Below are 56,233 nucleotides of genomic sequence, written 5' to 3'. Positions count from 1 at the left end.
CTGACCAAAACCGAACTTGCCGGCATCGGCAACGGCGAGGTCGCCTACATCCGCAAAATGCGCAACGAAGAAGTTGCCAAGTGCTTCCCGGAAGCGCCGGACATCGATCCGAGCGTTGACCTGTGGGCACTATTTGGCGCTGATGGAACGCCGATCCTGTTGACGGATAACCGCTCCAGCACCTTCTTCAAGGCTGCTGAGGATGAGCTGAAAACGGTGAGCCTGCACTAGGCAGGCTCAGATCCGCTTGAATGTAAGATATGCGGAGGATCTGCCTTCGCGCCTTGCCTTGGCCTCGTAGCGTGTGCTCGGCCAGCCTTCGTATGGCGTCAGCCAGTCGGCGGCATTTTGTGCCAGCCACTCGAAGCCACCGTGATCACGGCACTTGAGCAGCGTCCAGTTGACATAGGTATCGATGTCGGACGCGAAGCAGAACAACCCACCCGGCTTCAGTACGCGGTGAAAGCGATCCAGATTGGTCTTCGACACGAAGCGGCGTTTCCAATGCTTCCGTTTCGGCCATGGGTCCGGGTAGAGCAGGTCGATCTGGTCGATCGAGGCATCAGGCAGCCAATCCAGCAATTGCGTCGCATCGTCGTTATAGACGCGCACGTTCTTGGCACCGGCGTTATCGACGCTGGTCAGCAGCTTCTGCATGGAATTGATGAAGGGCTCGACGCCGATAAAGCCGGTGGCCGGCATTTCCACGGCGCGATGGATGAGGTGCTCGCCGCCGCCGAAACCGATTTCCAGGCGCAGCTTGTCCGTCGTAACCGGAAAGAGGGTCTTCAGCGGCTCGGGAGGAGCCGCTGAAAGATCGATGAGGAACGCCGGAAGCAGGGTGTTCAGTCGCTCGGCTTGATGTTCGCGCAGAGCCTTTCCCTTGCGGCGACCGAAGAAGGCTTCGGTCGCCCGTCCGCGACGTTCCATGTCGGTCATGCTGCTTCCTTGACCTTGACGGCTTCCTTGAGCGCCTTGACGAGGTCGGTGCGCTCCCAGGAGAACGAGCCGTCGCGGCCGGCCTTGCGGCCGAAGTGGCCGTAGGCGGAGGTCTTTGCGTAGATCGGCTTGTTGAGGTCGAGGTGACGGCGGATGCCGGTCGGCGACAGGTCCATGTTCTTGCGGATCGCGGCCTCGACCTGGTCTTCCGTCACGCCCTTGCCGGTGCCGTGCAGGTCGACATAGATCGACAGCGGCTGTGCGACGCCGATGGCATAGGAGAGCTGGATCGTGCAACGGTCGGAGAGGCCAGCAGCAACGACGTTCTTCGCGAGGTAGCGGGCAGCGTAGGCGGCCGAACGGTCAACCTTGGTCGTGTCCTTGCCGGAGAACGCACCGCCACCGTGCGGAGCAGCGCCGCCGTAGGTGTCGACGATGATCTTGCGGCCGGTGAGGCCAGCGTCACCATCCGGACCACCGATGACGAACTTGCCGGTCGGGTTGATGTACCACTTGCAATCGCTGGCGATCGGCAGGTCGCCGAGGGCTTCGCGGATGTAAGGTTCGACGACGGCGCGAACTTTCTTTGAATCCCAGCTCTCGTCGAGATGCTGTGTGGACAGAACGATCGACGTGACTTCGGCCGGCTTGCCGTTGACGTAGCGCACGGTCACCTGGCTCTTTGCATCCGGGCCGAGCTTTGCGACTTCGCCATCGCCCTTCTTGCGGGCAGCAGCAAGCAGCTGCAGGATCTTGTGGGAGTAGTAGATCGGCGCCGGCATGAGATCAGGCGTTTCCTTGCAGGCGTAACCGAACATGATGCCCTGGTCGCCGGCACCTTCGTCGCCCTGCTGGTCGGCAGCATTGTCGACACCCTGGGCGATATCTGCGGACTGTGAGTGCAGGAGCACGTCGATCTTCGCCGTCTTCCAGTGGAAGCCGTCCTGTTCGTAGCCGATGTCCTTGATGGCGCGGCGGGCGGCAGCCTTGAACTTCGACGGGTTGATGACGTCGTTGCCGTCCTTGTCCTTCTTCATCAGGCTCGGCGGCAGGCGAACTTCGCCGGCGATCACAACACGGTTGGTGGTCGCCAGTGTTTCGCAGGCAATGCGCACGCCCCAGGGGTTGACGCCGGTCTTGGCCGCTTCGCGGTAGACCAGATCCACGATCTCGTCGGAGATACGGTCACACACCTTGTCCGGGTGACCTTCGGCAACTGACTCGCTGGTGAAGAGATAATTGGCGCGCATTTCGGGATTCCCCTCAAAGAATAAAACCTGCGTAGTAGGTACTCAGTTCGCGCGGGAAAAACAAGCGTAGAAGGACATAAATATATCTTTATATCTGCGGCAAAGTGGCAAATTATGCCCAAAAAACGCCAAAAAGCGGCCTTTGCGACCGCTTTCGTTTTAGCTGCAAGTTTTCAAGGGCTATTATTCGGTGTCGGCTTCGGCAGCCAGCGCCTTCACCAGTTCGACCACCTTTCGGCGAACCTTGGGGTCGGTGATCTTCACAAAGGCACGGTTGAGCTGAAGTCCTTCCGAGGACGAGAGGAAGTCGACCACGTAGTTGGAACTGGAGGTTTCCGCCATGCCCGACAGCCCGGATGGCTGCTCGCCGGGCGCATCTTCAAAGAAGAAGGAAACCGGAACGTTCAGAATGCTGGAGATGTTCTGGAGACGGCTGGCACCGACGCGGTTGGTGCCTTTTTCGTATTTCTGTATCTGCTGGAAGGTGATGCCGAGACTTTCGCCCAACTTTTCCTGGCTCATTCCAAGCATCGTTCTGCGAAGACGGATGCGACTGCCAACGTGGATGTCGATCGGGTTCGGCCGTTTCTTGTTTTCAATCATGGTCCTGCCCTAACAATTATTTTCAACCTTGTTCAAACCGGCATGCCCAAACCCATCCCCAAAACGTCACGTTGCAAAGTCTTTATTAGCCACCTTGAAACATACGCTAAGAACGCCGATCGCAACCACTATGCAATTTTAGGGGTTTTCGGTCAATTCTGCTTGAAAACAAAACCAAAGCGCGAAACAAGCGCAATTGCAAACAGAAGTAATTCGATCAACCAGAAGTAAGTTTGCCGCGGGTGTGCGGGATCGCGCGACACGCCGAAGCTCTCGATGGTTGCGTCGACAAAGCCCGTTTCGTTGAGACCGAGGCCGGCAATGACCTCGCCGTGGGCGTTCACGATCGCCGAAATGCCGCTGTTGCCGTCACGAATCAGCGGCAGCCCGGTCTCCACGGCACGCAGCCTGGCCTGCTGGAAGTGCTGATATGGCCCCGGCGTTGCGCCGAACCAGGCGTCGTTCGTGATGTTGAGGATGGCGTTGGCGGCAGCGAGGTCGCCTGTCATCTCGTCGGGGAAGATGATCTCGTAGCAGACGAGGGGATAGAGCTTCGTTCCACCGGGCAATGTCAGCAACTGGCGAGTGGCGGCCGGCGAAAAGCCGCCGGGCATCTCGACCACATTTTGGATGCCGAAGTCGTCCAGTATGCTCTCGAACGGCACGTACTCGCCGAACGGTACCAGGTGTACCTTGTCGGCGGCTCCTACGATCTGGCCCCGGCCATCGATGACGTAGATTGAGTTGTAGTAGCGCGGCGGGTTGCCAGGTCCCATGTCCTCCACACGAACAGCACCGGCAATCAGGATCTGGTTGTCATCCAGCGTGTCCGCGATCCGCGCAAGCGCATCCTGGTTGTCGGTCAGGATGAAGGGAATGGCTGTCTCGGGCCAGACGATGATATCCGGTTTACGCCCGCCGTCCTTCGGCGGTTCGACGGAAAGCTTGAGGTGCTTCTCGAAGATCGCGGCGCGATCGCCGTCGGTGTCCATTTTCGCTGTCTGCTCGATCATCGGCTGGACGAGGCGGATGACTGGGCTTGGGGTATTGGAGGCAGGAGCCCCCTGCGGGCCATAGAGGGTATAAGCACCATAGCCCACATGCGAGGCAAAGAGGAGGGCAGCCAGGGCGAGGCCGGGTTTTGCGCCCTGCCGGGTGCCAAGAAGTGCAGGCGCGGCAAAGATGAAGACCGAAAGGGCGGTGATGCCCATGATGCCGATGACATGCGCCGATTGCATCATCAGGGGTACGGGTGTCATCCCGTAGCCGACAGCGTTCCAGGGAAAGCCTGTAAAGAGAACGCTCCGCAGCCACTCCAGCAATCCGAAGCTTGCCGCGAGCGCTGCAATCCGTCCCATGCCATCGGACCAGAGCGTCCGCGCCAGAGCGGCGGCAACGCCGTAGAAAATAGCCAGAACCGCAGGCAGTCCGAAGATCGCCAGCGGCAGTGCCCATGCAAAGGCCTCCGCATCGACCATCAGGGCACTCCCGAGCCACCATAGACCGGCGACGAAGTAGCCGAAGCCGAAGAGCCAGCCTGTGGCAAAGGATGGCCACAGCCGCCCGATAAGGCCGCTTTCAGGAGCGGCGGCGGCACCATCGATCAGCCAGACGAGCAGCGTGAACGACACGAACATGGCGGCGAAGAAGCCGAATGGCGGCAAGGCCAGCACGCCGATCGCCCCGGCAAGGATGGCAAGCACTGCCCTCTTGAAACCCCAGGCCAGGATCACCCTGTCCGCAAGCCGCTCCATGCGCACTCCCATCAAGCTGCGAATCAACCCGTCCGCAGTCTTTCAAAAAAGCCGCCGTTTGTCGTGCTTCGCAGCGATCAGTTTGTCGTGGGGGCTTCGGTTTGCCGCTCTTCGCCGTGATCAGAACCGGGCGTGCCATCGCCGTCGATCTTGACGCGGCGACGAATGGCCTGGCGCTTGCGGGTAATCCTCACACGCTTGATGCGGCGAGGATCGGCATCGAGAATGTGGAACTCGAAACCGGGCAGGGCCTGGACCAGCTCACCGCGCACGGGAATGCGCCCGAGTTCGGAGAAAATCAGGCCGCCCAGCGTATCGACTTCGTCGACCTGCTCGCTGATGTCGAAATCCGGTCCGATTGCTTCGGCGATCTCCTCGAGTTCAACGCGGGCATCGGCGACGAATACGTCTTCGGAAATGCGCTTGAACATGACTTCTTCATCGTCGTGCTCGTCGTCGATGTCGCCGACAACCATCTCGACGATGTCTTCGTGAGATGCCAGTCCATCCGTGCCGCCGTACTCGTCGATGACAAGCGCCATCTGTGTGCGGTTCACTTGCATCCGGCGGAGGAGATCCGAGGCAAGCATTGATGGCGGCACGAAGAGGATCTTGCGGATGATACCCGCCTCAGACAGCGTCTTTTGCAGGTCAACGCGGCTGAGGTCGAAATTGGGCTTGGCCGAACGCGTCGGCTTCTGCAGATGCTCTGGCGAAACCTCGACCAATGGCTCGGTCGGCTTGAGCGACTTTGTGCTGCCGCGGCGCTTGTTGCGCGCCTGCTTGGCAACATAGGACAGCAGATCACGGATATGCACCATGCCACGCGGATCATCGAGCGTATCCGCATAGACCGGCATCCGCGAGCGACCGGATTCCTCGAACAGGATCATCAGTTCGCCGATGGTGATGTTCTGATCGACTGCCTCAATATCGGCGCGCGGCACCATGACATCGGCAACGCGTACTTCGCGGAAGCGAAGGATGTTGTGCAACATCGCCCGTTCGTCGGGCGAAAAGACGTCGCCGTCGGCCGCGTCGGTCATCAACGCATCGGCGATGTCCTCACGAAGGCGGGAACCTTGCTGTGGTCTCAGGATACGCGCTGCGCGCGACCAGAAGGATTGGGATCGTCCGGACTGCCTACTACTACTGCCACCCTCGTCGGAGGAGGAGGATTGGTCGGCGTCCTTGGCCTCTGCGGCCGGTCTCGTCGTAAAGTCGCTCATGGTTCCATTTTAAGGTCTTGACCCTCGTAAGGGTCAGATAGGCCGAGTACCGCCAAAATGCGAGTCTCGAGCCCCTCCATTATCTCGGCTTCAGCATCATTATTATGATCGTAACCGAAGAGATGCAAGAAACCATGTACCATCAGATGCGTCAGATGGTCATCAAAGTTCTTCTCGAGCTCAATTGCTTCCCGCTCGACTGTCTCTCTCGCGATGATGATGTCGCCCAACATTGGCCCCGGCACCTTTCCTGGCTTTACCGGGAAGGCGGGAAACGAAAGCACGTTGGTGGGCTTGTCCTTGCCGCGCCATTCCGCATTGATGTCCTGGATCGAGGCATCGTCGGTAAAGACCAGCGAGACTTCGGGTATCATCTTGGGAAAGGGCTGCTTCTCGCTCTCGCGAAGATAGGCTGCCGCCGCTTCGAGTACGCGATCCGCCAATGCATGCAACGCCTCTTCGGAGGGCCAGTTGCCCTCCTCGATGCTGATCTGGATATCGAGTTCCGCCATTAACCCTGCCGGTTATCCTCTTCGGTATCCGTTGCATAGGTGGAATCGTAGGCCCTGACAATGCGCCCGACGAGCGGATGGCGCACAACGTCCGTATCCTTGAAGCGGACAATCGAGATGCCCTCGACGCCGTTCAGCAATTGCAGAGCCTCCACGAGACCGGACTTGACGCCCCGTGGCAAGTCGATCTGGCTCGGGTCCCCGGTCACGATCATCCGCGAATTCTCGCCGAGACGCGTCAGGAACATCTTCATCTGCATCGAGGTGGTGTTCTGCGCTTCGTCGAGGATGACGGCGGCGTTGGCGAGCGTGCGGCCGCGCATGAAGGCCAGCGGCGCGATCTCGATGACGCCGGCGGTGATGGCGCGGTCGACCTTGTCGGCCGGCATCATGTCGTAGAGTGCGTCATAGAGTGGGCGGAGATAAGGATCGACCTTTTCCTTCATGTCGCCCGGCAGGAAGCCGAGACGCTCACCGGCTTCGACGGCCGGCCGCGAAAGAATGATCTTCTCGACGACGCCGCGTTCCAGAAGCTGGGCGGCATGGGCGACGGCGAGATAGGTCTTGCCGGTACCGGCCGGACCACAGCCGAACACGAGCTCAGCGCGCTCCAGTGCCCGCAGATAGGCATCCTGGGTCGGCGTGCGTGCAACGATGGTTTTCTTGCGCGTGGACACCTGGGCCATGGTCAGCTTGGCCTTCTTCTCCATCGTCGGCAGGCTCAGTTGATCGTCGGCGGCGACCGCCATGCGGATCGCGCCTTCAACGTCGGATCGCTCCACGCTGCCGCCTTTCTGGAGTTTCTCATAGAGGTAATCGAGCGTACGCCGCGCTTGGTTGGTGGCGACGATATCTCCTGAAATAACGACGGAATTGCCCCGCGCTCGAGCGTCGATGTGTAGACGTTCTTCAAGGAGCTTGAGGTTCTGGTCAAACTGACCGAACAATTCGCTGGCGAACCGATTGTTCTCGAACGTCAGAATAAAGTGATTGGCGTCGCTCGCAATGCGTGGGTGGCGCGGTGAAGAAGAAACCAATTCTTGTCCGTTCAAGCGGTCAGGCTCCTTGGGTTAGGACCTCAGCCTTTGCAATCTCGGCAAACAGGCTGTTGGTTCCGGTTCCGGTGATTCGCACATTAATAATGTCACCGATTTGCGATGCCTTTGCATCAACATTCACAGACTGAAGCCAGGGAGAACGCCCGATAAGTTGTTGAGACATGCGACCGGGCTTTTCAAGCAACAGTTCGATGGTTTTCCCGACACAGGATTCGGCAAATTCCTGCTGCTGCCTCAAGAGAAGCGCCTGCAGGCGTTCCAGCCGTTCTGCCTTGATCTCTTCCGGCACCTGGTCCTTCAGTTCCGCACCGGGCGTGCCCGGCCGTGTCGAGTACTTGAAGGAGAAAGCCTGCGCATAGCGCACTTCCTCCACCAGACGCAGTGTATCTTCAAAATCCTGGTCTGTCTCCCCTGGAAAGCCGACAATGAAGTCGCCGGACAGGGCGATGTCGGGACGGGCAGCACGGATGCGCTCGATCAGGGTCAGATATTCGGCGGCCGTATGGCGCCGGTTCATTGCCTTCAGGATGCGGTCGGAACCAGCCTGCACCGGAAGATGGAGGTAAGGCATCAGCGCGCGTAGGTCCCGATGCGCCTCGATCAGGCGGTCGTCCATGTCGCGCGGATGGCTGGTGGTGTAGCGCAGACGCGCAAGCCCGGGGATTTCTGCCAGCCGATAGAGCAGGTCGCCGAGGGTCCATTCCTGGCCATTCGGGCCGACACCGTGCCAGGCGTTGACGTTCTGGCCGAGCAGCGTGATTTCGCGCACGCCGCCTTCGACCAACTTCTGCGCTTCCTCGACGATCTGGCTGACAGGCCGCGACACTTCCGAGCCGCGCGTGTAGGGCACGACACAGAAGGTGCAGAACTTGTCGCAGCCTTCCTGCACGGTGAGGAACGAGGTTACGCCGCGCGAGCGGATTTTCTTGGCTTCGGCGATCGGCAGATGCTCGAACTTGTCTTCGAGCGCATATTCCGTGTCGACGATCCGCTGTCCTTCCTTCGCCTTGCGCAGGGCCTCCGGCAGTCGATGATAGGTCTGCGGCCCGATGACGACGTCCACGGCTGGTGCCCGGCGCAGGATTTCCTCGCCTTCCGCCTGTGCCACGCAGCCGGCGACGCCGATCATGAATTCTCGGCCTTCCTTGTTGCGCTCCTTCTTCATATCGCGCAAACGTCCGAGCGCCGAGTAGACCTTCTCGGCGGCCTTTTCACGGATATGACAGGTATTCAGCAGAACCAGGTCGGCCTCTTCCATGACGTCAGTCGGCTCGTATCCGTCACGGGCGAGGGCGTCGCTCATGCGGGTCGAGTCATAAACGTTCATCTGACAGCCATAGGTCTTGATAAATACCTTGCGGCTGTTGCTGCCATCGCGGAGATCGGTCTCCGGGGCCTGAAGAAGGGCGCTGTCCTGGGTCATGGCCGGCTATTTAGTGGTTTTTGCTGCGCGAGAAAAGAAAATCTTGCCTTAGACGGCTTTCTGGCCGCGCAGTGTTGCGCCAAGCATGGCGCGGATACGTCGTGCAATCGTCGCGCTGACGTCCTTGCGGTTGCTGTCGGCGCGGTATTCGACCGCCTCGCCGAAACAGACGTCCACCTCGAAGGCGCCGCATCGCAACATGTCTTTCAGATGCGGGAACATTTCCACATCGCCGGGCCACGAGGCGAGCGGGCGGTGATAGCGCCCCATCGGCAGGCCATGGATGCCGGTGTAGGCGACGGCGACCGGCTGGACCACGACGGCGCCAGTAGGGGAGGCCGGGACCGCCATTGCGGCCGCGCCGAACAGCGAGGACTTGACCTCCAGGAGGCGGTTCCCGTCGGAGGTCGTTCCTTCCGGAAACAAGACGACGATCTCGCCGTCCGCCATGCGGGTTGCAATCTCGTTGGCCTGGTGGCCAGTCTTGCGCTTCTCTTCCCGCACGACGAAAACGCTCTTCTGCAGTTTCGCCAGCGTGCCGAAGATCGGCCAGTCGCGAACCTCGATCTTGGCGATGAACGCGACATCGGCGACAGCCGACAGCACCATGATGTCCATCCACGAGGAATGGTTGGCGCAGAGCATCAGCGGCCGGTGCGTCTCCATCGTACCATGGACGCGGATGCGAATGCCGAGACAGAAGCAGATGATCCGATGCCAGATGCGCGGCAGCCAGCGTCGCAGCTTCCAGTCGAAGCGCAGCGCCAGGAGCTGCCAGGGAATGAGCAGAATGCTGACGATGGCGATGACAATGCCGGCGAGGGCGACGCGCAGCCAGGCGATCAAATCGAAGACTCCACGCCCGCGTTCATGCCTCAGCGCTCGTCCTTCTTGAGCGGGATGCCGTAGAGCTCCAGCCGGTGGTCGACCAGCTTGAAACCGTGTTCACGGGCGATACGCTCCTGCAGCGCTTCGATCTCGGGCGATCGAAACTCGATGACGACGCCGGACTTCAGATCGATGAGATGGTCGTGATGCTCTTCCGGGACTGTCTCGTAGCGGGAGCGCCCGTCTCGGAAGTCGTGGCGGGCAATGATGCCGGCATCTTCGAAAAGCTTCACCGTGCGGTACACAGTGGAGATCGAGATCTTCGCGTCGACCTTCACCGAACGGCGGTAGAGTTCCTCGACGTCAGGATGATCCTCGGATTCCTCGAGAATGCGCGCAATGACCCGGCGCTGCTCGGTCATGCGCATGCCGCGTTCAGCGCAAAGCTCCTCAAGGGTCTTGGCGACGTCAGTCATGGGCTGCCTTCCGATAGTCAACGTTTGAGCAACGGAACTAGCGAAGAACGCGCTTCATGACAAGCGCTGTGGAAACTGCGCCGTTTGCGTCCTTGTAGTATCCCCGTCGTTCTCCGACTTTCTCGAAGCCGAGCTTGTGGTAGAGACCGAGCGCGGCCGCATTGCCACCATCAACTTCGAGGAAGATGCTTTCGCCGCCGCGCAGCTTCGCTTCGCGCATCGCCGCCTGCATCAGCCGCCAGCCGAGGCCGGCACGCGCGACCTTGGTCTGCACGGCGATCGTCAAGATTTCCGCCTCGCCCGCAACCTGGCGCGCGAGAACGAAGCCCGGGAGCGGCTTCTTGAGAAATGCGTTGGTCTGGCGGGCGACAAAGCCAAACACATTGTCCTGGGTCAGCAGGCTGTAGAACTCGCCATCCCCCCATGGGCGGGCGAAACGTTCACCGTGCAGGGTGGCGACGGCGGGGCAATCGTCGGCGTCCATGGCGACGATCTCGAATTCCGGCTTCAGCGTCAGATAGGATTCCAGCATGGTCATACTCGCGCAATCGCAAACCCGGCCTGCGGCTTGGCGTCGGGTCCGCGCAGATAGAGGGGCTTCGGCTTTCCGGAAGAGGGATCGGCGGCTGCGGCAAGGCGCGCCACGATGGAAATCGGGAATTGGTTGGCCTGATCGCCGGTTACATCGGGCTTCAGGAGCGGCGTCGCCGAACCCGTGATTTCGCCTTTGAAAGCCGCAGCGATTGCCTGCGCTTCCTCGACGGTGACAGCGCGCGGCTCATCGAGCGGCTCTCCATCCGCGCTGAAGGCCTGCAGATAAACCTCGTTTCGCTTGGCATCCATGGCGGCGAGCACCGGAGACCCCGGCGTCTTCAGTCGCTGTGCTTCGGCCATCACTGCAAGCGTCGTGATGCCGACGGCCGGAACTCCAAGCGACAGCGCAAAGCCGCGCGCAGCGGCAACACCGACGCGAATGCCGGTAAACGAGCCGGGGCCAACGGTGACGGCAATGCGGTCGACGTCCGAGAGAGTCAAGCCCGCCTGATCCAGCACGCGGTCGACGATCCCCATCAGATGCTCAGCATGCCCCTTGCCGATCATGTCCGATGCCTCCCCCAGCATCGTATCCCTGCCGCTGTCATAGAGAGCGGCAGCGCAATCTACACCTGCGGTGTCGAGCGCCAGTATGATCATGGCATCAATTTCCGAATAAAGCGTTCCTGAGCGTCCATACATTCACCCTGCCGCGCTTGCAAATGCTGCGCCAGGACGAATGACGGAAACTTGAGTGTCGTCGTCAGGCGGCGACGACTTCCTCGACTTCCGGAACGAAATGGCGAAGCAGGTTCTGCACGCCATGCTTCAGCGTCGCCGTCGAGGACGGGCAGCCGGAGCAGGAGCCCTTCATGTTGAGATAGACCTTGCCATCCTTGAAGCCGCGGAAGGTGATGTCGCCACCATCCTGCGCGACGGCCGGACGTACGCGCGTATCCAAAAGCTCCTTGATGGTCAGAACGATCGACTCGTCGGCTTCATCGAAGAATTCACCGCCGGCATCGAGGTCTTCGGAAAGAACCGATGCGTCGCCCATCACGGGCTTGCCCGACATGAAGTGTTCCATGATCGAGCCGAGGATCGCCGGCTTCAGGTGCTGCCACTCGGCATTGTCCTTGGACACGGAGATGAAGTCATAGCCGAAATAGACGCCCGTCACGCCCGGAATTTCGAACAGGCGAGCGGCGAGTGGCGATGCCTGCGCTTCGTCGGCGGTGCGGAATTCGGCCGTGCCGTTTTCCATCACGACCCGCCCCGGCAGGAACTTCTGCGTCGCAGGATTCGGTGTGGCTTCGGTCTGAATAAACATGTCGCTCTCCGTGCGGCGGGCAGCAGCCCCAGGCCGTCTTTAGAATTCTTCAAAAGAGAAAATAAGCCTATTGGCAACTCTAATCAAGAGACTGGTACTCAAGAAATGGCATTATGCCAGGGCGTCCAGTTCTTCGTCGGACAGTGTATCAGGCAAGACGGTGACGGGGATCGGGAATGTTGCCCCACGCCCGGCGACCGACGACACGAGCGGGCCAGGCCCTTCCTTGGCCGAGCTTGCAGCAAGCACGAGGATTGCAATGTCACGATCTTCCTCGATCACGGCGTTGATCTGCTCGGTGGCGCTTCCTTCGCGAATGACGATCTCGGGGTCGATGCCAATGGTTTCGCGAACCACGTGCGCCGCCTTTGCGACCACGGCTTCGGCCTCGTCGCGCGCCTCGGCGCGCATGATCTCCTCGACGCCGAGCCACTGTTGGAAGTCACCCTCCGGTATAACGTAGATCAGTACAAGGCCGCCGTTGGAGTTCTTGGCGCGCCGGCCTGCATAGTGGACGGCGCGGGAGCATTCGGGCGTATCGTCAATGACCGCCATGAATTTGCGGCGATGACCTTCGAGCCGGGAGAGTCGTTTAGATACCATGGCGCGGACTCTGACACCTGAACCCGAAAATTTGCAAGCCCTCGATTTTAGCCTCGAACGGCGTCAGCTACTCAGACAGGAACGAGCCCGTAAAGCCGCATGATGGCCTTCACATGCTCGATGTCGGGCTTGCCCTGAACGTTGATGGCGAGTGCCATTTCCTCGAAGTAGCGTCGGCCGATGAGGCCCGGCGTCATTGTGATCAGCGCCTTGGCGGTCTCGGAGTGCAGGTTTTCATGCGTATGGGTATAGCCGCGAGGAATGAATAGCGTTCCGCCAGGGACGATCTCGTGTTTACGGCCGTCCAGTGTCGTCGTCATCGTGCCGGATAGCCCATAGATCACTTCGTCGACGTCGCGGTGAAAATGCGCGGCTGGAACGCGCGCCTGAGGCGGGACCGTGAATTCGAACATCACGAGGCTCTCGGCACTCTGATCCTCGTCGATCAGAAGCCGGATCTCCATGGCGCCGATCTGGATGAGGTTGCGATCTCGCATCGAAGCCTCCTGACGGTCTGTTCAGGAAGAGTACGCCGCAGGTGGAGGTTCGACAAGTCCGGGGCGGCATGTAGGTCGCCCCGGACGATCTCGGCAGAGCCGGGATCTCAGTATAGGAAGCCGACGATGTCGCGCACTTCCTTCATTGTCACTTCGGCTCGGGCGCGTGCCCGCTCGCCACCGTTGCGCAGGATCGCGTCGATGTGGCTGGTGTCCGACATCAGGCGGCGCATCTCGGCGGTGATCGGCGAGAGCACGTTTACCGCGAGATCGACCAGCGCCGGCTTGAAGACCGAGAACTGCTGGCCGCCGAATTCGGCAAGCACGTCCGCCTTCGACTTGTCGGCAAGCGCCGCATAGATGCCGACGAGGTTGTCGGCTTCCGGGCGCCCCTTGAGGCCGTCGACTTCGCTGGGCAAGCCCTCCGGATCGGTCTTGGCCTTGCGGATCTTCTTCGAGATCGCGTCCTCATCGTCCATCAGGTTGATGCGAGACAGATCCGACGGATCCGACTTCGACATCTTCTTGGTACCGTCGCGAAGCGACATGACGCGCGGTGCCGGGCCATCGATCAGCGGCTCGACCATCGGGAAATAGGCATGCACCGGTTCGTTGCCGACGGTGATGTCAATGCCGTAGTCCGTCTTGCGGATATGCTCCGCATAGTCGAGGTTGAACTTCATGGCGATGTCGCGGGCGAGTTCAAGGTGCTGCTTCTGGTCGTCGCCAACGGGCACATGCGTACCGCGATAGACGAGAATGTCGGCAGCCATCAGGCTCGGATAGGCGTAGAGACCGAGCGAGGCCTGCTCGCGATCCTTGCCGGCCTTGTCCTTGAACTGCGTCATGCGGTTCATCCAACCGATGCGCGCGACGCAATTGAAGATCCAGGCAAGCTCGGCATGCTGCGGCACGGCCGACTGGTTGAAAACGATGTGCCTCTCGGGATCGATGCCCGACGCAATGAAGGCGGCGGCGATCGAACGGATCTGGTTCGGCATGTCCTCATGGACGAGCTGCGCCGTCAGCGCGTGCATGTCCACGACGCAGTAGATGCAGTCGTTGCCTTCCTGCAGTGCCACGAACTTGCGGATCGCGCCGAGATAGTTGCCGAGATGGAGATTGCCGGTCGGCTGCACTCCGGAGAAAACGACTTTCTTGAATTCGCTCATTGTGTCCTCGATTAGGCTGGTGGAGGGCCCCAGGGCCAATGGCCCATGTTGCTAACGGGCGCGCTTATGCACGCGGAAGACAAGGCAATCAAGGGGTTCAGCCTGCGGCGTGTTCGATCAGATCGAAGGTGTTGCCGTAAGGATCCGCAAACACGGCGACAGTCCCGTAGATTTCGTGCCGCGGTGCTTCGAGAAATTGCACGCCCTTGGCCAGCATCGACGCGTGGTCGCGCGCGAAATCATCGGTCTTGAGGAAGAAGCCGACGCGCCCGCCCGTCTGGTTGCCCATCGCCGCCATTTGTCGATCGTTGGCAGCCTGCGCGAGCAGAAACGCCGCGCCGTCAACGCTGCCTTTGGGCCTGACCACGACCCACCGCTTGCCTTCCGGCTGGACGTCATCCTGGAGGCAATCGAAGCCGAGTGCCCCGCAGTAGAAGTCCTTGGCGCGATCGTAGTCGTCGACGACCAGTGTCACGAGGAAAAGCGATTGGGACATAGCGGCGCTCCGATTTGCGGTGTCGTGTTGTTGCCAAGGATACGTGGCCGGTCAAGGGGCAGCCAGATGAGCCTCTCGGAGCCTTTGCACTTCCGTCATGCCGGGCTTGACCGGGCATCCAGCGGCGCCGGGGTGACGGGGAAAGAGGAGATGACGAGGATGAAAGCGCGCGTCTTCACCTTCACGCGACCCTTCCGGCCCGTGGCTTGATCCTGCACTTCACTCGGACGGGGCGCTGGAAATTGCCTCGCTGGAGTAAAAACAATATGGCGCTTCCCAGCGCCCCGTTCGGCGGTTTATGCCCGCAACTCCGGTCCCTCTGCCGCCTTGCCGGAGGAAGTGTCACTTCCCCTGGGGGCCATGTGTGCCACACAGGCACGTCCGGGGCTCAACTCGACGCCGCATTCGCGCGAACGCCGCCGTCCCCAGAGGGAGACCATCTTCTGCGGACCCCTGATGCGGAAGCTCACGTCCTTCCTCCACACCCGGCGCCGGTCCCGCCTCGCCGCAACGCCTTGCGGTGTATCCGCGACGGAACGGTTTCAGTGTATGAGGAGCCCTTCGGGCGGGGAAATTCGCAGCAGAATTTTTTTCCGCGAATATTTCAGGAAAATTTACGGGAAAGGAAATTCATACCTCTTTTGAGGTATCTCTAATTCATCATTTAGCGGTAAATTGTGGCGTAGTTCCGTTACGTGAGGTAAACAATTTCACAAAAAGGCCATTTTTAGGGAGAGCGTTCCATCCGCCAGAAACTTGCACCGGTTGCCGGTGTATTTCGAGGGGAGGGAACCATGCAGTCCGCATTTTCCATCGCACTCGCCGGCCTGTTCTGTCTGTCGTGTTTCGACAGTGCCGACGCCCAGAATGTCAGAAGAGTTGCGATACCGCAGCTCAAGCACAAAGAAACGCTCGCCTATTCTCTGCAGACCGTCAGCGTCAAGGCGAACTGCTTCCCGCCGCAACTGCGCGGCATACTATCCTATATTGCTGCCAAAACCGGCCGCCGTCCGATCGTGACCTCAGGGTTCAGGGCGCGCGGGCGCGCGCATTCCCAACATCGCCATTGCGCGGCGGCCGATATCCGGGTCCCCGGTGTGTCTGACCGCACGATCGTTGCGATAGCGGCCTCGGCGCCGGGGATCGGCGGTATCGGCCGCTACTGTAACGGCATCGTGCACGTCGACATCGGTCCGAAACGAAAATGGACCTACTGCTGAGGCCCGACCCCGCGGGCTAGCCGTCCGTCTTGGCGGCTGGCTTGCGGTTCAGGTTGCGCCTGATCATTCCAAGGTTTGCGCCGCCGATGAGGAAGGCGGTCGCGAAGTAGATCGCCATCGCGATGACGATCAGAAGGCCAAGTGTGCCTATTTTCGTCGTCAAATGCGCTCCCGAGGCCAACCACGGCTCCCAGCGGTGCTGGAGGTACATGATCACGCCGCCCATCACGGCAGCAGCGACCACCAGCAGAGCGGTGCGGCGTGCCAGCGCCCACTCCCAGGTAAGGTGGCCGCGGCGGAGCAGGGTCGCGAAGAGTAGCACGGTGCTGATCCAGCCAGCCGTTGCTTCCGCAACCGCAATACCGGGAGCGCCGAGGAACGGAAAGAGGGTCAGCGCCGTCGCACAGTTGACGCCGACAGCCACGGCGGAGAACCGCATCGGTGTCTTGGTGTCCTCACGGGCATAGAAGCCCGGCTGCAATGCCTTGATCAGCACGAAGGCCGGCAGGCCGATACCGTAAACGGCCAGAATGGAGCCGACGATCGCCGTGTTTTCCTGGTGGAAGGCGCCGCGCTCGTAAAGCACGCGGATGATCTCGTCGGACATGATCCAAAGCGCCACGGCGGCCGGGATCGTCAGGAACAGGACGAACTCAATGGAGCGGTTCTGCAGGTTTCCGGCCTCGCGCAGATGGCCGCCCTTCAGGGCCCGCGAAAGTTCCGGCAAAAGCACGACGCCGACGGCCACGCCGACGACGCCGAGCGGCAGCTGATAGATGCGGTCGGCATATTGAAGCGCTGCGATCGCACCCTCCTTGCTGGAGGCAATCGCCTGGCCGATCATTTGGTTGATCTGGGTAATGCCGCCGGTGATCGCCGCCGGAACGGCGAGGATCAGCAGCCGCTTGACGTTGGGCGTGATGCGGGGAAAGCGTAACCCGATGCTCATGCCGGCATGTAGAACGCCGAGATAGACGACGACGAGCTGCAAAATGCCCGCAACGAGTACGCCCCAGGAGAGATACCAGGCGGTCTGGAGCGGTTCCGCGCCGGTATAGAGCGCAAAAATCAGCGCCCCGATCATCACCACGTTCAGGAAAACGGGCGCGATGGCTGCCGCGAAGAAATGATGCAGAGAATTCAGCATCCCGCTCATCATTGCCGTCAGCGACATGCACATGAGGTAAGGGAACATCACCGCCGCCATGCGTACGGTGATCGAGAACTTTTCCGCATCGTCTGCAAAACCCGGCGCGATGACGAAGCGCACGAGGAGCGGCATTGAGAGTTCCATCACGATGGTGATGAGCAGCAGCACCGAGAACAGCACGCCGAAGACTTCCTCGGAGAAGCGCTTGGCTCCGTCGGTGCCGTTCGCCTCGATCTCCTTGGCAAACAGCGGCACGAAGGCGGCATTGAACGCGCCTTCGGCAAAGAGGCGCCGGAAGAGGTTCGGAAAGCGGAATGCAGCGTAGAACACGTCGGCCATCGGACCGGTGCCGAGAGCGGCCGCCATCAGCGTTTCACGGGCAAAGCCGAAGATGCGGCTGCCAAGAGTGGCGCCGCCGACGGTGGCGAATTTTCTGACGAGGCTCATACGGTCTGGCTCATGCGGGCGAATCCGCCTTCTTGTCTGTCTGTGTCGTGGCCCGAACCGGGGTCGGTTGCGCGATGATGCCGGATGGCATGCGCTCGCGCAGCTCGTCCTGCTCCTCGGCCATCACGGCCTTGAGGCGCGCGGTGATGTTCGAGCGCTTGCTGTCGCCCGAGATCTTCTGGCCGACAAGGTCGGTCACGTAGAAACTGTCGATCACCTTCTCACCGAAGGTGGTGATGCGGGCCGATTGAATGTCGAGCGAAAGATCGGAGAGAACCGCGGTGATTTCCGAGAGCAGGCCCGGCCGGTCAAGGCATTCTACCTCGATGACCGTGAACTTGTTCGACAGGCTGTTCGAGATGTTGACCGACGGCGGGATGACGAAGGCCTTGCTCTTCTTGCGGTTCTTGACTCGTGTTGCAATTACCTCGGGCAACCGCTTGCGGCCGGAAAGCACGTCCTCGATCATCCGTCCGATCGTTCCGGCGCGGCGCAGTTCGTCGGCGTCGTCCTTGAACTCGCGGCTGACATGGATCGTATCAAGAGCGCGCCCATCCGAGGTCGTGAAGATCTGCGCATCGACGATGTTGGCACCCGCTGCGGCGCACGCGCCGGCGATGACCGCCAAGAGGCGCGGGTGGTCGGGCGACAACACGGTGATCTCGGTGATCGCATGGAAACTGTCGGTGCGGACCATCGTCGCCAGCGCCTGGCCGGCCTTGTCCGCCTGCCGGATGAAGCCGGCGTGTCGCACCTGGTCTTCTAGCGGCACCGAGAGCAGGTAGGGCTGGTAGTGCAGCTTGCTGTAGATCTTGCGATCCTTCTGGCTCCAGTCGGATAGCGCGTTGTAGAGCGCTTCGGCCGCGAAATTGGCGCGCTCCTTGCGCGAAACCTCGGAGAAACCGCCGGCAAGCAACAGTTCCGTTTCGTAATAGAGTGTGCGCAGCAGCTGGCCCTTCCAGCCGTTCCAGACGCCGGGACCGACGGCGCGGATGTCGCAGATCGTCAGGATCAGCAGCATCTTCAGCCGGTCGAGCGACTGAACGACGTCGGCGAAGTCGGTGATCGTCTTGCGGTCGGTGAGGTCGCGCGTCTGCGCGACCATCGACATGACCAGATGCTCCTGGATCAGCCAGACGACCATCTCGGTCTGCTTCTGCGAGAGGCCGAAACGGGCGCAGAGCTTGCGCGCGACTCGGGCGCCGGCGATCGAGTGGTCTTCCTGGCGACCCTTGGCGATGTCGTGCAGCAGGACGGCGACGTAAAGCGCCTCACGGTCCTCGATGCCTGGCATCAGCTTGTTGGCAAGCGGATGCAGGTCGTCGGCCTTGCCCTTGTCGATCTCCGACAGCACGTCGACGGTGCGGATCAGATGCTCATCGACCGTGTAGTGATGATACATGTTGAACTGCATCATCGCGACGATCTTGCCGAATTCCGGGATGAAACGGCCGAGCACGCCGGCCTCGTTCATGCGGCGCAGGATCAGTGCGGGGTCGCGCTTCGAGGTCAGGATCGACAGGAAGAGGCGATTGGCCTCGTCGTTTTCGCGCAGATTGTTGTCGATCAGGCTGAGCGAGCGCGTGACGCGCTTCAGTGCATCCGGATGAAATTCCAGCCCGTTGATATCAGCGACGTGGAAGAGCCGGATGATGCTGATCGGATCCCGCTTGAAAACGTCGGGGCTTGCAAGCGCGATGCGGCCACGATCCTCGACGAACTCGGTGCTGCCGGCGATTTTTCGGCTGCGGTTCGCAAAGCGGCTGATGACACCGGTCAATCCGGGCGTCGACTTCGCCTGCTGGTCCTCAAGTGCGGCGCAGAGAATACGCGTCAGGTCGCCGACATCCTTGGCGACGAGGAAATAGTGCTTCATGAAGCGCTCGACGGCCGAAAGACCGGGACGCGCATGATATCCGAGTGCTTCGGCAATTTCGCGCTGGATATCGAAAGACAGCCGCTCCTCTGCCTTCCCGGTCAGGAAATGCATGTGGCAGCGCACCGCCCAGAGGAAATCGTCAGCCTTCTCGAAAAGGCGATACTCATGCTTGGAGAGAACGCCGAGCGGCACGAGTTCGGCTGTATCGCGGACGTGATAATAATATTTCGAGATCCAGAAGAGCGTGTGCAGGTCGCGCAGGCCGCCCTTGCCCTCCTTGACGTTGGGCTCGACCAGATAGCGCGTGTCGCCGGCCTTGCGGTGGCGCTCGTCACGTTCGGCAAGCTTGGCGGCGATGAATTCCGGGCCGGTGCCGGTAACGATCTCCTTGTCGAACCGCGTCTCGAGCTGAGTTTCCAGCGAGCGCAGGCCGCAGATGTAGCGCATTTCGAGGATCGCGGTACGGATCGTCATGTCCGACTTGGAGAGCGCGATGCACTCTTCGACGGTACGCGTAGCGTGGCCGACCTTGAAGCCCATGTCCCAGAGGACGTAGAGCATGAATTCGACGGCCTTGTGCGTTTCCTCGGCCGGCTTCGGCTGGAACAGGAACAGGAGGTCGATGTCGGAGCCGGGCGCCAGCGTGTCGCGGCCATAGCCGCCGACGGCGGTGACGGCAAACTTGTCCTTCTGCTGCGTGAAGACGTGATTGCAGACAAATTCGTAGAGGACCGTGATGATCTGGTCCTGCAGCCAGGAAATCCGGCGGGCGCAATTGATCCCGCTGCCATCGGCCGAAAGCAGCTCGCGCGCCTTCTGCCGTCCCTCGCTGCTCGCCTTCTTGAGAATGACAAGCAGATCGGATCGCATGACGTCGGGCCGTGTCTTGTTGGCCTCGGCAACAGCGTCGCACATCTTCCGGAGATAGTCGGTATCGAGGATGTCGGAGAAATCGATGTCGTTCGTCGTCGCCATGCGCGGGGCGGCTTCCTGTTCGCGCGGCGCAGCCGCTTCCTGCTGCACCTCTCGTTTCGTCTGCATGCGCTATAGCCTCTTTGCCCGTCGATGACACGGGCTTTCATACTGAATGAACCTTTAATTTTGGCGAAAAGGTGTTGCCGTGCCGGAAAGCGGCAGTATCACGCAATCAGGCAGCGATCTCGGCCTGCACGGAGTAGAGCACCTGGCGCGTCTCGCTGGTGATCGCTTCCAGCGTCTCTTGGTCGCACTCGCGGTAGCCAGCCTTGGCGACGCATGTGGCGAGCTCAAGAATCCTGGCGCAGCAGCTGATAATGTGCAGCAGGCCGAAGGGCGAGGCCCAGCCGCGCGGATTGCCATGCTCGTCCGCAAGCCGCAGCGCCTCGATCGCGCTGAAGATTGCCGCAAGCCTCTGGGTCTCGTTGAACAGCCGGTCCATGAACATTGCTCAGCCCTGCTTCAGCTTCTTCTTGAGCTCGTAGAGCGCGTCCATCGCTTCGCGCGGGGTCATGTCGTCGAGGCTCATGCCCTTCAGCGCTTCCTCGACCTTCGAGGGGCCGCGGCTGGCATCCTCGCGGCGCACCGCCACCTGGAACAGCGGCAGGTCGTCGATGAGCTGGCTTGCCGGGTTCTTGCGGTCGGCATCCTCGAGGCGCGTCAGCACATCGCGGGCGCGCGCCACGACGGAAGCCGGCAGGCCGGCAAGCCGGGCGACCTGAATGCCGTAGGAGCGATCAGCGGCACCGGGGCCGACTTCGTGCAGGAAGATCACGTCGCCGTCCCATTCCTTCACGCGCATCGTCGCATTCGATAGCCGCGCAAGCTTTTCCGAAAGCACCGTCAGTTCGTGGAAGTGGGTCGCGAAGAGACCGCGGCAGCGGTTTGCCTCGTGCAGATGCTCGACGGCGGCCCAGGCGATGGAGAGACCGTCGAAGGTTGCGGTACCGCGGCCGATTTCATCGAGAATGACCAGCGAACGGTCGGTTGCCTGGTTGAGGATTGCTGCCGTTTCGACCATCTCGACCATGAACGTCGAGCGGCCGCGCGCCAGGTCGTCGGAGGCGCCGACACGCGAGAACAGCCGGTCGACGATGCCGATATGGGCCGAGGTCGCCGGCACGAAGGAGCCCATCTGGGCGAGGATGGCGATCAGCGCGTTCTGGCGCAGGAAGGTCGATTTACCGCCCATGTTCGGACCGGTCAGCAGCCAGATCGCGCCATCCTTGCCGTCGGAGACGGGCGAGAGATCGCAGTTGTTGGCGACGAACGGGCCCGACGATTGCCGCCTGAGCGCCTGTTCGACCACCGGATGGCGGCCGCCCTCGATCGCAAACATCTTCGAGCCATCGACAAGCGGTCGGCAATAGGCCTGCTCGTCTGCAAGCAGCGCCAGGCCGGCGGCAACATCGATAACGGCCAGCGCGCGGGCGCCCGCCTTGATTGCCTCGGCTTCAGCCACGACGGAATCCGTCATGTGGTCGAAGGCCGCCAGTTCGATCGCAAGCGCCTTGTCGGCGGCGTTGGCGATCCGGCTTTCGAGGTCTGCAAGCTCGGTCGTCGTGAAGCGCATCGCGTTCGCCATCGTCTGGCGGTGGATGAAGCGCCCCTTGGCCTCGGGCGTATCGGTCATCGGTCCGGCATTGCCTGATGTGACTTCGATGAAGTAGCCGAGGATGTTGTTGTGCTTGATCTTCAGCGACTTGATGCCGGTTTCCTCGGCATACTGCAGCTGCAAGCCGGCAATCACCCGGCGCGACTGATCGCGGAGCGCCCGGACCTCGTCGAGCTCGGCATTGGCGCCGTCGCGCAGGAAGCCGCCATCGCGCTTCAATAGCGGCAACTCGTCGCCGAGCGTCTCGGAAAGCAGTGTCGCAAGGCCGGAGGGGAGGGCCTGAAGGCTGGAAAGCGCAAGCTGCAGTTCTTCCGGCAGCAGCGCTTCGGACAGCAGTCGAGCGAGATCGCTGGCGGCGCTCAGTCCTTGGCGAATGGCCGCAAGGTCGCGTGGCCCGCCACGGTCGAGCGCAAGGCGCGAGAGTGCGCGCGGCATATCCGGCACATGCTTGAGGTGATGGCGCAGGTCGCCGCAAAGCGAGGGCTCCTCCATCAGGAAGCCGATCGAATCAAGCCGCTCATTGATCCGGACGGGGTCAGTCAGCGGCGACATCAGCCTTTCGGCAAGCAACCGCGCCCCGCCGCCGGTCACGGTACGGTCGATCGCCTTCAGCAACGAGCCGTTGCGATCGCCTGACAGCGTGCGGGCAAGTTCGAGGTTGGCGCGGGTCGCCGGATCGATGAACAGCGTGGACGCGCCGCTCTCGCGCTCCGGCCGCCCGAGCGGCGGCCGCTCGGCGATCTGTGTCTTCTCGACATAGGCGACGGCCGCGGCAGCGGCCGCAAGCTCGGCGCGCGAGAAGGTGCCGAAGCCATCAAGCGTCGAGACATTGAAGTAGCGCGCGATCCGCCCTTCGGCGGTGGCGCTGTCAAACAGCACGGATGGCTGTGGAACGGCGGTACGGCCCAGCACGTCGAAGACTGGCTTCAGCTCGGCATCGTGGAAGATCGTATCGGGCACGATCAGCTCACGCGGGTCGATACGCAGGATATCGGCAAGCAGTCGCGAGCTTTCGGTCTCTGCCAATCGGAATATCCCGGTCGAGATGTCGATCCAGGCAAGCGCCAGCACCGGCTCGGCGCTGCCGCGAATCCGGGTAAGTGCCATCAGGTAGTTGGACTCCGATGGCGAAAGCAGTTTTTCCTCGGTGATCGTACCCGGCGTCACGAGGCGGATGACGTCACGCTTCACGACGGACTTTGAGCCGCGCTTCTTGGCTTCGGCTGGGTCCTCGACCTGCTCGCAGACGGCAACCCGGAAGCCGAGCGCGATCAGTTTCTGCAGATAGTCGTCGGCGGCATGAACAGGCACGCCGCACATCGGAATATCCTGCCCCATGTGCTGGCCGCGCTTGGTGAGCGTGATGCCGAGCGCGCGGGAGGCATCCAGCGCATCCTCGAAGAACAATTCGTAGAAATCGCCCATGCGATAGAACAGCAGCGAGTCAGGGTTGTTCGCCTTGATCTCGATGAATTGCTCCATCATCGGCGTTGCCGATGCACGGCTTTCTTCCGTGGCCAGCTCGGCAGCCGAAAAGGCTTCTATTCCAGTGTCTATTCGTTCGTTCACGGAGATGCATTTTTTCCAAAAAAGAGGTGCCAACCCTAGCTGCCCGCCGCTATAGATGACAACTGCGATTGAGGAAGAGCAAGGCGTCACCCACAAGACGTTGGAGGAAAAATGCCCGATACTGAGAAGAAGCAGCGGCCGGTTACATCAGTGACCGACAACGAGGCTCTTGAGTTCCACGCCATGGGGCGGCCCGGAAAGCTGGAGATCAACGCCACGAAGCCGATGGCAACGCAGCGCGATCTGTCGCTTGCTTATTCGCCGGGCGTCGCCGTTCCAGTGAAGGCGATCGCCGCCGACCCTGCGACCGCCTACGATTATACGACACGCGGCAACATGGTCGCGGTCATCTCCAACGGTACGGCAATCCTCGGTCTCGGCAATCTCGGCGCGCTGGCTTCGAAGCCGGTGATGGAGGGCAAATCCGTGCTCTTCAAGCGCTTTGCCGATGTCGACTCCATCGATCTTGAGGTCGATACCGAAAACGTCGACGAATTCATCAACTGCGTCCGTTTCCTCGGTCCGTCCTTCGGCGGCATCAATCTCGAAGACATCAAGGCACCTGACTGTTTCATCATCGAGCAGCGCCTGCGCGAGCTGATGGACATTCCAGTCTTCCATGACGACCAGCACGGCACGGCGATCATCGCGGCAGCTGGCCTTATCAACGCGTTGGAATTGACCGGCCGCGACCTGAAGACAACGAAGCTCGTCTGCAATGGCGCCGGTGCGGCTGCCATCGCCTGCGTTGAACTCATCAAGGCGATGGGCTTCGCGCCCGAGAATATCGTTCTCTGCGACACCAAGGGCGTGATCTACCAGGGCCGCACCGAGGGCATGAACCAGTGGAAGTCGGCGCATGCGGTGAAGACCAAGGCGCGCACGCTGGAGGAGGCCATGAAGGGCGCGGACGTAGTATTCGGTCTCTCGCAGAAGGGCGCCTTCTCCGAGAAGATGATCCGCTCGATGGCCGACCGCCCGATCATTTTCGCGATGGCCAACCCCGATCCTGAGATCACTCCGGAAGAGGTTGCCCGCATTCGCGACGACGCCATCATGGCAACCGGTCGGTCCGATTATCCGAACCAGGTCAACAACGTTCTCGGCTTTCCCTACATTTTCCGCGGTGCGCTGGATGTTCGCGCCACCACGATCAACGACGCGATGAAGATCGCGGCCGTTCAGGCGCTGGCCAACCTCGCACGCGAGGACGTGCCTGACGATGTCGTTGCCGCCTATCAGGGCAACCGTCCGCGCTTCGGTGCGCAGTACATCATTCCGGTGCCGTTCGATCCGCGCCTGATTTCGGCAATCCCGGCCGCCGTGGCACAGGCCGCGATCGATAGCGGTGTTGCTCGCAAACCGATATCAGACATGGCAGTCTATGCCCGCGAGCTGTCCGCCCGGCGCGATCCGATCGCCTCGACGCTGGCAAGCCTTTATGAGCGCGTACGTCGCCGTCCAAAGCGGGTGGTCTTTGCCGAAGCTGAAGAAGAGCAGGTCATGCGTGCGGCCATGTCCTACGCCAACCAGGAACTCGGCACGGCGATCCTGCTCGGCCGCGAAGATCTGATCCATCAGACCGCCGAGCGGGCTGGCATCGATCTCAATCGGCCAGGACTGGAGATCGTCAACGCGCGCATTTCCACCCGCGTCGAGACTTACATCGACTATCTCTATGCTCGCCTGCAGCGGAAGGGCTACCTGCATCGCGACGCCCAACGCCTGATCCATCAGGATCGCAACCACTTCGCCGCCTGCATGGTGGCGCTTGGCGATGCCGACGGCATGGTCACCGGCATTACCCGCAACTATTCGACAGCCCTCGAAGATGTTCGCCGCTGCATCGACATGAAGCCAGGCCATCGCGTCATTGGCGTCTCCATCGCGCTTTGCCGCGGCCGCACAGTCTTCGTTGCCGATACCGCCGTTCATGACATGCCGAATGCCGAGGAACTGGCCGATATCGCGGTCGAAGCCGCGGGCTTTGCGCGCCGCATGGGCTATCAGCCGCGCGTTGCCATGCTTGCCTATTCGACCTTCGGCCATCCCTCCGGCGAACGCTCCGAGCGCGTGCGCGAGGCCGTGAAGATCCTCGACAAGCGCCGCACCGATTTCGAGTATGATGGCGAGATGGCGGCCGACGTGGCGCTCAATCGCAAGGTGATGGAGCAGTATCCGTTCTGCCGTCTGTCGGGACCGGCCAACGTGCTGGTCATGCCGGCGTTCCACTCGGCTTCGATTTCCACCAAGATGCTGCAGGAACTCGGCGGTTCGACCGTTATCGGCCCGATCCTCGTCGGCCTCGACAAGGCGGTTCAGATCACGTCGATGGGTGCCAAGGATTCCGACATCGTCAACATGGCCGCGATTGCCGCTTATACGGCGGGATCGTGAATAGAAAACGGAGCGGAAGGCATCCTCCCGCTCCGTCTTCATCCGCTTGAAAATCAGCTTGAGAATCGTCCGGCGTCGGCGCCGTAGTAGTTCAGGTACCGATCGGAGATGCTGGATATCGGCAAAACGATCAGCACGTCCGTCGTGTTGAAGGACTTGTCGACCACGGCAGTCGTGCCGACCATGGCGCCGAGGCGCAGATAGCCCTTGATCAGCGGCGGCAACGCCATCAGTGCCCGCTTCGGATTGACAGCTTCGGAGGGCATCAGATCCATGTCGCGGGCAAGGTGCGGAAGGGCGCTGACGGCCCACTCATCCTTGGCCGCAACATTGTGATGCAGGAAGGACAGGGCTAGTGCGTGGCTTTCCGGGTGGATGCCGGGGAACGAGGCGCAGCCGAACATGGCGCTCATGCCGTGCTTCAGTGCATAGGCCCAGTTGCCCTGCCACAGAAGCTCGACGGTGCGTTTGGTACGATAATCAGGAAGCACGCAGGAACGGCCGAGCTCCATGAACCGCTTATCCGGGTGGCGGGCAAGCAGCTCGTCGATCGCAAATTCCGAAGCCGAGTAAAAGCCACCGTTCGCCATGGCGACGTCCTGCCGCAGCAGGCGATAGGTGCCGACGATCTGGTCCTCGCTATCGCCCTCGATCGAGCGGTCGAGCACCAGCAGGTGGTCGCAAAACGCATCATAGGAATCGAAATCGCGCTTGCGGCGCATGGCTTCTTGCGAAAGCTGGGCACCCATTTCTTCCACGAAGACACGGAAGCGCACGGCCTGTGCGGCGTCGATCTCGCTGGAGGTACGGGCAAGGCGGGTCTCGAGATTTCCGATGCGGCCGAGAATGTCGACTTCCTTTGGCGCAAGCGTCGTCGATGGCCGGAGAGTCTCCGCGACAGCGTTACAGTTCAGGGCGTCTACTGACATGGCGATTCTCCCGTTGCCGGCTTTGACACGCCATAAAACACTTATCTACGACAGGAAAGTGACATCATGTCGCCGTCACACCCAAGCAGCGTGCCGGTCTTTCGGTGGTTACCGTGCTTCCGCGCGGCGAGCCGAAAGCGCAGCTACGGCTTGGACTTCCGTCAGCAACCTTATCGGGTCAACAGGCTTTACCATGACGCGGTTTGCGCCATTCAGCAAGACCTGTCTACGGGATTCGTCGCGCTTGTCGGCGGTCAGCACGATGATCGGGACGGGCGGAATATCGAGCCGGCGCTCGTGCCCGCGTAGCCGGCCAAGCATGTCGATGCCGTCGCCGCCGGGCATCGAAAGGTCGCTGATGACGATATCGGGGCGCACGCTTCCTTCCGACAAAGCGCAGTCGAGAAGCGTCTCGAAGTGCTCCACATGTTGAACGGCATGTCCGGCCTTTTCGAGCATCGCCCGGATGAGCATCGCATTGATCGGGTCGTCCTCGGCCAGAAGAATGCGAAGTCCACCCTGGATTCCGGCGTCCGGTATGGAGATGCTGAAACCGGGCTGGTTGTCGTTCAGCGCATCGCGCTTTTCCATGCCTCGCATCCGGCCCCGCAACACGTCGATCAATGATTGCTCGCGCAGAGGTCGGATCAGCCAGGCGTCGAACAGATCGAGCGGATGAGCGTTGCGCTCTTCCGGATTGACCAGGAAGATCTTGCGCAGCCCCAGTGCGGCGATCTCCGCTCGGTCGGCAAGATGCTCGGCAAACTCCGCCGACATGCGGTGGTCGACGATGATGTCGGTTGGTCGGTAGCCTCGAGCGGTCATGGCCAGCAGCATTTCGTGTGCGCTCGCGCCGTCGGTGACGAGATGGCAATCGCCGCCGAGTGTCGTGATCGTCTCAGATATCGCCATCCGTGCAGCGCCGATCGGCGCCAGCAGCAGAACGACGCTGCCGACAAGTACACCGTTGCGGCTGGCGCGGCTTTCCTCCGGAATGTCGGTCGGGAAGCGGATGCTGAACTCGCTCCCGGTGCCCTTTTCGCTGGATACTGTGAGCGAACCGCCGAACTCGCGGATGATACGAGCAGAGATGGATAGCCCCAGTCCTGTGCCACTACTCTTTTCCATCGCCGTTCCGCCCTGCTCGAATTCCCCGAAGATACGGTTCTGTTCTTCCTCGGTCATGCCGGGCCCCGTATCGGTAACGCTGATCAGCACTTCGTTGGCCTGCAGCGATGCCCGCACGAAAACGCCGCCAGTCTGCGTGAATTTGACGGCATTGCCGATCACGTTGAACAAGACCTGGCGCAGGCGTGCCGGATCGAAGCTCATCAGCTCGGGTAGATCAGAGGAAACCGTCGCTCCGATCTCGATCCCCTTGTCATGGGCGCGGTGGGCGAGCATTTCGACCACGCTCTCGAGCAGCTTGCGCAGGGATTCGGCCCGCGGACGCAAGTGGAAGCGGCCGACCTCGATGGTCGAGAAATCAAGCAGGTCTTCAACCAACTGCGTCAATGCATAGCCGGATTGGCGGATGCCGGTGAGATAGTTCTGCTGCTCCTGCGTTAGCCTGGTCTCGGTCAGTAGGTGGGTCATGCCGAGAATGCCGGAAAGCGGCGTGCGGATTTCATGGCTCACGGTGGCGAGCAGACGCGACTTGGCTGCGCTGTTGTATTCTGCCTTCTGTCGAGCGTCCTCGCGGGCTTGTGCCGTTAGCCGCTCTTCCGTGACATCGCGGGCGATGCTCTGGAGCAGCAACTGCCCGTTGGCCGGGTCGCGGGTTATGATGTCACGCCAGAAATAGATGCGTTGTCCCTCGGGCGTCGAGATTTCCACCTCGAAGCGATGCGGTGCCGGACCGGGACGGAAGGCGATGCCGATTTCCTCGCATGTCAGTCCCTCCGGATTGAGACGGCCCGTCAGCCGGCGAAACGTCTCGTTGGCGCCAACAATGCGCCGGTCCATGTTGCGCGTGACGGCAATGTCGCCGAGTGCGTCATGTATATCGGCAAACAGGGCAGCGCCTTTGCTCCATGCCGATGAAACGCCGCGGGGTGGCTTGCTGAAGCGGCGCGGCCTGGCGGCCGAAAGGGTCGCGAGAAGGACGATGAAGGAGAGTGCGGCGACGCCTAAGCCCGTCGAGACCAGGAGGGGGCCGCCCGCCTGCGTCACGATAACCAGGAGGGAACCTGCGACGACGCCAAGGCCACCCAGCCACCAGGAAAGAAGCCTATGGTGGACGCGATTGTGTTGGGTTTGCGATGACGTGTGCCCGGTTCGACCGGCAGCAGCATCCGAATGCCGCTCGCCATCGTGGTGAGCGGTATGCCGCCCGAATGCGGCGGCAAGTCTTTCGTGCAATTGACCGAGACCTTGCATAGCCGCCGATAGCACGACGGCGGTTCCAAATGCCTTCAGCAAATCGCTAGGATTTTAACGGTCTGCGTTTTTAGGTTGTATCAGCTCGTCGAGAATCACGCATCCCGCGCCGATCGTGATGAAACTGTCGGCCAGGTTGAAGACGGCGAACGACCATGTCTCGGTATGAAACAGGATGTAGTCGATCACATGCCCGTAGAGGAAGCGGTCGATCAGGTTACCCAGCGCGCCGGCGATGATGAGCGCATAGCCAAGATGGGCGAAGGTGCGCTGCTTGCCGGTGCGATGCCAGAGCCAGATCACGAACGCGACGATGATCAACCGCATGCCGACGATGAACCATCCGTCCATGCCCGAGAGCATCGAGAAGGCGACGCCAAGATTGTAGGTCCGGTAGAGCGCCAGCATCGGGATAAGGTGCACCGGCTCCTGAAGCGGCAGCGTATGGTCGACGACGATCTTGACGATCTGGTCGAGCACGACGGCAACGACGATGAAGATCAGGATCGGCAGCGGCCGGGCAAACAGCGTCGGGCGTTCTAGCGTCTGTTCGGTCATTTGGCCTCGTCGAGCGAAAGGAGGTGACGCCGCGCCTCGAACAGCATGACGGCGCTGGCGACGGCAAGATTGAGCGAGTCGGCGCGGCCCTGCTGCGGAATGCGGGCAAGCGCGTCGGCTTCCTTTGCAAGATGCTCCGGCAGCCCGGACTGCTCGTTGCCCATCAGGATCACCACCGGCTTCTTCCTGTAGTCGATCGTGCGGTAGTCGACCGAGCCCGCCAGATGCGTTGCGACGACGGAAACGCCGGCGTGCTTCTTCCAGGCGATAAATTCCTCGGGCGTCGCGCGGGCAACGGGAACGGCAAATACCGAACCCATGGTGGCGCGCACCGTTTCGAGTGAGAACGGATCGGTCGTTTCGCCGACGAGGATGACGCCGGAGGCGCCAGCGGCATCCGCCGTGCGGATGATCGTGCCGAGATTGCCGGGGTCGCGCACGCGGTCGAGGGCGATCCAGGTCTCGCCCTGCTTCGGGTGGATCTCGCGTAACGGCTTCCAGCGGACCTCGAAGATGCCGACGACCATCTGCGGGTTGTCGCGACGGGTGATCGAGGAAAGCACTTTCTCGCTGACCTCGAGCACCAATCCACCCGAGGCGACGGTCTTTGCCGCCATCTGCTCGACCAGCGGCTTGCCCTTGGCTGCCTTGGCGTAAACGAGGGTGCGGATTGTCCAGCCGAGTTCGATCGCATCGATGACAAGCTTCAGGCCTTCTGCCATGAAGGTCCCGCTCTGCTCGCGGTTCTTCTTGTCGCTGAGCGCCTTGATGTCCTTGATAATAGGATTGGCGAGCGAGGTGACCTCTTTCACGTGCCCGACCTTATGCGGGCCGTGGCCCCTGTGTTCATGGCTCATTTGGGTACCAACGGGAGAAGAGAGAGGTGGAAAGCGCGCGGCCCGGCGTATTGCCGTCCAGCCCGGCCTCGCGAATGACAAGCTCGCCGGATTCGACGACACCGCCGGCCCCGCGCATGGTCTCGCGCATCAGTTCGTGGATCGAATAGAAGCTGGCGCGGATCGAATAGGCGGTCAGCACGAGCCCGACAGCCTTGGGAGACAGGATTTCGCGGCAGATGTCGAGCATTAGCGGCAGGTGGGCGAAAAGATGCCAAACCTCGCCGTTAGGGCCGCGACCGAAACTCGGCGGATCAGTGAGGATGATGTCGTAGGTGTTGCCGCGGCGTTCTTCCCGCAGGATGAACTTCATCGCGTCTTCGCAGATCCAGCGGATCGGCGCCTTCTCCAGCCCGCTCATCGCCTGGTTTTCGCGTGCCCAGCCGATCGCCTTCTTGGAAGCATCGACATGCGTAACCTCAGCGCCTGCTGCGGCGGCGACGAGCGAGGCCACACCGGTGTAGCCGAACAGGTTCAGAACCTTCAGGGGCCGCTTGGCGGCCTCGACCTGCTGCTTCATCCAGGTCCAGTGGGCGATCTGCTCCGGAAAGACGCCGACGTGGCGGAAAGAGGTGAAGCGGCCGAGAAAATCGACGCCGAGCAGATTAAGCGGCCACGTCTCACCGAGCGCTTCCTTGGGAAAGCGCCAGCGCCCGGTGCCTTCCTCATCGGTATCGCCGGTGAAGACCGCATCGACCTTCTCCCAGGCCTGCTTCGGAAGGGACGGCTGCCACAATGCCTGGCCCTCCGGACGCACGATCCGGTAGGGGCCGTATTGCTCCAGTTTCTCACCATTGCCGCTGTCGATCAGATGGAAGTCGCCTGCGCCGAGGGACTCGAGGATAACGGGCACGCGTTCAGCCGGACGTTCGCCAGTGCGCACCATCAGCGGCCGGTCGATTGCCGTCGGCACGGAAGCCGGTTCGCGCATCTTCTCACGCGCTGGCGCCGGCTTCGCTGCCGGCTTTGTCGGCCGCTGGCCGCGATCGTCAGGGCGGCGTCCGCCGGAGGGGCCGGCGGCGGATTTCTGGCCAGGCCGGCGTTCTTTCTGTCTCACGTGATTTTCCGCGTGCTTCAATTCGATAGAACTCGTGCAAATAGCATCCCGTTTCACCTTGGCAAAGCGCTTTCGGGCTGTGATAAATTGAGGCAGGTCGAAATGGGAGGATTTCGGATGGACTTGACCGGCGAAGAACGGATTGCCGCGCCTCGCGATGTCGTATGGGCAGCGCTGAATGACCCGGAGATATTGAAGCAGTGCATTCCGGGCTGTCAGAGCCTGGAAATGAAGTCCCCGACGGAGCTGGCGGCAGTAGTGAAGGTGAAGATCGGCCCGGTGTCGGCAACCTTCAATGGCGAAGTCTTGCTTTCCAACATACGCGCACCGGAGAGCTATACGATCGCGGGAGAGGGCAAGGGCGGCATTGCGGGCTTTGCCAAGGGCGGGGCAGATGTCGTGCTAAAGGACGAAGGCGCCGAAACGGTCCTCCAATACGAGGCGAAGGCTCAGGTCGGAGGAAAGATCGCCCAGCTCGGCGCTCGATTGATCGACTCGACGTCCACCAAACTGGCGCAGCAGTTCTTCTCGAATTTCAACGCCGCCGTCAGCGCCAAGGCGGCGGAATAGGGCTCAGATTGGTAGATTTCTCCGCCTCGACAAAGCCACTGCCCGCAAACTGGGTAATCAGGTCTGCGCGCCGCTCCGATCTGGAAGGACTGGCAGATATCTATCTCGCGGTTCGCCGCGAGACCTTCCTGTGGGTCGATCCGGGCAGCTTCCGCCATGAGGATTTCAAGGCTCATACCCAGGGAGAGCATATATGGCTTGCGGAGACGCCAAGCGGCGAGATCGCAGGCTTCATCACGCTGTGGGCTCCGGATGACTTTGTTCACATGCTCTATATTGCAACGCGCTGGCAGGGGCAGGGCGCTGGTGTGGCCTTACTCGAAGCGCTACCGGATTGGCCGCGCAAGAAGTACCGGCTGAAATGCCTGGTAAACAATCGACGGGCGAAGAGCTTCTATCTTTCCAGAGGCTTCGTCGTCTCCGGGTCGGGCCCGTCGGCGGAAGGCGACTACGACGAGATGGTTTTCTATCCGGAGCCGGTCGCCTAGCGCATCACGATATTTCGGGTTCGCTTTCTCTCGCCTGTCATTTCGCGATGGATCCTTGGCTGATCTATTGAAGTTGCGGCTTCTTCAGGAATGTATTCCGGTCGGCGGATGTAACACGCAGCCAAGCCTCCCGGCCGCCTCGCAGCACACGCATCGGAATTTCCGCGCCTGCCGGGCCGCTGCTCCAGACCTTGCGATAAAAGTCGGCAAGTCCGTCCACTTCGCTATCGCGGATTTCGGAAATGATGTCGCCACGTCGCAAGCCTGCCTGAGCCGCAGGGCTGCCGTCGGCCACGCTCATGACGATCACATCGCCGTTGGTTTCTGCCGAGAACGCTCCCAGCCACGGACGCGGTGGCTTGTTGACGCGGCCCCGCGCCACGAGATCATCGAGAATGGGTGGAAGCAGGTTGATCGGCACGATCATGTTGATGTCCACGGCGTCACCACCCTGGCTCATCTGAAGGCGCAACGATCCGATGCCGAGCAGCTTTCCGTTGGAATCGATGAGCGCCGCGCCTCCCCACGAGGGATGGGCGGGTGTGGTGAAGATTGCCTCGTCGAGCAGGTATTCCCAGTAACCGGCGAATTCCTGCTTTGCGACGATGTTGGCCTCGACGAATTGCCCAATGCCGTCGGCAAGAACGACGGGGTCGCCAAGGTTTGCCTTGGACGCGTCGCCAAGTTCCACGGCCGGCAGGCCAAGGTCGCCCAACGTCTGCAGCAAACCGAAGCCAGTCTCCTGGTCATAGGCAAGCGGATGCGCGGCAACAACGCGCCCGTCTCCGGTCGTCAGCCAAACCTCCTCGGCTTCCGTAATCAGGTAGCCGATCGTCAGCACTATTCCCGGGCGAATGACAACGCCACTACCTTCGCGACGGGTTCCCAGCGTTTCGGCCGTAAAGGCGTCTTCCGGAATTGTGGTGCGCACGGCCACGATGGACCGCAGGATCTTGTCGACGTTCATGGCTTCATCCTCACAAGACGGACGCGCTGAGGCTTTGGGACTGCTGTGTCTGGCACAGGCGCGCTGGCTACTTCTTCTATAGCTATGAAGGGGGATGTTTCCCTGCAAGCCTTGCCGCTTCAATTTCTCGGCATGGCGATCGGCTAGCGCGACGGCAGCTGGCCAACGATTTCCTCGGCGCGATTCTTGTGGCGATCGGCCTCTGCCTGCCAGCGAACAGCTTCCTTGGCTTCGGTGCGCGCGCGCTTGCGGTATCTACCCTGGTTGAGCCAGGTCGCCGCCGAGCCGACCAGGATGCCGATGATAAGCGCGATGAAGATGAAAACGAAGAATGGCGCCGACAGCGAAAGCACCTGGTCTTCCGGCCGGAATGGATTGAACGCGAGCGTCACGACCTGCCTGTTGGCGACGCAGAAGACGATCAGCACGATTCCAAGTGGCAAAAGAATCAATAGGTTGGTGATTTTCTTCGCCATGCTCGGCCTCCGTATTTCGACACGCGCCATCTTCGGCGCGGCGCTCTGATCTGGTCAGCAGGATAGTAGGCCGAGAGCCAAGTTCAAGTGCGGTGTTGCCGCAAGCCGACGTGCGGAGGGATCAATCCTCTTCGTCAGCCTGGCCCGGGTTGAGGCGCTCGCGCAGCTCCTTGCCGGTCTTGAAGAAGGGAACCCACTTCTCCTCAACGAATACAGTATCGCCTGTGCGCGGGTTACGGCCGGAACGGGACGGCCGGTTTTTGACAGAGAACGCACCAAATCCGCGCAGCTCGACGCGATTACCCGCAGCGAGCGCGTCGGTGATCTCGTCGAGCACCGCGTTGACGATATTCTCGACGTCGCGATGATAAAGATGCGGGTTGCGCGCTGCAACTATCTGCACCAGTTCGGACTTGATCACTTTCGCCCCCTTAAATTATTGATTTATTATCGGTCATTGCCAACCTGCCAAACTGAAAGGAGCCCGTCAAGGAGCAACTTTTGGGGCAGAATTCCGCCGAGGTCGCGAGCTTTCGCAAGATCGTCGTAGCCGAGCAGCGTCAGGATCTGAGACGCGCTGTCCGCGAGCAGGAAGGGTGTGCTGCTCTTCTTGTCCCAATCGATCATGGGCAGGCCCTTGCTGACCTTGCGCGTCTCCAGATAGGCCCGGATCTCGTCGTCTCCGCCGATCTGGTCGATCAGCTTTACCTTGAGCGCCTGGCGACCGGTGAAAATCGTTCCGTCTGCGAGCTTTTGCACGTCTTCGCGTGGCAATTTGCGCCGCTCGGCGACGAGATCGACGAACCAGCCATAGCTGTCGGTGATCATGTTGTTGATCATCGCTTTGGCTTCCTCGCTTGCCGGGTGGAATGGCGAAGGCTCGGCTTTCAGCGGCGAGGATTTGATCTCCTCCATCGAGACGCCAATCTTGTCGAGTAGCGGCTTGACCTGCGGATACTGGAAGATCACCCCGATCGAACCGGTAATCGAGCTGTCTCCGGCAATGATCATATCGCCAGCGGTGGCGATCATGTAGCCGGCAGACGCGGCCAGCGTGCGCACGTCGGATACGACAGGCTTCTTGGCCGCAATCGCGCGGATAGCCTTGAAGACCCGTTCGCCGCCGTAAGTCGTGCCGCCGGGCGAGGAAATCGAAACGACGACGGCCTTCACCGCATCGCTCTTTTCGATCTTCTTCAATCGCTCCAGCAGTTCGTCATCGTCGGTAATCAGGCCGGAAATGGTAACGTGGGCAACGTGCGGCCGCACGGTTGCGATGTCGCCCACGAGGAATCGATAAGCTGCGAAGCCCAGCGCCACGAGCAGCAACACCGCGGCGACTCGCCAGAAGGTGACTTTGCGGCGAAGCTTGTGGCGATCGGCGATCATCGAACTGTCCATTCATTCCTCCGGGGCGGCGAGCACGCGCGATCCCGTAAACCTAGGGCTCGAGCATGGTTCGGACACGTCGATTTATCACGCGTCGTCGGCTTTCTTGCTTGTTGCAGAAAAAAATCCATATTGGCAAGTCAGTGTAATAATGCGAAACGAACTGTGATCGAGCGCGGCAATGCCTATATACGCTGCTCGATCACCGACACGGACCTTGTTTATGCTCAACACTTTGAACACAACCGGAAAGGCTGACTATATGAAGCCGGAGCGAAGCGCCTATGGTGCTGCGCGCTTCCATTCCGCGCGTGTGCGCCGCCTGAAGATCATCCTGCCGATCGCCGCCGTCGTGGTGTCGCTCGTCTTCATTGGTGTTTCCATTGTCCGGACCTACCTGCCGGAAAACATCAAGATTGAGGGCGCAAAGATCGAGAACGGCAAGGTGGTGATGGAGAAGCCTGCAATCTCCGGCCGCAATTCGAGCGGGGTCAACTACTCGATGCTAGCCGAACGAGCGCTTCAGGATATAAAGAATCCCAACCTGATGACGCTTGAGAACATCAAGGCTGCGGTGCCGATGAAAGATGATCTGATAGCTCGCGTCGAAGCGACTACCGCAGACTACGACCGTTCGACCGACAATCTCGACGTAAAAGCACCGTTTGCAATCCTGCTGAGCAATGGGCTGACGGCCAACTTCCAGAGCGCCAAGGTCGACATCAAGGGCGGGAAGCTGACAAGCGAAGATCCCGTAAGCATTCAGAAAGATGGTGCGTCTATTGTTGCGCGCTCGATCAAGATGACGGATAAGGGGCAGACGATCACATTCGAGGGGAATGTACGTATGAATGTCGATCCGTCCGCTATTCACAAACAGGGCACTTAACAGCCGGGTCACCATGACAAACGATTGTCGCATTTCTACCCGCAAGGCGGGGGCAGTATTTTTCAGTGGCGCGGTTGCGCTGCTCCTTTTGGCTGGCGGCGCGTTGGCGCAGGCAACGACCAGCCAGATGGATGGCCTCAAGCTCAACAGCGACGAGCCGATCCAGATCGAGAGCGACAAGCTGGAGATCCATGACAATGAACACACGGCCGATTTCACCGGCAACGTGAAGGTGGTGCAGGGCAAGACGACCCTGCAGGCCGGACATATGACCGTCTATTACAAGCCGAAGGGCGGCGATGCGAATGCGACGCCTGCGGCCGGCGCCAAGGACGCTTCGGCGTCGATTTCGTCAGGCAACGCCGATATCGACCACATTGTCGTGACGGATAAGGTGTATCTGACCTCGGGAACGCAGACAGCAACCGCCGACAACGGCTCTTTTGACATGGCGAAGCAGCTCTTCATCCTTAAGGGTGACAAGGTTGTCCTCACCGATGGCCCGAACGTTTTCACGGGCTGCCAACTGACGGTGCATATGGAGACAGGGCAGGCGCAGCTGGAGAGCTGCGGGGGGCGCGTCCAGATTCAGCTTGATCCGAAATCGCAGAAACAGAACTGACCCCGGCCTTACCACGTGAAGTTATTCTCGCTATCGACCATGTTCGGCAGGTCCGGGCCACAAGCGGCCGCTGAGGCCCCCGCCGGCGACAAGAGCCGTTACCAGGGCACGCTGATTGCGCGCGGTCTGACAAAGACCTACAGCACCCGGCGTGTCGTGAACGGCGTTTCGCTGGTCGTTCGACGCGGTGAGGCCGTCGGCCTGCTGGGTCCGAACGGCGCAGGCAAGACAACCTGCTTCTATATGATCACCGGGCTCGTTCCCGTTGACGAGGGCACGATCGAGATCGACGGCAACGACGTGACGACGATGCCGATGTATCGCCGCTCGCGCCTGGGCGTCGGCTATCTGCCGCAGGAAGCGTCGATCTTCCGCGGATTGACGGTCGAAGAGAATATTCGGGCGGTTCTTGAAGTCCACATCAACGACAAGTCTGCCCGCGAAAAGAAGCTCGACGAGCTGCTTGACGAGTTCCACATCCGCAAGCTCCGCAAAAGTGCTGCCGTGTCGCTGTCCGGCGGCGAGCGGCGCCGTCTGGAAATCGCGCGTGCGCTGGCCACCGATCCAACCTTCATGCTTCTCGACGAACCGTTCGCGGGCGTCGATCCGATCTCCGTCGCCGACATCCAGCATCTCGTGCACCACCTGACCGCACGCGGCATCGGCGTCCTGATCACCGACCACAATGTGCGTGAGACGCTGGGTCTGATCGATCGTGCCTACATCATCCACGCGGGCGAAGTGTTGACGCATGGACGTGCCAATGACATCGTCAACAATCCGGAAGTACGTCGCCTTTATCTCGGCGACAATTTCAGCCTCTGAGGCCTTCCGAAATCGCGGAACTTTACCTTTTGTGACAGTTCCGCTTGACCAAATAGAATAAAAAAGCAATTTTTGGGCCAACTTGGATTTCCGTGGCCTGATCCCGTGGCAGGACGCGGTTTCCCGGAGGAGACGAACGGGAGTTTCGCGTCCGCTATGGCACTGTCGGCCAATCTTTTTCTGCGCCAGAACCAGTCGCTGGTGATGACCCCGCAACTGATGCAATCCATCCAGTTGCTGCAGATGACGCATTTCGAGCTGACCCAGTTCATTGCCCAGGAAGTCGAAAAGAACCCGCTGCTCGAGTTTCCATCAAATGACGCGGAAACAGGCACCGAACGCGGCGGTCCGGAAGACGAAGCCTACGCCCATTCGACCGAGGAAGCTTCCGATGACGGCTACGACAGCCGAACAGAGGTTTTGTCGGGCGACTGGTACGAAAGCGGCAACAGCGGCGGTGCGAGCCGGCTCAGCGATGAGCTCGACGCCAACTATGCGAATGTCTTCCCCGATGACGGCGCTCCGCAGCGTGCCGATGCTCCGGAGCTGATGAGTCAGTGGAAGTCGATGCCTGGCAGCGGCGAAGCGGCCGATAGCTATGACCTCGATGATTTCGTCGCCGGGCAGATTTCGTTGCGCGATCATCTTGCCCAGCAGCTGCCCTTCGTGTTGCCAGACATGGCGGATCGGATGATCGCCCAGCACCTCGTCGATCAGTTGGACGAGGCAGGCTATCTCCAGGGCGATGCGGCGGAAGCCGCCGATCGGCTCGGTGCGAGCGTTGACGACGTTGAGCGCGTTATCGCCGCTCTGCAGACGCTCGATCCGCCCGGTGTTTTCGCCCGCAATCTGGCCGAATGCCTTGCCATCCAGCTTCGCCAGAAGGATCGTTACGATCCCGCGATGCAGGCACTGGTCGGCAATCTCGAGCTGTTGGCGCGGCGCGACTTCGCAACGCTGAAGCGGCTCTGCGGCGTCGATGAGGAAGATCTGCTCGATATGCTGGGCGAGATCCGCCAGCTCAATCCGAAGCCCGGCGCCGGATTCGAGGCGGGCGTATCGGAAGCGATCATGCCCGATGTAGTCGTGCGGGCAGGTTCAGATGGCAGTTGGCTGGTGGAACTCAATCCGGACACGCTGCCGCGCGTTCTGGTCAATCAGGCCTATTTCTCGAAGGTCACGAAGAGCGGTGACGACTACGCTTTCCTGTCGGAGTGTCTACAGACAGCCAACTGGCTGACGCGGAGCCTCGATCAGCGCGCCAAGACAATCATGAAGGTGGCTAGCGAGATCGTCCGGCAACAGGATGCCTTCCTGATGCATGGTGTCGATCACTTGCGACCGCTCAATCTGAAGACTGTGGCCGACGCCATCAAGATGCACGAATCCACGGTCAGTCGCGTAACCTCGAACAAGTACATGCTGACGCCGCGCGGGCTCTTCGAGCTGAAGTATTTCTTCAGCGTCTCGATCAGCGCGGTGGAGGGCGGTGACAGCCATTCGGCCGAGGCGGTCCGCCACAAGATCCGTGCGCTCATTCTCCAGGAGAGCCCGGACGCCGTGCTGTCCGATGACGATATAGTGGATATCCTGAAGAAGGGCGGGGTCGACCTTGCTCGACGTACGGTTGCGAAGTATCGTGAGGCCATGAATATAGCTTCCTCCGTCCAGCGCAGGCGTGAGAAGCGGGCTTTGGCCAAAGTCGCAGGCTTTTGATGGCTGTTTGAGGCGACCTCTGCGTGTATGCGTGAATTCTTATGAGTGCATCTGTTGACATTTTGGTAACTTCTGGCTAGAAGCGCGCCGCAATTGTCGCTGTGGACAGCGCTGGAAGTTATCCCCATCAGTCTCAGGAGGCCTGAAGCCGGGAACTTTGGTCGATCTTGCTTGGGATCGCGCGAAGTGCTTGGATGAGGGTGAGCCTTGGCGTAAACTGGTACTCGCAAACCATGATAAGAAGGGAAACTCCATGAGTGTGCGTGTATCCGGTAAACATATGGAAATTGGTGACTCGTTCCGTCAGCGGATTGAGGACCAAATCGGTGTGGCCGTCACGAAATACTTCGACGGAGGGTATTCTGGTCAAGTGATCGTGCATAAGGCCAACGCTCGCTTTTCCGCCGACTGCAAGCTCCACCTCGATAGTGGAGTCGTGCTGCATGCCGCCGGAGAGGCGATGGATCCGCAGTTGGCCTTCGATGCCGCTTCCGAACGGATCGAGAAGCGTCTTCGTCGCTACAAGCGCAAGCTGAAGGATCACTACGCCGGAAATCACCAGAATGGTTCTGCGGAAGTTGCCTATACCGTGATGGATGGCATGTCGGACCACGAAGACGAGATCCCGGATGACTTCGCGCCGGCGATTGTCGCTGAAAGCACCAAGCAACTGAAAACAATGTCCGTCGCGACCGCCGTGATGGCGCTCGACATGACGGATGAGCCGCTGCTGCTGTTTCGCAGCCCAGGCAAGGAACAACTGAACATCGTTTACCGTCGGCATGATGGTAACATTGGCTGGATCGATGCAGCCAGCATCAAAAGCTGAGATCAAGGCGAAGGGCGGCAGTGACGCTGCCGCTCTCCCTCTCTTGGCGCAGAAGGAAAATAAAATGGCATTGGCAGATTTGCTGCAGCAAAATGCGATCATTCCCGCCCTCAGGGTAAATTCCAAGAAACAGCTCCTCCAGGAATTGGCTGCAAAGGCGTCGAAAGTCACCGGGCTTTCGGAGCGGGAAATCTTCGATGTTGTCCTGCAGCGCGAGCGCCTTGGCTCGACCGGCGTCGGTAACGGCATCGCGATACCGCACGGTAAGCTTGCAAGCGTCCATTCTATCGTTGGCATCTTCGCGCGACTTGACCAGCCGGTCGATTTCGAGGCTCTCGACGATCAGCCGGTGGATCTGGTGTTCCTGCTGCTCGCGCCCGAAGGCGCGGGTGCGGATCACCTCAAGGCTCTGTCGCGCATTGCTCGCGTGCTGCGCGACCATGATCTCGTTGCCAAGCTTCGCGCGACGGACTCCGCTTCGGCGATCTATGCGTTCCTCAACGAGGAGCAGACCTCGAACGCAGCCTGAGCATTCGACATTCCATTGAAAAAGGCGCCTGATTGCTCAGGCGCCTTTTTCGTTTCAAGCAGTCCAACGCGGCTTAGAATTCTTCCCAGTTGTCCTGGGCAAGCGCTGCCGAGCCATGTGTCTGGGGAACCGCACGACGTGGTGCTGGTGTTGCGGCCTGCCGATAGGTCGGTGCTGCAGTCGGCGCACGCATCTGCTGAGCCGTCGAGCGCAGCGCCGAGGCATGGCTTGAGCCGGAGACCCGGAAGCGCGTGACGAGTTGCTTCAGCGTCTGGGCCTCATCGTTGAGCGTGACGCTTGCCGCCGTCGTCTCCTCGACCATCGCAGCATTCTGCTGGGTAACCTGGTCCATCTGGTTCATGGCCTGGTTGATTTCCTTGAGGCCAATTGCCTGTTCGCTTGCAGATGCCGAGATCTGGCGAATGAGGCCGTTGATACCCATGACCTGCTCGGAGATCTTGTGCAGAGTGTCGCCGGCTCTGCCGACCAGATCGACACCCTCCTTGACCTGGACGGCCGAGGTGTTGATGAGCGTCTTGATCTCCTTGGCGGCATTGGCGGACCGCTGTGCCAGCTCGCGAACTTCCTGAGCGACGACCGCAAAGCCCTTGCCTGCTTCGCCAGCACGGGCAGCTTCGACACCGGCGTTCAGTGCCAGCAGGTTGGTCTGGAATGCGATCTCGTCGATGACGCCGATGATGCGCGAGACCTCGGTAGAGGACTGCTCGATGCCCTGCATGGAAGCGATCGCCTTGCGGACCACTTCGCCCGACTTCTCGGCATCTTCACAGGCGAGGTTGACGTTGTCAGCCGCGGTACGCGCATTCTCGGCGCTCGAGTTGACCTGTGCGGTGAGCTCGTTGAGCGCTGCGGCCGTCTCTTCCAGGCTTGCAGCCTGTTGCTCGGTACGCTTGGCAAGATCGGAGGCGCTACCGCTGATCTCGCTTGTGCCGGAGCCGATGTTCACAACGCTGAGGTTCATCGTGTTGATGGTCTCCTCGAGGCTTTCGAGCGCTGCGTTGAAGTCCTGCTTCAGCTTGGCGTACTCGCCCGGAAACTCCTCGGTGATGCGGTGGCCGAGATTGCCCTGAGACAGCTCGGACAGGCCCGAGCCGACGATGGCAACGATATGGCGCTGGAGTGTGACCGATTGCTGGCGCTCTGTTTCAGACCGACCGCGCTCCGCTTCGGCGGCGTCGCGTTGGTTGTTGGCTTCGGCTTCAAGGCGCTGCGTGTCGGCGAGTGCAAAGCGGAAGCCCTCGAGGGCCTTGGCAACCGAGCCGATCTCATCGGCGCGATCCTGGCCGGCAACGGGCTTTTCGTACTTGCCGTCGCTGAGTGCCTTGACGCTGGCAACAAGGCCGCCAATCGGGCGCTGAACGAAGGCGCGGACCGCGAAGTAGAGGGCGATCATGACGGCAGCAAGCACCAGGATGCCCGCGACGACCATCATGAAGGTCTGATCCTGAACCGGCGCGTTAATGGCCGTGTGCGGCACATCGACGAGGATAACCCATGTGGTGTTTACGTCGGGCAGGGCGAAGGGATAGACAACACGGTCGAAGGGTTCGTAACCGTCGTAGGCCAGATCCTTGACGACAGCGGGCTGCAGGGTCGACAGCGCGCTCTTCACGGCGTCGGCGCCTTCGCCGTCATAATCTTTCATCGAGAGGTCCGGGATCGGTGCGACAATCCATTTCCCCGTCTGCGAGAGCAACGTGACGCGACCGGAGCCGAACGGATGAAGTGTCGAGAGCTTGTCGCGCAGTGATTTCAGCGAAATGTCGACGCCGCTGACGCCGATCAGCTTGCCACCTGACATGACGGGATAGGCGATCGAGGTCATGGCGGTGTTTTCACCGGTCGTCGTTTCCGCATATGGCGGCGACAGCGCACCCTTCTTGCTCTGAGCAGCGAGCGCGTACCAGGCAGCCTTGTAGTCGGAATCGAAGGTCGAGAAGCTAAAGCCGCCGTCCTTGCTCTTCGTCCAGTAGGGGTTGAAAGTACCATCTTTCGCTGCGCCGAAATCGACCTTGCCGGCCATGGACGGCGACTGACCGTCGAAGGCGTTCGGCTCTTCGGCAAACCAGCTGCCGAACGCGAACTGGTTGCGCTCGACGTTCGCCTTCAGCATGTCGACAACGGCCTTGCGGTCAAGATACTTGCCTTCCTGACCGCGGCCGATCGTGCCGGCCATGGAGCGCGCCGCTCCCGCAAGTTCGCCAACCGAGGACGCAACCTCGTTGGCGATCGCCTTCGCTTCAAGATTGGCCTGATCCATGGTGAGGCTCTGGACGCGGCTACGCGTCTCGCCAATCAGGAAGAAGTTGGAAACGAGGAGGACGAGCGCGATGGCAACGCCGGTAATGAGGATAAGCTTGGCTGCAAGCGATTTCATGCGAGAGATGAACATGGATTCCTCGGGGAGCAAGGATGTGCCGAACGGGCATTCATCGACACAGGGGACGAGGCGTCGCCCCGTCATGGAGCAGCCGTTATAGAAGCCAGCCCCTGGGAGAGGCCCGGCGATGGCTGGACCATCGCTGGAAACCTCTTAAATTTGAATGAAATCCAATGAAAATCGACCGCGTACGCGCCAAGCTCACGCAGCATGTCGCGGGAGGAATTGCCCTATAGCGCTTTTGCGACTTCGGCGCTCGACGGGATCGACGGCTGAGCGCCTTGCTTGAGGCAGGCCAGCGACCCGGCGACAGCCGCGCGCCGGAGAGAAGCTTCGAAATCCAGCCCCTCATCCAGGCTTGCCGCGAAGTAGCCGCAGAACGTGTCGCCGGCGCCGACCGTGTCGACGGGCTCGATCTTCAAGCCTTTGGCGCGGAAAAGGATACCGTCACGGATCGCGATGACGCCGTCTGCCCCGAGCGTCACGATCAGGGTCTGCCCGGTTTCGGCATTGAGCCGCTTCAGCGCGGCTTCGCGATCAGCAGCGCCCATGTTTTCCTGGCCGGCGAGGCGCTCGAACTCGGTCTCGTTCGCGATCACGATGTCGGCAAGTCGGCCAAGGCGTGGCGCATCATCGATCAGTGGGGCAAGGTTGAGAACGGTCGTGACGCCCTTGGCATGGGCGTCGGCAAGCGCGCGCTCGACGGCCGGAACCGGCACTTCGAGTTGAAGCATCAGGATGTCGCCCTTGCTCATGCCGGCCACGGCTGCATTGGCATCGCCGGGCGTCATCGTGCCGTTTGCGCCGGGCACAACGGCAATCATGTTCTCACCGTCACCGCCAACGAGGATCAGCGCGGTTCCCGTCGGCTCGTCGACCTGCTTGACCGTGTCGAGCCTCGTGCCGGCCTCCTTCAGCAACGCGAGCGCAGGCCCGGCAAACCCATCGCGACCGACGGCTCCCGCCATGTGAACGATGCGTCCGGCGCGTCGTGCAGCAAGCGCCTGGTTGGCGCCCTTGCCGCCTGCGGCAGTCGAGAACCCGTTTCCGGCAACCGTCTCGCCGGGTTTCGGCAGGCGCGCAGTGGTGGCGATGAGGTCCATGTTGATGGAGCCGAAAACTGTGATCATGGGTGTCCCGTCCAATGCTTTTCTTGGGCGCGACACTGCCCGAAGGGCTTACTCGTCGTCAACTACTCTCAGCTTGAGAAGTCCACTGCGGCTGTCGACGGATTTCGGCGAGGAGTCGTTGTCGCGCGCCGCGGCCTTGCTGGTATCGCCGCCCTCGAATTCGAGGGCCTCGATCTTTGCGCCGCGCTTGGTGAGCTTGTCGGTGGACGTGAGGATTTGGTCGACATCCCGTTGAGCCATCGAAAAGTGGCTTTGCAGCTTGCGGACGCGTTCGTCCAGGCGGCCGAGGTCGTCCATCAGGTTCGCAACCTCGCCCTGGATGACATGTGCCTGTGCTCGCATCCGCTGGTCCTTGAGCACTGCCTGAATGACCTGGATGGAGAGCATCAGCAGCGAAGGCGAAACGATGACGACGCGGGACCGATGCGCCTTCTGCACGATCGCTTCAAAGTTCTCGTGGATCTCCGCGAATATCGATTCCGATGGCACGAACATGAAGGCCGTGTCCTGCGTCTCCCCCTGGATCAGGTACTTCTCGGAGATATCCCGGATATGCGTCTCCATGTCGCGACGGAACTGCTGCGAGGCGAGCTTGGCTCCGTCAGGCCCGCCGGCGTCGCGGATCGCATTCCACGCTTCAAGCGGGAATTTCGCATCGATCACCAGCGGCGGCGCGCCGTTCGGCATGCGGATCGTGCAGTCCGGGCGCGAGCCGTTCGACAGCGTCTGCTGGAATGCATAGGCGCCCATCGGCAAGCCGTCGGCGACGATCGTCTCCATGCGCGATTGGCCGAAGGCCCCGCGTGTCTGCTTGTTGGAGAGGATTGCCTGCAGACCGACGACGTCCTTCGCCAGTGTCTGGATGTTGTTCTGCGCCGCGTCGATGACGGCGAGGCGCTCTTGCAGCCGTTGCAGGTTCTCGTGCGTCGACTTCGTCTGCTCGCTGATCGTCGTGCTGACCCTTTGCGACATTCCGTCCAGGCGCTGGTTGATCGCCTGGTTCAATTCGGACTGCCTCGAGCCGAACACCTCGGCCATCGTCGACATTCGCCCGTGCATCTCGGCCTGGATCTTCAGGAGTTCGGCCATGCGGGCATCCGTCTCGGCGGCGCGCATGCTCGCGACCTCGGCTTGCTCGCGCCGCACTTGCCCGCTGCGGACAAGGAGGAGGATCAAAAGCAGGATCATCGCGGAGACGACGCCACCGGCCAGCGCCAGTGCGGCGGGGCTGATGTGGGACAGGACAAGGAGGAGCGACTCAGAGTTGGTGTTCATTTGGTCAGCATAACAAACTCAAATGCAATGGCTAGATCAAAACGTGAACAGTTCACAGGCCGTCTTGGCGCTCACCAGGGCGGCGAACAAACAATAGCTGACAAATGAGTGGCCCATTTAACCATTGCTCAACTATATTCGGCAAAAGCTCTGCTCAAATTTTCCGTTCAGCATCAAGCACAAAGCAGAGACAAGATGACCAGCCAGCAGTCCGATAGCGCGCTCAAGCAACGCCTCGATTTCATCGAGCTGGACGATGCAGCTCGTGCAGCGTTGCGCGAGATGCGTCCGACGATCTCCGAGCTGCTCGGCGGCGCCCTCGACAAGTTCTACGCGAAGCTGGCGAAGACATCAGAGGTGGCGAGTTTCTTTTCCGACAAGGCGCATATGGGGCATGCCAAGAAGCGCCAGGAAGACCACTGGGCCAATCTGGCCGGCGGCAACTTCGACGAATCTTATGTGAAAGGCGTTGTCGCCGTCGGCAAGACGCACGCCCGTATCGGCCTCGAGCCGCGCTGGTATATAGGCGGCTATGCGCTGCTGATGAGCGACCTCGTCAAGGGGCTCATGGCCAAGCAGTGGCCCTCGATGTTTGCCAAGCAGCAGGGCAAGGTGCTGGCCGAGAAGCTCGCCGCAGTCATCAAGGCCGCGATGCTCGATATGGACTATTCGATCTCGGTTTATCTCGAAGCGCTTGAAGAGAAGCGCAAGAAGCTGGAGGAGGAGCGGGCCAAGGCCGAGCAGGATCAGGCCATCGCGCTCGATCATCTTCGCCGCGGCCTGGAAGCGCTGTCGAACGGCGACCTCGAGGCTACTCTGCCGCCAGACCTTCCCGGCAACTTCAAAGCCATGGCCGACGACTACAACCGTGCTGTCGCGGCATTGCGGACGTCCTTTGCTTCGGTTCGGGCAACGTCGGGTGAAATACTGCGGGGTACGGACGTGATCGCCAAGGCATCGGATGACCTTGCCCTGCGCACGGCCCAGCAGGCAGCCGGCGTCGAGGAAAGCTCGGCGGCGCTGCAGCAGCTCTCCGTCAGCGTCGGCCAGACCGCGGCAAATGCCGAGAAGGCATCAGGCGCCGTCCGCGAGACGCAGCAGAAGGCGAAGAACTCGGGCGAACTCGTCACGAGTGCCGTTTCCGCGATGGCCGGGATCGAAAAATCGTCGACCGAGATCGCGAAGATCATCGGCGTGATTGATGAGATCGCATTCCAGACGAACCTGCTGGCGCTGAACGCCGGTGTCGAAGCGGCGCGTGCCGGCGAGGCGGGCAAGGGCTTTGCCGTTGTCGCACAGGAAGTGCGCCAGCTCGCACAACGCACGGCGGATGCGGCCAAGGAGATCAAGAACCTGATTTCCGAAAGCTCGGCTCAGGTCAATGAAGGCGTCGACATCGTCAGCAGCACCGGTGAGGCTCTGAGCGACATGATCAACCGCATCGACATCATCAACCGCTTCGTGGCCGATATCGCAGCGGCTGCACGCGATCAGGCGACAGGCGTCAACGAGGTCAGCGTCGCCATCCGCAACATGGACACGATCACACAGCAGAACTCCGGCATGGTCGAGAACACCTCTGCCGAAACCCGGCGTCTTCGCGGTGAGGTCGACAACCTGGTTGCACTGCTGCAGCGCTTCCGGACCGGCGTCGAGCATCGATCGATGGCCGCTCCACGCCGCGCTGCCTGACGGGAATGCGGCAAAATTCCGGGCTGGGGCGTAAAAAAGCGCTCCACCCGCCTGCCGGATAATTCCATCCTGGAAAAAGATGCGTTATGGGAACGCCATGACCATCAAGCCACTCATCATTCTCCCCGATCCGCTGCTTCGTCAGGTTTCCAAGCCGATCGAGCGTGTCGACGCCGATCTTCAGCGTCTTGCCGACGACATGCTTGAAACCATGTACGACGCCCCAGGCATCGGCCTTGCTGCCATCCAGATCGGCGTGCCGCGCCGCATGCTCGTGATCGATGTTTCTCGCGAAGGGGAAGAGAAGCAACCGCTCGTCTTCCTCAACCCGGAGATCGTTGCCTCGTCAGACGAGCGCTCGGTGTATGAGGAGGGATGTCTTTCCATTCCTGACTACTATGCCGAAGTCGAGCGCCCTGCGACCGTTACGGTCAAGTATCTCGATCGTGACGGCAAGGATCAGACCGTTGAAGCCGACGGCCTTCTCGCTACCTGCTTGCAGCACGAGATCGACCATCTGAATGGCGTGCTTTTCATCGACCACATCTCTCGCCTCAAGCGGGATATGGTGATCAAGAAATTCACCAAGGCAGCGAAGTCGGCAAAGGCGCTTTAATTGCGCCTGTGCCGATAGCCGGCTTGCAGGGCGCCGATCACGATCGGACGGCTCGGAAACCCATTTGAAGACGGGTAAGGACCTGTCACATGGCGGGATAAAATGTCGCTTCGCATCATCTTCATGGGTACCCCCGATTTCTCCGTTCCGACCTTGCGTGCGCTGGTCGATGCCGGGCATACGATCGCCGCTGTTTACACGCAGCCACCGCGACCGGGTGGGCGGCGCGGCCTCGATCTGCAGAAGTCGCCCGTGCATCAGGCGGCGGAACTGCTTGGCATACCCGTCCTCACGCCCGTGAATTTCAAGGATCCGGAAGAGCGCGAACGCTTCGGGGCGCACGATGCCGACGTTGCCGTTGTCGTGGCCTACGGGTTGCTGCTGCCGGAGGCAATCCTGACCGGCACCCGATACGGCTGCTACAACGGTCATGCCTCGTTGCTGCCGCGCTGGCGGGGCGCCGCCCCGATCCAGCGGGCGATAATGGCTGGTGACCGGAAGACCGGCATGATGGTGATGAAGATGGACAAGGGCCTCGACACCGGCCCGGTGGCGCTCACAAGCGAAGTCGAGATCGGCGCCAACACCACGGCTGGCGAGTTGCATGACAGACTGATGCATGTCGGTGCCAAGGCGATGGCAGAGGCGATGGTCAAGCTCGAAATAGGCGCTCTCCCGTTGACGCCACAGCCCTCGGACGGCGTGCTCTATGCCGCCAAGATCGACAAGGGCGAAACGCGGATCGACTTTTCAGGGGGTGCTGCGGACGTCCACAATCATATTCGCGGCCTGTCGCCGTTTCCGGGTGCATGGTTCGAAGTGGCAATCGGCGGCAAGCCCGAGCGGGTCAAGGTGCTGACCTCGGAGCTCGCAGAAGGTAGCGGCAGTGCCGGCGAACTGCTGACAGACGACCTCGTCGTTGCCTGCGGTACCGGCGCCGTTCGCCTGACCAGATTGCAAAAGGCTGGCGGCAAGCCGTTGCCGGCGGCCGACTTCCTGCGCGGAACGCCGCTTTCATCGGGCACGAGGCTCTCCTGATGCATCGCTACCGCATGATCGTCGAGTATGACGGTGGTCCTTACGTCGGCTGGCAGCGGCAGGAAAACGGACCCTCCGTCCAAGGCGCGATCGAGAAGGCAATCCTCTCGGCAAGCGGTGAGACGGTGTCGATCCGCGGGGCGGGCCGCACCGATTCCGGCGTTCACGCTACGGGGCAGGTGGTTCACGCCGACCTTGCCAGAGAGTGGTCGCCCTTCAAACTCCAGAACGCGCTGAACGCTCATCTCAAGATGGCCCGCGAGCGGGTTTCCATCATCGAGATTGAAACGGCGAGCGAATTCTTCGATGCGCGCTTCTCGGCGCTGCGGCGCCACTATCTTTATCGCATCATCAGTCGCCGGGCGCCGCTCGCCCTCGAGGCGGGCAAGGCCTGGTGGGTGCCGAAACCTCTCGATCACCATGCCATGCACGCGGCGGCGCAGACATTGGTCGGCAAGCACGACTTCTCGACCTTCCGCTCGGCTCACTGCCAGGCGAACAGCCCGATCCGGACACTCGATCGGCTCGACGTGACACGGAATGGCGACTTGATCGAGATCCGCGCGACCGCCCAGAGCTTCCTGCACAACCAGATCCGCTCCTTCGCGGGAACATTGAAGCTTGCAGGAGAGGGCAAGTGGACGCCGGACGACGTTCGTGCTGCGTTGGATGCCCGCGACCGCAAGGCTTGCGGTCCCGTAGCACCGCCCGATGGGCTCTATTTCATGCAGGTCGATTATCCCGAGGTGATCAGCGATCGCCGCCGGGAAGCGGAGGCACGCGATGACGACGACGATCTATCATAATCCGGCTTGTGGCACCTCTCGCAACACGCTTGCAATGATCCGCCAATCTGGCGAGGAGCCGGTGGTCATCGAATATCTGAAAACGCCGCCGACGCGCGAGCGATTGGTCGAACTGATCGCTGCAATGGGTATTCCGGTCCGCGCACTGCTGCGCCAGAAGGGCACGCCCTATGATGAACTCGGGCTAGCCGATGCATCGCTGAGCGACAACCAGTTGCTCGATGCGATGATTGCGCATCCGATCCTCATCAATCGCCCGATTGTCGTCACGGAAAGGGGCGCTCGCCTCTGCCGACCGTCGGAACAGGTGCTGGAAATTCTCCCGAATGCCGCCATCGGCAGCTTTACCAAGGAAGACGGCGAGATCGTTCGCGGCAAATAGCAGCTAGTCTAGACGGGATAGATACCGAGAAAACGCTGCAGGTATTCCGACAGCATCAGTGATGGCACCAGCAGCACCAGCGTCAGCGCGCCGACCATCAGTCCTTGGCCGTAGAAGATCATCCTCAGTATGCGTGCGATCGCGAAGACCTGTCCAAGCATGAAGGCCAAGAGCAGCAGCGAGACGAGGCTTACCGCCTGGGGCAGGAAGAAGACCAGCGCGAGCAGCAGTCCATTGATGTAGGACAGCGGCACACCAAGCCAGTTGACGCTGACCACAACGGGCGCAAAGCGCTCCCCCTTCTTGAAGGCCAAAAGCAGCAGGCCCGCAAAGACCAACGGCACGAACCAGTTGGCAGCTTCGACGAGTCCGAGCCGGAAATAGAAGAGAGCGCCGACATTGGTATGTGGCGGCATCGTCTGCAGGAAGGCCTGACGCCACCAGAGCCACGAAATACCCATTGGCGGCAGGCACCAGAAGATCGCCCAGAACGAGCGGTTCACGCCGCGCTCCGACATGTCGAGAAAGCGGAAGCCGCGCGGATCCATGCGGATCAGCAGCCAGATTCCGGCGATATAGTACTGAACTTCTCTAAAGCCTGGCATTCGCGAACCAGCGCTCGATGAAGGTCTCATAGATTACCGTGAGTCGCTCGAGGTCGGAAACAGCAACGCGCTCATCGACCATGTGCATCGTCTGGCCGACGAGGCCAAATTCGACGACGGGGCAGTAATCCTTGATGAAGCGTGCATCGGACGTGCCGCCCGTGGTGGAAAGCTTGGGGGACTGGCCAGTCACGCTCTCGACGGCGGAAGAGAGCGAGGCGATCAGGGCATTGTTGCGCGTCAGGAAGACATGGCTCGGGCGTTCGGCCCAAACGATATCGTACTTGAGCGGCGCCCTGCCCGGGCGCAGCACACCTTCCGCCGCGGCGGCATCGAGCCTGCGGAGGATTTCCTGCTGCAGGCTCTCGGCCGTCCAGGTGTCATTGAAGCGAATGTTGAAGCTCGCCGTTGCCTTGGCTGGCACGACATTCGTCGCCGGATTGCCGACGTCGATGGTGGTCACTTCAAGGTTGGATGGCTGAAAGTTGTCGGTGCCGCCATCGAATGGCGGGTGCATCAGCGCTTGCGTCAATTGCAGGATGCCGCGCACCGCGTTGTCGGCCAGATGCGGATAGGCGGCATGGCCCTGGACGCCGTGCACGGTGATCTTGCCGGAAAGCGAACCGCGACGGCCGATCTTGATCATGTCGCCGAGCTGGTCCGGATTGGTCGGTTCGCCGACGAGGCAGGCATCCCATCGCTCGCCGCGCTCGGCCGCCCATTTGAGGAGCTTGATCGTGCCGTTTACAGCAGGGCCTTCCTCATCGCCTGTTATCAGGAAGGAGACCGAGCCCTTCGGCGCGCCATGCTTTTCGATATGCCGGGCAATGGCTGCGACGAAGCAGGCGACGCCGCCCTTCATATCGACGGCGCCACGTCCGAAGAGTTCACCATTCGCGATCTCGGCGGCAAAGGGCGGATGTGTCCACGCAGATTCGTCCCCGACCGGTACCACGTCCGTATGCCCGGCAAACATCAGGTGCGGACCTTCGGCGCCAAGCCGCGCATAGAGGTTCTCGATATCGGGCGTTCCCGGCTCCGTCGCCTTGACCTTGTCCACCTTGAACCCCAGTGGGGACAGCATTGCTTCGAGCGCCGAGAGCGCGCCGCCCTCTGCGGGCGTGACGGACGGGCAGCAAATCAGGGTCTGGAGATTGGCGACGGGATCGGTTGCGGTCATGGAGTGGAACTATCCAGCGGTAGTGGCAAAGAAAAGGCAAGGCGGCGATGCCGCCCTGTTGAAATGTGCCGTCGTGATGCCGGATCAAGTCCGACTGTCAGCATTCGGGCGGTGCGTGTCATCCGAGACACGCAGAGCGCCGGAACCGCAAGTCTATCAGTCGCGTAGCAATTCGTTGATGCCGGTTTTCGAACGGGTCTTTTCATCGACGCGCTTGACGATGACGGCGCAGTAGAGGTGTGGTGCCGGCAGGCCGTTCGCCATGGTGGCGTTGCCCGAAGGCATGGAGCCTGCAACGACGACGGAGTAGGGCGGCACTTCGCCGTACATCACTTCGCCGGTGGCGCGATCGACGATCTTGGTCGACTTGCCGATGTAGACGCCCATGCCGAGAACCGAGCCCTCGCGGATGATGCAGCCTTCGACGACTTCCGAGCGGGCGCCGATGAAGCAGTTGTCTTCGATGATGGTCGGACCTGCCTGCATCGGCTCCAGAACGCCGCCGATGCCGACGCCGCCGGAGAGATGCACATGCTTGCCGATCTGCGCGCAGGAGCCGACGGTCGCCCAGGTGTCGACCATCGTGCCTTCATCGACGAAGGCGCCGAGATTGACGAAGGACGGCATCAGTACGACGTTCTTGGCGATGTAGGCGGAACGGCGCACGACGCAGTTCGGAACGGCGCGGAAGCCGGCGGCGCGATACTGGTTTTCGCCCCAGCCTTCAAACTTGGAGGGCACCTTGTCCCACCAGGTCGAGTTGCCCGATCCGCCCTTGACGACTTCCATGTCGTTCAGGCGGAACGAGAGCAGAACCGCTTTCTTGAGCCACTGATTGACCTTCCAGGCACCGTCGCTGCCACGCTCGGCAACGCGCGCCTTGCCGCCGTCGAGAAGTTCGAGCGCTGCTTCAACGGCATCGCGAACTTCGCCCTTGGTCGACGTATTCACATTGTCGCGGTTGTCGAAGGCGGCTTCGATGGTCTTTTCGAGGGAAGAGAGGTCAGTGGCGCTCATGGGAATTCCTTAAACTTCGATCTCTATCGTGGAGACCGAGGCCTCCGGAATTGTGATTGGCGGGATGCGATCTGCTCTATCGCATGCACGGGTAAAATGGAATGATTTTTCGGGGCATGGTAACTCTCCCGATTCAAAGCAGGAAACGACATACCGGCAGTCACTGCCGGCTGTACTGAAAGGCATTCGACATGGCAAAGGCAAGAAACGGCAGGCTGCGGCGCAAGGATGGCGTCTGGGCGCCGTTGAAGACGAGCGCAACCGACAAGCACCGCGCCGAGGCCGTGCCGAAGACACCTCAGACGCTGTCGCCGTCCTACCGGCTTGCCTATGCAGATGAAGAGTTTCTGTGCCGCGAGGAGTTGCGTCCCATTCGCCTGCAACTCGAACTGCTGAAAGTCGAGATGATGTTGACGGAGCGCGGCATCCGGTCGACGGTCGTCATGTTCGGCGGCGCGCGCATTCCGGCACCCGGCCAGAGCGCATGGGCGGCGAGAAACGAAACGCAGCGCACCAATCTGGAGGCGGCCTCGGTTTACTACGACGAGGCGCGCAAGTTTGCGCGGCTGTGCTCCAAGTATTCGGCAGGCTTCGATTTTCACGAGTACGTCATCGTTACCGGCGGCGGACCGGGCGTCATGGAAGCGGGCAATCGCGGCGCGGCGGACGAAGGCGCGCCTTCGATCGGTCTCAACATTGTCCTGCCGCACGAGCAGGCGCCGAACGTTTATGTCACGCCGGAGCTCAGCTTCAATTTTCACTACTTCGCGATCCGCAAGATGCACTTCATGGTGCGCGCCAAGGCAATCGCGGTGTTTCCGGGCGGCTTTGGTACGCTCGATGAGTTCTTCGAATGCCTGACATTGATCCAGACGGGTCGGATGGAGCGCATGCCGCTCATTCTGTTCGGGGAGAAGTTCTGGCGCAAGATCATCAACTTCGAGGCCCTGGCGGAGTTCGGCACGATTGCGCCCGACGACGTCGATCTCATCAGCTTCGTCGATACCGCCGATGCCGCCTGGAAGATCATCCAGGACTTCTACGAGCACCACGAATAAGAAAGCCCGCCAGACTGGCGGGCTTCCATCTCGGTAAGCGCTTACTTACGGGAATGGACGATCGGGCATGTCGTCGAGCGAGATCACACCGTCCTTGTTGCGGTCCATCCAGGTAAAGAACTTGTCGAAGGCAGCTTCGGCTTCCTGCTTGGAAATCTGACCGTTCTCGTCGGTATCGAAGCGCTGCATCATCATCATGCCGCGCATCATTCCGCCATGCATGCCGCGGCGATCCGGTCGGCCGTCGGGGCCCGGTTGCGGCGGTGCCGGCTGGGCGTTGTCGGCATCGGCCGGCGGCGCCATCGGCGCTCCATCGTCATCCGCGGCGTCATCGGCGGAAGCCTTTATCTTCTCCATCTGGGCTTCGCGGTACTTGCGGATTTCACCGGGCGTCAGCGAGCCGTCCTTGTCGGTGTCGATCGCGACAAAGATCGCTTCCATGCCGTTTTTGGCTTCGTCCTTGGAAATCTGGCCGTCCTTATTCGTGTCGAACTGCTTCAGCATGCGCACGAAGATCACTTCGCGCATCGCGCCCATGCGCGGTCCCATCATCATGCCCATGCCGTGTTGGTTCCGCGGCGGATGATGTTTCTTGTCGTGCGAGGCGGCAAAACTGGTGCCAGCTGCGGCACCAACGATCATAACGGAGGAGAGTGCGGCCAGTATCAGCTTGTTCCGAGACATATCAGCTCCTTTCAATGCGCAATCGCAATGGATCACACACGAAAGGGTAGGGCCGGTGCGGCAAATTGCACAATTAAAGATCGGTAAGCTGGATGAAACTTTCGTAATCCAGCGTCAGGACGTCCTGACCCTAACCGGAAATCTTCGCAAGAAAATCAGTGAGATCGTCGGTCACGAAGTCGATGTGATCCTCGTCGCCGCTGGTCTTTTCCCACCATTCGACCACCGTGTCCTCAAGATTATTGGGCACCAGAAGGACGGTCTGCATCCCGAGTGCCTTCGGGACCATCAAATTGCGCGGCAGGTCTTCGAACATTGCCGCCTTCCCAGTCTCGATCTGCTTCAACGCTGCGAATTTGTCATAGGTTGCCTGCGCCGGCTTTGGCACAAAGTCCGCCGCCACGATGTCGAAGATATCGTCGAAATGCTCGAGAATGCCGAGCGCGCCTGCCGCCATCTCGGCATGCCTGACGCTGCCGTTGGTGAAGATGAACTTGCGGCCCGGCAGCGCCTTGATCGCCGCGCCCAGTTCGGGCTGCGCCGTCAGGCTCGAATAGTCGATCGCATGCGCCTTCTCGAGAAAGTCATTCGGATCGATGCCGTGGTGGATCATCAGCCCCTGCAGCGTCGTGCCATGATCGAGATAGTACTGCTTCTGCAGCCTGCGCGCCTCGTCTCGCTCGAGTTGCAGCAGCGTCGAGACGTAGGCCGTCATATTCTTGTCGATCTGCGCGAAAAGATTGACGTGGTGCGGATAGAGCGTGTTGTCGAGGTCGAAAACCCACTCGGTCACATGCGAGAAGTCCGCCTTGGTCGGCGTGCGATCTATCTTGGTCATGAGGGCGTTATGGCACGGCTTGCCGGGCAAGGAAATCGGGAAGAAAAAATAGACGCCCGATTTGCGGCGGACGCAGCAGGCGAGGGGTGGTAGAACGCTTCATGCTCTTCGATCTGCCCAATGACGATGCGCTTTATAATGCGCTGATTGCCCGCAGCCCTGCCTATGAGGGTCTCGCCTATGTCTGTGTCAAGACAACCGGTATTTTCTGCCGGTTGACCTGTCCCGCTCGAAAGCCGAAGCGGGAAAACACGCTGTTTTACGACTCCATCGCCACCTGTATGCAATCTGGCTTCAGGCCTTGCCAGCGGTGCCGGCCTCTGGAAGAGGCGGGCAGGGAGCCGATCGTCGACGAACTCCTCACTGCGCTCGACCGCGATCCGGCAGCGCGATGGACGGAGGATGATCTGGTCGACCGCGGCTACGACCCCTCGAC

Annotated in this window: 56 protein-coding genes (2 of these 56 only partly in view); 18 read left to right on the top strand and 38 right to left on the bottom strand. The window is 60.9% G+C overall.

Annotation, left to right across the window (positions count from 1 at the left end):
• Window positions 1-231, top strand: the 3' portion of a protein-coding gene (locus tag JNB88_RS01400; protein WP_007799651.1) for a BQ00720 family protein. It extends 27 nt beyond the left edge of the window; the window shows 231 of its 258 coding nt (coding positions 28-258); its start codon lies off the left edge, out of view; its stop codon occupies window positions 229-231.
• A 6-nt stretch (window positions 232-237) separates the two neighbouring features.
• Here the strand turns inward: JNB88_RS01400 and trmB are convergent, their stop codons facing one another.
• The 17 genes from trmB to JNB88_RS01315 all read right to left on the bottom strand — a co-directional run bounded on the left by trmB (window position 238) and on the right by JNB88_RS01315 (window position 14,704).
• A complete protein-coding gene (gene trmB / locus JNB88_RS01395) occupies window positions 238-939 on the bottom strand; it encodes a tRNA (guanosine(46)-N7)-methyltransferase TrmB (RefSeq protein ID WP_220353987.1) in 702 nt (233 codons plus the stop codon).
• The gene (gene metK, locus JNB88_RS01390; RefSeq protein WP_220353986.1) at window positions 936-2,189 is read right to left on the bottom strand and encodes a methionine adenosyltransferase; all 1,254 of its coding nucleotides are present in this window, start codon (window positions 2,187-2,189) and stop codon (window positions 936-938) included. The genes trmB and metK overlap by 4 nt, the downstream gene beginning before the upstream one ends.
• A gap of 183 nt (window positions 2,190-2,372) precedes the next feature.
• On the bottom strand, window positions 2,373-2,792 hold the full coding sequence (locus JNB88_RS01385; protein WP_220353985.1) for a helix-turn-helix domain-containing protein: 420 nt from the start codon (window positions 2,790-2,792) through the stop codon (window positions 2,373-2,375).
• A gap of 152 nt (window positions 2,793-2,944) precedes the next feature.
• Window positions 2,945-4,546: an apolipoprotein N-acyltransferase gene (gene lnt / locus JNB88_RS01380; protein ID WP_220353984.1), complete on the bottom strand. Its 1,602-nt coding sequence runs from the start codon at window positions 4,544-4,546 to the stop codon at window positions 2,945-2,947.
• Between the two features lie 77 nt (window positions 4,547-4,623).
• Entirely contained in the window at window positions 4,624-5,775 is a 1,152-nt protein-coding gene (locus tag JNB88_RS01375; protein WP_037130496.1) for a hemolysin family protein, read from the bottom strand.
• Entirely contained in the window at window positions 5,772-6,287 is a 516-nt protein-coding gene (gene ybeY, locus JNB88_RS01370; protein ID WP_037130494.1) for an rRNA maturation RNase YbeY, read from the bottom strand. Before ybeY ends, JNB88_RS01375 begins: the two co-directional genes overlap by 4 nt.
• Window positions 6,287-7,339, bottom strand: coding sequence for a PhoH family protein (locus JNB88_RS01365; RefSeq protein WP_220353983.1), 1,053 nt, complete (start codon window positions 7,337-7,339; stop codon window positions 6,287-6,289). Before JNB88_RS01365 ends, ybeY begins: the two co-directional genes overlap by 1 nt.
• Window positions 7,340-7,343: 4 nt before the next feature.
• The gene (miaB, locus tag JNB88_RS01360; RefSeq protein ID WP_220353982.1) at window positions 7,344-8,768 is read right to left on the bottom strand and encodes a tRNA (N6-isopentenyl adenosine(37)-C2)-methylthiotransferase MiaB; all 1,425 of its coding nucleotides are present in this window, start codon (window positions 8,766-8,768) and stop codon (window positions 7,344-7,346) included.
• 48 nt (window positions 8,769-8,816) lie between these two features.
• Window positions 8,817-9,614 (bottom strand): lyso-ornithine lipid O-acyltransferase, encoded by a 798-nt coding sequence (olsA, locus tag JNB88_RS01355; RefSeq protein ID WP_220353981.1) that lies wholly within the window; start codon window positions 9,612-9,614, stop codon window positions 8,817-8,819.
• Between the two features lie 29 nt (window positions 9,615-9,643).
• Window positions 9,644-10,072, bottom strand: coding sequence for a Fur family transcriptional regulator (locus JNB88_RS01350; RefSeq protein WP_037130483.1), 429 nt, complete (start codon window positions 10,070-10,072; stop codon window positions 9,644-9,646).
• Between the two features lie 37 nt (window positions 10,073-10,109).
• The gene (locus JNB88_RS01345) at window positions 10,110-10,610 is read right to left on the bottom strand and encodes a GNAT family N-acetyltransferase (RefSeq protein ID WP_197066620.1); all 501 of its coding nucleotides are present in this window, start codon (window positions 10,608-10,610) and stop codon (window positions 10,110-10,112) included.
• Window positions 10,607-11,266, bottom strand: coding sequence for a tRNA (adenosine(37)-N6)-threonylcarbamoyltransferase complex dimerization subunit type 1 TsaB (gene tsaB, locus JNB88_RS01340; RefSeq protein ID WP_220354252.1), 660 nt, complete (start codon window positions 11,264-11,266; stop codon window positions 10,607-10,609). The genes JNB88_RS01345 and tsaB overlap by 4 nt, the downstream gene beginning before the upstream one ends.
• A 103-nt stretch (window positions 11,267-11,369) precedes the next feature.
• Entirely contained in the window at window positions 11,370-11,936 is a 567-nt protein-coding gene (locus tag JNB88_RS01335; RefSeq protein WP_037130479.1) for a NifU family protein, read from the bottom strand.
• A 111-nt stretch (window positions 11,937-12,047) separates the two neighbouring features.
• Window positions 12,048-12,539, bottom strand: coding sequence for a universal stress protein (locus tag JNB88_RS01330; RefSeq protein WP_220353980.1), 492 nt, complete (start codon window positions 12,537-12,539; stop codon window positions 12,048-12,050).
• A 71-nt stretch (window positions 12,540-12,610) separates the two neighbouring features.
• Window positions 12,611-13,036 (bottom strand): cupin domain-containing protein, encoded by a 426-nt coding sequence (locus JNB88_RS01325; RefSeq protein ID WP_037130473.1) that lies wholly within the window; start codon window positions 13,034-13,036, stop codon window positions 12,611-12,613.
• A gap of 107 nt (window positions 13,037-13,143) precedes the next feature.
• Complete coding sequence (gene trpS, locus JNB88_RS01320; protein ID WP_220353979.1) at window positions 13,144-14,208, bottom strand: tryptophan--tRNA ligase; 1,065 nt, start codon at window positions 14,206-14,208, stop codon at window positions 13,144-13,146.
• A 97-nt stretch (window positions 14,209-14,305) separates the two neighbouring features.
• On the bottom strand, window positions 14,306-14,704 hold the full coding sequence (locus tag JNB88_RS01315; protein ID WP_220353978.1) for a VOC family protein: 399 nt from the start codon (window positions 14,702-14,704) through the stop codon (window positions 14,306-14,308).
• Window positions 14,705-15,498: 794 nt separating this feature from the next.
• Here JNB88_RS01315 and JNB88_RS01310 point away from each other — a divergent pair.
• Window positions 15,499-15,924, top strand: coding sequence for a YcbK family protein (locus tag JNB88_RS01310; protein WP_220353977.1), 426 nt, complete (start codon window positions 15,499-15,501; stop codon window positions 15,922-15,924).
• Window positions 15,925-15,940: 16 nt separating this feature from the next.
• On the opposite strand, the gene murJ is transcribed toward JNB88_RS01310, so the two are convergent.
• From murJ to mutS, 4 genes are all read right to left on the bottom strand, one after another.
• On the bottom strand, window positions 15,941-17,521 hold the full coding sequence (gene murJ / locus JNB88_RS01305; protein ID WP_220353976.1) for a murein biosynthesis integral membrane protein MurJ: 1,581 nt from the start codon (window positions 17,519-17,521) through the stop codon (window positions 15,941-15,943).
• 10 nt (window positions 17,522-17,531) lie between these two features.
• The gene (locus JNB88_RS01300) at window positions 17,532-20,441 is read right to left on the bottom strand and encodes a [protein-PII] uridylyltransferase (protein ID WP_220353975.1); all 2,910 of its coding nucleotides are present in this window, start codon (window positions 20,439-20,441) and stop codon (window positions 17,532-17,534) included.
• Between the two features lie 106 nt (window positions 20,442-20,547).
• A complete protein-coding gene (locus JNB88_RS01295; protein WP_220353974.1) occupies window positions 20,548-20,823 on the bottom strand; it encodes a hypothetical protein in 276 nt (91 codons plus the stop codon).
• 3 nt (window positions 20,824-20,826) lie between these two features.
• Complete coding sequence (gene mutS, locus JNB88_RS01290; protein ID WP_220353973.1) at window positions 20,827-23,559, bottom strand: DNA mismatch repair protein MutS; 2,733 nt, start codon at window positions 23,557-23,559, stop codon at window positions 20,827-20,829.
• Window positions 23,560-23,670: 111 nt separating this feature from the next.
• Between mutS and JNB88_RS01285 the strand changes: the two genes are divergently transcribed.
• Window positions 23,671-25,956: an NADP-dependent malic enzyme gene (locus JNB88_RS01285; RefSeq protein ID WP_037130449.1), complete on the top strand. Its 2,286-nt coding sequence runs from the start codon at window positions 23,671-23,673 to the stop codon at window positions 25,954-25,956.
• Between the two features lie 53 nt (window positions 25,957-26,009).
• On the opposite strand, the gene olsB is transcribed toward JNB88_RS01285, so the two are convergent.
• From olsB to JNB88_RS01260, 5 genes are all read right to left on the bottom strand, one after another.
• On the bottom strand, window positions 26,010-26,885 hold the full coding sequence (gene olsB / locus JNB88_RS01280; RefSeq protein ID WP_220353972.1) for a l-ornithine N(alpha)-acyltransferase: 876 nt from the start codon (window positions 26,883-26,885) through the stop codon (window positions 26,010-26,012).
• Between the two features lie 108 nt (window positions 26,886-26,993).
• The gene (locus tag JNB88_RS01275) at window positions 26,994-29,264 is read right to left on the bottom strand and encodes a hybrid sensor histidine kinase/response regulator (RefSeq protein ID WP_220354251.1); all 2,271 of its coding nucleotides are present in this window, start codon (window positions 29,262-29,264) and stop codon (window positions 26,994-26,996) included.
• 54 nt (window positions 29,265-29,318) lie between these two features.
• Window positions 29,319-29,822: a signal peptidase II gene (gene lspA, locus JNB88_RS01270; RefSeq protein WP_220353971.1), complete on the bottom strand. Its 504-nt coding sequence runs from the start codon at window positions 29,820-29,822 to the stop codon at window positions 29,319-29,321.
• Window positions 29,819-30,679, bottom strand: coding sequence for a TrmH family RNA methyltransferase (locus tag JNB88_RS01265; protein ID WP_220353970.1), 861 nt, complete (start codon window positions 30,677-30,679; stop codon window positions 29,819-29,821). The genes lspA and JNB88_RS01265 overlap by 4 nt, the downstream gene beginning before the upstream one ends.
• Window positions 30,669-31,775 (bottom strand): class I SAM-dependent methyltransferase, encoded by a 1,107-nt coding sequence (locus tag JNB88_RS01260; protein WP_220353969.1) that lies wholly within the window; start codon window positions 31,773-31,775, stop codon window positions 30,669-30,671. The genes JNB88_RS01265 and JNB88_RS01260 overlap by 11 nt, the downstream gene beginning before the upstream one ends.
• 117 nt (window positions 31,776-31,892) lie before the next feature.
• Between JNB88_RS01260 and JNB88_RS01255 the strand changes: the two genes are divergently transcribed.
• Together JNB88_RS01255 and JNB88_RS01250 are read left to right on the top strand one after the other, a co-directional pair.
• On the top strand, window positions 31,893-32,345 hold the full coding sequence (locus JNB88_RS01255) for an SRPBCC family protein (RefSeq protein ID WP_220353968.1): 453 nt from the start codon (window positions 31,893-31,895) through the stop codon (window positions 32,343-32,345).
• A gap of 8 nt (window positions 32,346-32,353) precedes the next feature.
• Window positions 32,354-32,833 carry a GNAT family N-acetyltransferase gene (locus JNB88_RS01250; protein WP_420832158.1) on the top strand — a complete coding sequence of 160 codons (480 nt, stop codon included), beginning with the start codon at window positions 32,354-32,356 and terminating at the stop codon, window positions 32,831-32,833.
• 64 nt (window positions 32,834-32,897) lie between these two features.
• On the opposite strand, the gene JNB88_RS01245 is transcribed toward JNB88_RS01250, so the two are convergent.
• From JNB88_RS01245 to sppA, 4 genes are all read right to left on the bottom strand, one after another.
• Window positions 32,898-33,800: a S1C family serine protease gene (locus JNB88_RS01245; RefSeq protein WP_037130434.1), complete on the bottom strand. Its 903-nt coding sequence runs from the start codon at window positions 33,798-33,800 to the stop codon at window positions 32,898-32,900.
• 143 nt (window positions 33,801-33,943) lie between these two features.
• On the bottom strand, window positions 33,944-34,276 hold the full coding sequence (locus JNB88_RS01240; RefSeq protein WP_037130432.1) for a lipopolysaccharide assembly protein LapA domain-containing protein: 333 nt from the start codon (window positions 34,274-34,276) through the stop codon (window positions 33,944-33,946).
• 121 nt (window positions 34,277-34,397) lie between these two features.
• Entirely contained in the window at window positions 34,398-34,697 is a 300-nt protein-coding gene (locus JNB88_RS01235; RefSeq protein ID WP_003544934.1) for an integration host factor subunit beta, read from the bottom strand.
• Between the two features lie 26 nt (window positions 34,698-34,723).
• The gene (gene sppA, locus JNB88_RS01230) at window positions 34,724-35,677 is read right to left on the bottom strand and encodes a signal peptide peptidase SppA (protein ID WP_220353967.1); all 954 of its coding nucleotides are present in this window, start codon (window positions 35,675-35,677) and stop codon (window positions 34,724-34,726) included.
• A 211-nt stretch (window positions 35,678-35,888) separates the two neighbouring features.
• Between sppA and lptC the strand changes: the two genes are divergently transcribed.
• The 6 genes from lptC (at window position 35,889) to ptsN (ending at window position 41,075) form a co-directional block, all read left to right on the top strand.
• Window positions 35,889-36,554, top strand: coding sequence for an LPS export ABC transporter periplasmic protein LptC (lptC, locus tag JNB88_RS01225; RefSeq protein WP_220353966.1), 666 nt, complete (start codon window positions 35,889-35,891; stop codon window positions 36,552-36,554).
• A gap of 13 nt (window positions 36,555-36,567) precedes the next feature.
• Window positions 36,568-37,176: an LptA/OstA family protein gene (locus JNB88_RS01220; protein WP_220353965.1), complete on the top strand. Its 609-nt coding sequence runs from the start codon at window positions 36,568-36,570 to the stop codon at window positions 37,174-37,176.
• A 39-nt stretch (window positions 37,177-37,215) separates the two neighbouring features.
• Window positions 37,216-38,001, top strand: coding sequence for an LPS export ABC transporter ATP-binding protein (gene lptB, locus JNB88_RS01215; protein WP_037130424.1), 786 nt, complete (start codon window positions 37,216-37,218; stop codon window positions 37,999-38,001).
• A 156-nt stretch (window positions 38,002-38,157) separates the two neighbouring features.
• Window positions 38,158-39,717: an RNA polymerase factor sigma-54 gene (rpoN, locus tag JNB88_RS01210; RefSeq protein WP_220354249.1), complete on the top strand. Its 1,560-nt coding sequence runs from the start codon at window positions 38,158-38,160 to the stop codon at window positions 39,715-39,717.
• A 253-nt stretch (window positions 39,718-39,970) separates the two neighbouring features.
• Complete coding sequence (gene hpf, locus JNB88_RS01205) at window positions 39,971-40,546, top strand: ribosome hibernation-promoting factor, HPF/YfiA family (RefSeq protein ID WP_025658734.1); 576 nt, start codon at window positions 39,971-39,973, stop codon at window positions 40,544-40,546.
• A 64-nt stretch (window positions 40,547-40,610) separates the two neighbouring features.
• Window positions 40,611-41,075 carry a PTS IIA-like nitrogen regulatory protein PtsN gene (ptsN, locus tag JNB88_RS01200; protein ID WP_007529605.1) on the top strand — a complete coding sequence of 155 codons (465 nt, stop codon included), beginning with the start codon at window positions 40,611-40,613 and terminating at the stop codon, window positions 41,073-41,075.
• Between the two features lie 73 nt (window positions 41,076-41,148).
• On the opposite strand, the gene JNB88_RS01195 is transcribed toward ptsN, so the two are convergent.
• The 3 genes from JNB88_RS01195 to JNB88_RS01185 form a co-directional block, all read right to left on the bottom strand.
• The gene (locus tag JNB88_RS01195; protein ID WP_220353964.1) at window positions 41,149-43,488 is read right to left on the bottom strand and encodes a methyl-accepting chemotaxis protein; all 2,340 of its coding nucleotides are present in this window, start codon (window positions 43,486-43,488) and stop codon (window positions 41,149-41,151) included.
• A gap of 218 nt (window positions 43,489-43,706) precedes the next feature.
• A complete protein-coding gene (locus tag JNB88_RS01190; protein ID WP_220353963.1) occupies window positions 43,707-44,606 on the bottom strand; it encodes a ribokinase in 900 nt (299 codons plus the stop codon).
• Window positions 44,607-44,654: 48 nt separating this feature from the next.
• Window positions 44,655-45,881 carry a DNA recombination protein RmuC gene (locus tag JNB88_RS01185; RefSeq protein ID WP_220353962.1) on the bottom strand — a complete coding sequence of 409 codons (1,227 nt, stop codon included), beginning with the start codon at window positions 45,879-45,881 and terminating at the stop codon, window positions 44,655-44,657.
• Window positions 45,882-46,076: 195 nt separating this feature from the next.
• On the opposite strand from JNB88_RS01185, the gene JNB88_RS01180 reads away from it, so the two are divergent.
• The 5 genes from JNB88_RS01180 (at window position 46,077) to arsC (ending at window position 50,415) form a co-directional block, all read left to right on the top strand.
• Window positions 46,077-47,573, top strand: coding sequence for a globin-coupled sensor protein (locus tag JNB88_RS01180; RefSeq protein WP_220353961.1), 1,497 nt, complete (start codon window positions 46,077-46,079; stop codon window positions 47,571-47,573).
• Window positions 47,574-47,670: 97 nt separating this feature from the next.
• On the top strand, window positions 47,671-48,189 hold the full coding sequence (gene def, locus JNB88_RS01175; protein ID WP_220353960.1) for a peptide deformylase: 519 nt from the start codon (window positions 47,671-47,673) through the stop codon (window positions 48,187-48,189).
• Window positions 48,190-48,291: 102 nt separating this feature from the next.
• Complete coding sequence (gene fmt / locus JNB88_RS01170; RefSeq protein WP_220353959.1) at window positions 48,292-49,227, top strand: methionyl-tRNA formyltransferase; 936 nt, start codon at window positions 48,292-48,294, stop codon at window positions 49,225-49,227.
• Window positions 49,227-50,033 carry a tRNA pseudouridine(38-40) synthase TruA gene (truA, locus tag JNB88_RS01165; protein WP_220353958.1) on the top strand — a complete coding sequence of 269 codons (807 nt, stop codon included), beginning with the start codon at window positions 49,227-49,229 and terminating at the stop codon, window positions 50,031-50,033. The genes fmt and truA overlap by 1 nt, the downstream gene beginning before the upstream one ends.
• Complete coding sequence (arsC, locus tag JNB88_RS01160; RefSeq protein ID WP_220353957.1) at window positions 50,011-50,415, top strand: arsenate reductase (glutaredoxin); 405 nt, start codon at window positions 50,011-50,013, stop codon at window positions 50,413-50,415. The genes truA and arsC overlap by 23 nt, the downstream gene beginning before the upstream one ends.
• Before the next feature lie 8 nt (window positions 50,416-50,423).
• Here arsC and JNB88_RS01155 read toward each other — a convergent pair whose 3' ends face one another.
• The 3 genes from JNB88_RS01155 to dapD form a co-directional block, all read right to left on the bottom strand.
• Window positions 50,424-51,020 carry a hypothetical protein gene (locus tag JNB88_RS01155; protein ID WP_220353956.1) on the bottom strand — a complete coding sequence of 199 codons (597 nt, stop codon included), beginning with the start codon at window positions 51,018-51,020 and terminating at the stop codon, window positions 50,424-50,426.
• Window positions 51,007-52,200, bottom strand: a complete 1,194-nt coding sequence (dapE, locus tag JNB88_RS01150; protein ID WP_220353955.1) for a succinyl-diaminopimelate desuccinylase — start codon at window positions 52,198-52,200, stop codon at window positions 51,007-51,009. The genes JNB88_RS01155 and dapE overlap by 14 nt, the downstream gene beginning before the upstream one ends.
• Before the next feature lie 156 nt (window positions 52,201-52,356).
• A complete protein-coding gene (dapD, locus tag JNB88_RS01145) occupies window positions 52,357-53,217 on the bottom strand; it encodes a 2,3,4,5-tetrahydropyridine-2,6-dicarboxylate N-succinyltransferase (RefSeq protein WP_007802048.1) in 861 nt (286 codons plus the stop codon).
• Window positions 53,218-53,408: 191 nt separating this feature from the next.
• On the opposite strand from dapD, the gene JNB88_RS01140 reads away from it, so the two are divergent.
• Entirely contained in the window at window positions 53,409-54,275 is an 867-nt protein-coding gene (locus tag JNB88_RS01140) for an LOG family protein (RefSeq protein ID WP_220353954.1), read from the top strand.
• Window positions 54,276-54,320: 45 nt separating this feature from the next.
• On the opposite strand, the gene JNB88_RS01135 is transcribed toward JNB88_RS01140, so the two are convergent.
• Both JNB88_RS01135 and JNB88_RS01130 read right to left on the bottom strand, forming a co-directional pair.
• Window positions 54,321-54,959 (bottom strand): EF-hand domain-containing protein, encoded by a 639-nt coding sequence (locus JNB88_RS01135; protein ID WP_220353953.1) that lies wholly within the window; start codon window positions 54,957-54,959, stop codon window positions 54,321-54,323.
• A 130-nt stretch (window positions 54,960-55,089) separates the two neighbouring features.
• Window positions 55,090-55,797: a pyrimidine 5'-nucleotidase gene (locus tag JNB88_RS01130; RefSeq protein ID WP_037130386.1), complete on the bottom strand. Its 708-nt coding sequence runs from the start codon at window positions 55,795-55,797 to the stop codon at window positions 55,090-55,092.
• A 101-nt stretch (window positions 55,798-55,898) separates the two neighbouring features.
• Here JNB88_RS01130 and JNB88_RS01125 point away from each other — a divergent pair, with 101 nt between their 5' ends.
• Window positions 55,899-56,233, top strand: the 5' end (the start) of a protein-coding gene (locus tag JNB88_RS01125) for a bifunctional transcriptional activator/DNA repair enzyme AdaA (protein WP_220354248.1). Its footprint extends 745 nt past the window's final position; 335 of the gene's 1,080 nt are visible here — the first part of the coding sequence; its start codon is at window positions 55,899-55,901; its stop codon lies beyond the right edge, outside the window.

The sequence above is a fragment of the Rhizobium cauense genome (assembly GCF_019511525.1).
Taxonomy (GTDB): domain Bacteria; phylum Pseudomonadota; class Alphaproteobacteria; order Rhizobiales; family Rhizobiaceae; genus Rhizobium; species Rhizobium cauense.
The sequence above is the reverse complement of the archived record's forward strand: the minus strand, read 5'-3'. Positions and strand labels throughout refer to the sequence as shown.

Coding starts and splice junctions, on each gene's coding strand:
- arsC (WP_220353957.1), top strand. CDS start 50,011: ATGACGACGACGATCTATCATAATCCGGCTTGTGGCACCTCTCGCAAC.
- JNB88_RS01295 (WP_220353974.1), bottom strand. CDS start 20,823: ATGTTCATGGACCGGCTGTTCAACGAGACCCAGAGGCTTGCGGCAATC.
- JNB88_RS01385 (WP_220353985.1), bottom strand. CDS start 2,792: ATGATTGAAAACAAGAAACGGCCGAACCCGATCGACATCCACGTTGGC.
- JNB88_RS01350 (WP_037130483.1), bottom strand. CDS start 10,072: ATGACTGACGTCGCCAAGACCCTTGAGGAGCTTTGCGCTGAACGCGGC.
- JNB88_RS01130 (WP_037130386.1), bottom strand. CDS start 55,797: ATGACCAAGATAGATCGCACGCCGACCAAGGCGGACTTCTCGCATGTG.
- tsaB (WP_220354252.1), bottom strand. CDS start 11,266: ATGATCATACTGGCGCTCGACACCGCAGGTGTAGATTGCGCTGCCGCT.
- JNB88_RS01285 (WP_037130449.1), top strand. CDS start 23,671: ATGCCCGATACTGAGAAGAAGCAGCGGCCGGTTACATCAGTGACCGAC.
- JNB88_RS01180 (WP_220353961.1), top strand. CDS start 46,077: ATGACCAGCCAGCAGTCCGATAGCGCGCTCAAGCAACGCCTCGATTTC.
- ptsN (WP_007529605.1), top strand. CDS start 40,611: ATGGCATTGGCAGATTTGCTGCAGCAAAATGCGATCATTCCCGCCCTC.
- JNB88_RS01255 (WP_220353968.1), top strand. CDS start 31,893: ATGGACTTGACCGGCGAAGAACGGATTGCCGCGCCTCGCGATGTCGTA.
- JNB88_RS01190 (WP_220353963.1), bottom strand. CDS start 44,606: ATGATCACAGTTTTCGGCTCCATCAACATGGACCTCATCGCCACCACT.
- truA (WP_220353958.1), top strand. CDS start 49,227: ATGCATCGCTACCGCATGATCGTCGAGTATGACGGTGGTCCTTACGTC.
- lptB (WP_037130424.1), top strand. CDS start 37,216: ATGTTCGGCAGGTCCGGGCCACAAGCGGCCGCTGAGGCCCCCGCCGGC.
- JNB88_RS01155 (WP_220353956.1), bottom strand. CDS start 51,020: ATGCCAGGCTTTAGAGAAGTTCAGTACTATATCGCCGGAATCTGGCTG.
- murJ (WP_220353976.1), bottom strand. CDS start 17,521: ATGAGCCTCGTCAGAAAATTCGCCACCGTCGGCGGCGCCACTCTTGGC.
- trmB (WP_220353987.1), bottom strand. CDS start 939: ATGACCGACATGGAACGTCGCGGACGGGCGACCGAAGCCTTCTTCGGT.
- JNB88_RS01330 (WP_220353980.1), bottom strand. CDS start 12,539: ATGGTATCTAAACGACTCTCCCGGCTCGAAGGTCATCGCCGCAAATTC.
- sppA (WP_220353967.1), bottom strand. CDS start 35,677: ATGGACAGTTCGATGATCGCCGATCGCCACAAGCTTCGCCGCAAAGTC.
- JNB88_RS01300 (WP_220353975.1), bottom strand. CDS start 20,441: ATGCAGACGAAACGAGAGGTGCAGCAGGAAGCGGCTGCGCCGCGCGAA.
- JNB88_RS01220 (WP_220353965.1), top strand. CDS start 36,568: ATGACAAACGATTGTCGCATTTCTACCCGCAAGGCGGGGGCAGTATTT.
- lptC (WP_220353966.1), top strand. CDS start 35,889: ATGCTCAACACTTTGAACACAACCGGAAAGGCTGACTATATGAAGCCG.
- JNB88_RS01265 (WP_220353970.1), bottom strand. CDS start 30,679: ATGAGCCATGAACACAGGGGCCACGGCCCGCATAAGGTCGGGCACGTG.
- ybeY (WP_037130494.1), bottom strand. CDS start 6,287: ATGGCGGAACTCGATATCCAGATCAGCATCGAGGAGGGCAACTGGCCC.
- JNB88_RS01310 (WP_220353977.1), top strand. CDS start 15,499: ATGCAGTCCGCATTTTCCATCGCACTCGCCGGCCTGTTCTGTCTGTCG.
- olsB (WP_220353972.1), bottom strand. CDS start 26,885: ATGTCAGTAGACGCCCTGAACTGTAACGCTGTCGCGGAGACTCTCCGG.
- fmt (WP_220353959.1), top strand. CDS start 48,292: ATGTCGCTTCGCATCATCTTCATGGGTACCCCCGATTTCTCCGTTCCG.
- def (WP_220353960.1), top strand. CDS start 47,671: ATGACCATCAAGCCACTCATCATTCTCCCCGATCCGCTGCTTCGTCAG.
- JNB88_RS01375 (WP_037130496.1), bottom strand. CDS start 5,775: ATGAGCGACTTTACGACGAGACCGGCCGCAGAGGCCAAGGACGCCGAC.
- JNB88_RS01195 (WP_220353964.1), bottom strand. CDS start 43,488: ATGTTCATCTCTCGCATGAAATCGCTTGCAGCCAAGCTTATCCTCATT.
- JNB88_RS01335 (WP_037130479.1), bottom strand. CDS start 11,936: ATGTTTATTCAGACCGAAGCCACACCGAATCCTGCGACGCAGAAGTTC.
- JNB88_RS01325 (WP_037130473.1), bottom strand. CDS start 13,036: ATGCGAGATCGCAACCTCATCCAGATCGGCGCCATGGAGATCCGGCTT.
- JNB88_RS01140 (WP_220353954.1), top strand. CDS start 53,409: ATGGCAAAGGCAAGAAACGGCAGGCTGCGGCGCAAGGATGGCGTCTGG.
- dapE (WP_220353955.1), bottom strand. CDS start 52,200: ATGACCGCAACCGATCCCGTCGCCAATCTCCAGACCCTGATTTGCTGC.
- JNB88_RS01275 (WP_220354251.1), bottom strand. CDS start 29,264: ATGCAAGGTCTCGGTCAATTGCACGAAAGACTTGCCGCCGCATTCGGG.
- miaB (WP_220353982.1), bottom strand. CDS start 8,768: ATGACCCAGGACAGCGCCCTTCTTCAGGCCCCGGAGACCGATCTCCGC.
- JNB88_RS01240 (WP_037130432.1), bottom strand. CDS start 34,276: ATGGCGAAGAAAATCACCAACCTATTGATTCTTTTGCCACTTGGAATC.
- lnt (WP_220353984.1), bottom strand. CDS start 4,546: ATGGAGCGGCTTGCGGACAGGGTGATCCTGGCCTGGGGTTTCAAGAGG.
- rpoN (WP_220354249.1), top strand. CDS start 38,158: ATGGCACTGTCGGCCAATCTTTTTCTGCGCCAGAACCAGTCGCTGGTG.
- JNB88_RS01315 (WP_220353978.1), bottom strand. CDS start 14,704: ATGTCCCAATCGCTTTTCCTCGTGACACTGGTCGTCGACGACTACGAT.
- lspA (WP_220353971.1), bottom strand. CDS start 29,822: ATGACCGAACAGACGCTAGAACGCCCGACGCTGTTTGCCCGGCCGCTG.
- JNB88_RS01135 (WP_220353953.1), bottom strand. CDS start 54,959: ATGTCTCGGAACAAGCTGATACTGGCCGCACTCTCCTCCGTTATGATC.
- hpf (WP_025658734.1), top strand. CDS start 39,971: ATGAGTGTGCGTGTATCCGGTAAACATATGGAAATTGGTGACTCGTTC.
- trpS (WP_220353979.1), bottom strand. CDS start 14,208: ATGAGCGAATTCAAGAAAGTCGTTTTCTCCGGAGTGCAGCCGACCGGC.
- metK (WP_220353986.1), bottom strand. CDS start 2,189: ATGCGCGCCAATTATCTCTTCACCAGCGAGTCAGTTGCCGAAGGTCAC.
- JNB88_RS01345 (WP_197066620.1), bottom strand. CDS start 10,610: ATGACCATGCTGGAATCCTATCTGACGCTGAAGCCGGAATTCGAGATC.
- JNB88_RS01185 (WP_220353962.1), bottom strand. CDS start 45,881: ATGAACACCAACTCTGAGTCGCTCCTCCTTGTCCTGTCCCACATCAGC.
- dapD (WP_007802048.1), bottom strand. CDS start 53,217: ATGAGCGCCACTGACCTCTCTTCCCTCGAAAAGACCATCGAAGCCGCC.
- JNB88_RS01245 (WP_037130434.1), bottom strand. CDS start 33,800: ATGAACGTCGACAAGATCCTGCGGTCCATCGTGGCCGTGCGCACCACA.